68 protein-coding genes and 1 tRNA gene are annotated in these 54119 nt (G+C 57.8%); 51 read left to right on the forward strand and 18 right to left on the reverse strand.

What is annotated here, in order from left to right; genetic code table 11:
• A partial coding sequence (locus GOV53_RS21195; protein ID WP_217361253.1) for a hypothetical protein occupies window positions 1-239 on the reverse strand: 239 nt, incomplete at its 3' end.
• A 62-nt stretch (window positions 240-301) separates the two neighbouring features.
• Here GOV53_RS21195 and GOV53_RS13810 point away from each other — a divergent pair.
• On the forward strand, window positions 302-1045 hold the full coding sequence (locus GOV53_RS13810) for an FkbM family methyltransferase (RefSeq protein WP_170467566.1): 744 nt from the start codon (window positions 302-304) through the stop codon (window positions 1043-1045).
• A gap of 183 nt (window positions 1046-1228) precedes the next feature.
• On the opposite strand, the gene GOV53_RS13815 is transcribed toward GOV53_RS13810, so the two are convergent.
• Window positions 1229-2065 (reverse strand): TauD/TfdA dioxygenase family protein, encoded by an 837-nt coding sequence (locus tag GOV53_RS13815; protein ID WP_170467568.1) that lies wholly within the window; start codon window positions 2063-2065, stop codon window positions 1229-1231.
• A gap of 293 nt (window positions 2066-2358) precedes the next feature.
• Between GOV53_RS13815 and rpsJ the strand changes: the two genes are divergently transcribed.
• From rpsJ to GOV53_RS14045, 46 genes are all read left to right on the forward strand, one after another.
• A complete protein-coding gene (gene rpsJ / locus GOV53_RS13820) occupies window positions 2359-2673 on the forward strand; it encodes a 30S ribosomal protein S10 (protein WP_008756422.1) in 315 nt (104 codons plus the stop codon).
• Between the two features lie 18 nt (window positions 2674-2691).
• A complete protein-coding gene (rplC, locus tag GOV53_RS13825; RefSeq protein WP_170467570.1) occupies window positions 2692-3417 on the forward strand; it encodes a 50S ribosomal protein L3 in 726 nt (241 codons plus the stop codon).
• Window positions 3414-4031, forward strand: a complete 618-nt coding sequence (gene rplD / locus GOV53_RS13830) for a 50S ribosomal protein L4 (RefSeq protein ID WP_155148664.1) — start codon at window positions 3414-3416, stop codon at window positions 4029-4031. Before rplC ends, rplD begins: the two co-directional genes overlap by 4 nt.
• On the forward strand, window positions 4028-4324 hold the full coding sequence (locus GOV53_RS13835; RefSeq protein ID WP_008757532.1) for a 50S ribosomal protein L23: 297 nt from the start codon (window positions 4028-4030) through the stop codon (window positions 4322-4324). Before rplD ends, GOV53_RS13835 begins: the two co-directional genes overlap by 4 nt.
• A 151-nt stretch (window positions 4325-4475) precedes the next feature.
• Window positions 4476-6392, forward strand: coding sequence for a DUF3604 domain-containing protein (locus GOV53_RS13840; protein WP_217361254.1), 1917 nt, complete (start codon window positions 4476-4478; stop codon window positions 6390-6392).
• Between the two features lie 79 nt (window positions 6393-6471).
• Window positions 6472-7086 carry a hypothetical protein gene (locus tag GOV53_RS13845; protein ID WP_170467572.1) on the forward strand — a complete coding sequence of 205 codons (615 nt, stop codon included), beginning with the start codon at window positions 6472-6474 and terminating at the stop codon, window positions 7084-7086.
• A 176-nt stretch (window positions 7087-7262) separates the two neighbouring features.
• Window positions 7263-8147 (forward strand): DMT family transporter, encoded by an 885-nt coding sequence (locus GOV53_RS13850; protein WP_170467574.1) that lies wholly within the window; start codon window positions 7263-7265, stop codon window positions 8145-8147.
• 227 nt (window positions 8148-8374) lie between these two features.
• On the forward strand, window positions 8375-9217 hold the full coding sequence (rplB, locus tag GOV53_RS13855; protein WP_170356688.1) for a 50S ribosomal protein L2: 843 nt from the start codon (window positions 8375-8377) through the stop codon (window positions 9215-9217).
• Window positions 9218-9220: 3 nt separating this feature from the next.
• Window positions 9221-9499 carry a 30S ribosomal protein S19 gene (gene rpsS, locus GOV53_RS13860; RefSeq protein WP_005980699.1) on the forward strand — a complete coding sequence of 93 codons (279 nt, stop codon included), beginning with the start codon at window positions 9221-9223 and terminating at the stop codon, window positions 9497-9499.
• Between the two features lie 3 nt (window positions 9500-9502).
• On the forward strand, window positions 9503-9883 hold the full coding sequence (gene rplV / locus GOV53_RS13865) for a 50S ribosomal protein L22 (RefSeq protein ID WP_039538267.1): 381 nt from the start codon (window positions 9503-9505) through the stop codon (window positions 9881-9883).
• Entirely contained in the window at window positions 9883-10593 is a 711-nt protein-coding gene (gene rpsC / locus GOV53_RS13870; protein WP_008758042.1) for a 30S ribosomal protein S3, read from the forward strand. Before rplV ends, rpsC begins: the two co-directional genes overlap by 1 nt.
• Before the next feature lie 12 nt (window positions 10594-10605).
• Complete coding sequence (gene rplP / locus GOV53_RS13875) at window positions 10606-11019, forward strand: 50S ribosomal protein L16 (RefSeq protein ID WP_058283513.1); 414 nt, start codon at window positions 10606-10608, stop codon at window positions 11017-11019.
• Between the two features lie 86 nt (window positions 11020-11105).
• Window positions 11106-11642: a YHS domain-containing (seleno)protein gene (locus GOV53_RS21525; protein WP_170467576.1), complete on the forward strand. Its 537-nt coding sequence runs from the start codon at window positions 11106-11108 to the stop codon at window positions 11640-11642.
• 61 nt (window positions 11643-11703) lie between these two features.
• On the forward strand, window positions 11704-12324 hold the full coding sequence (locus tag GOV53_RS13885) for a 2OG-Fe(II) oxygenase family protein (protein WP_170467578.1): 621 nt from the start codon (window positions 11704-11706) through the stop codon (window positions 12322-12324).
• A gap of 419 nt (window positions 12325-12743) precedes the next feature.
• Window positions 12744-12950: a 50S ribosomal protein L29 gene (gene rpmC / locus GOV53_RS13890; protein WP_010437082.1), complete on the forward strand. Its 207-nt coding sequence runs from the start codon at window positions 12744-12746 to the stop codon at window positions 12948-12950.
• Between the two features lie 4 nt (window positions 12951-12954).
• A complete protein-coding gene (rpsQ, locus tag GOV53_RS13895; protein ID WP_170356682.1) occupies window positions 12955-13185 on the forward strand; it encodes a 30S ribosomal protein S17 in 231 nt (76 codons plus the stop codon).
• A 76-nt stretch (window positions 13186-13261) separates the two neighbouring features.
• Window positions 13262-13630 carry a 50S ribosomal protein L14 gene (gene rplN / locus GOV53_RS13900; protein ID WP_008757934.1) on the forward strand — a complete coding sequence of 123 codons (369 nt, stop codon included), beginning with the start codon at window positions 13262-13264 and terminating at the stop codon, window positions 13628-13630.
• Between the two features lie 2 nt (window positions 13631-13632).
• On the forward strand, window positions 13633-13944 hold the full coding sequence (gene rplX / locus GOV53_RS13905) for a 50S ribosomal protein L24 (protein ID WP_155148683.1): 312 nt from the start codon (window positions 13633-13635) through the stop codon (window positions 13942-13944).
• Window positions 13937-14497, forward strand: coding sequence for a 50S ribosomal protein L5 (gene rplE, locus GOV53_RS13910; protein WP_170467580.1), 561 nt, complete (start codon window positions 13937-13939; stop codon window positions 14495-14497). Before rplX ends, rplE begins: the two co-directional genes overlap by 8 nt.
• A gap of 19 nt (window positions 14498-14516) precedes the next feature.
• Window positions 14517-14822: a 30S ribosomal protein S14 gene (rpsN, locus tag GOV53_RS13915; protein WP_068340744.1), complete on the forward strand. Its 306-nt coding sequence runs from the start codon at window positions 14517-14519 to the stop codon at window positions 14820-14822.
• 13 nt (window positions 14823-14835) lie between these two features.
• Entirely contained in the window at window positions 14836-15228 is a 393-nt protein-coding gene (gene rpsH / locus GOV53_RS13920; RefSeq protein ID WP_068340741.1) for a 30S ribosomal protein S8, read from the forward strand.
• Window positions 15229-15239: 11 nt separating this feature from the next.
• A complete protein-coding gene (gene rplF / locus GOV53_RS13925) occupies window positions 15240-15773 on the forward strand; it encodes a 50S ribosomal protein L6 (RefSeq protein ID WP_170467582.1) in 534 nt (177 codons plus the stop codon).
• An 11-nt stretch (window positions 15774-15784) separates the two neighbouring features.
• Window positions 15785-16144, forward strand: a complete 360-nt coding sequence (gene rplR, locus GOV53_RS13930) for a 50S ribosomal protein L18 (protein ID WP_039523386.1) — start codon at window positions 15785-15787, stop codon at window positions 16142-16144.
• Between the two features lie 116 nt (window positions 16145-16260).
• Complete coding sequence (gene rpsE, locus GOV53_RS13935; RefSeq protein WP_170467584.1) at window positions 16261-16827, forward strand: 30S ribosomal protein S5; 567 nt, start codon at window positions 16261-16263, stop codon at window positions 16825-16827.
• A gap of 12 nt (window positions 16828-16839) precedes the next feature.
• Window positions 16840-17028, forward strand: coding sequence for a 50S ribosomal protein L30 (gene rpmD / locus GOV53_RS13940; protein ID WP_050605831.1), 189 nt, complete (start codon window positions 16840-16842; stop codon window positions 17026-17028).
• Window positions 17029-17095: 67 nt separating this feature from the next.
• Window positions 17096-17479 carry a hypothetical protein gene (locus tag GOV53_RS13945; RefSeq protein WP_170467585.1) on the forward strand — a complete coding sequence of 128 codons (384 nt, stop codon included), beginning with the start codon at window positions 17096-17098 and terminating at the stop codon, window positions 17477-17479.
• Between the two features lie 169 nt (window positions 17480-17648).
• On the forward strand, window positions 17649-17864 hold the full coding sequence (locus GOV53_RS13950) for a DUF1127 domain-containing protein (protein WP_170467587.1): 216 nt from the start codon (window positions 17649-17651) through the stop codon (window positions 17862-17864).
• 168 nt (window positions 17865-18032) lie between these two features.
• Window positions 18033-18869, forward strand: a complete 837-nt coding sequence (locus GOV53_RS13955; protein WP_170467589.1) for a hypothetical protein — start codon at window positions 18033-18035, stop codon at window positions 18867-18869.
• Window positions 18870-19028: 159 nt separating this feature from the next.
• Window positions 19029-19502, forward strand: coding sequence for a 50S ribosomal protein L15 (rplO, locus tag GOV53_RS13960; protein ID WP_170429292.1), 474 nt, complete (start codon window positions 19029-19031; stop codon window positions 19500-19502).
• Between the two features lie 109 nt (window positions 19503-19611).
• Window positions 19612-20976 (forward strand): preprotein translocase subunit SecY, encoded by a 1365-nt coding sequence (gene secY / locus GOV53_RS13965; RefSeq protein WP_170429295.1) that lies wholly within the window; start codon window positions 19612-19614, stop codon window positions 20974-20976.
• Entirely contained in the window at window positions 20973-21620 is a 648-nt protein-coding gene (locus GOV53_RS13970) for an adenylate kinase (RefSeq protein WP_170429298.1), read from the forward strand. The genes secY and GOV53_RS13970 overlap by 4 nt, the downstream gene beginning before the upstream one ends.
• Before the next feature lie 211 nt (window positions 21621-21831).
• Window positions 21832-22200: a 30S ribosomal protein S13 gene (rpsM, locus tag GOV53_RS13975; protein ID WP_170332212.1), complete on the forward strand. Its 369-nt coding sequence runs from the start codon at window positions 21832-21834 to the stop codon at window positions 22198-22200.
• A gap of 15 nt (window positions 22201-22215) precedes the next feature.
• Window positions 22216-22605, forward strand: a complete 390-nt coding sequence (gene rpsK / locus GOV53_RS13980) for a 30S ribosomal protein S11 (RefSeq protein ID WP_008757289.1) — start codon at window positions 22216-22218, stop codon at window positions 22603-22605.
• Window positions 22606-22719: 114 nt separating this feature from the next.
• Window positions 22720-23736 (forward strand): DNA-directed RNA polymerase subunit alpha, encoded by a 1017-nt coding sequence (locus tag GOV53_RS13985; RefSeq protein ID WP_113791474.1) that lies wholly within the window; start codon window positions 22720-22722, stop codon window positions 23734-23736.
• A gap of 119 nt (window positions 23737-23855) precedes the next feature.
• Window positions 23856-24278 (forward strand): 50S ribosomal protein L17, encoded by a 423-nt coding sequence (gene rplQ, locus GOV53_RS13990; protein ID WP_170467592.1) that lies wholly within the window; start codon window positions 23856-23858, stop codon window positions 24276-24278.
• A gap of 154 nt (window positions 24279-24432) precedes the next feature.
• The gene (locus GOV53_RS13995) at window positions 24433-25488 is read left to right on the forward strand and encodes a TauD/TfdA family dioxygenase (RefSeq protein ID WP_170467594.1); all 1056 of its coding nucleotides are present in this window, start codon (window positions 24433-24435) and stop codon (window positions 25486-25488) included.
• Between the two features lie 65 nt (window positions 25489-25553).
• A complete protein-coding gene (locus GOV53_RS14000) occupies window positions 25554-26939 on the forward strand; it encodes a trypsin-like peptidase domain-containing protein (protein ID WP_170467596.1) in 1386 nt (461 codons plus the stop codon).
• A gap of 4 nt (window positions 26940-26943) precedes the next feature.
• Window positions 26944-28254, forward strand: coding sequence for a replication-associated recombination protein A (locus GOV53_RS14005; protein WP_170467598.1), 1311 nt, complete (start codon window positions 26944-26946; stop codon window positions 28252-28254).
• Window positions 28255-28330: 76 nt separating this feature from the next.
• A complete protein-coding gene (locus tag GOV53_RS14010) occupies window positions 28331-29137 on the forward strand; it encodes a crotonase/enoyl-CoA hydratase family protein (protein WP_170467600.1) in 807 nt (268 codons plus the stop codon).
• Window positions 29138-29244: 107 nt separating this feature from the next.
• Complete coding sequence (locus tag GOV53_RS14015; RefSeq protein WP_170467602.1) at window positions 29245-30288, forward strand: RluA family pseudouridine synthase; 1044 nt, start codon at window positions 29245-29247, stop codon at window positions 30286-30288.
• A complete protein-coding gene (locus tag GOV53_RS14020) occupies window positions 30285-30956 on the forward strand; it encodes an HAD-IA family hydrolase (protein ID WP_170467604.1) in 672 nt (223 codons plus the stop codon). The genes GOV53_RS14015 and GOV53_RS14020 overlap by 4 nt, the downstream gene beginning before the upstream one ends.
• Window positions 30957-30960: 4 nt before the next feature.
• Window positions 30961-31668 carry an ATP12 family chaperone protein gene (locus GOV53_RS14025; protein WP_170467606.1) on the forward strand — a complete coding sequence of 236 codons (708 nt, stop codon included), beginning with the start codon at window positions 30961-30963 and terminating at the stop codon, window positions 31666-31668.
• Window positions 31669-31875: 207 nt separating this feature from the next.
• Entirely contained in the window at window positions 31876-32892 is a 1017-nt protein-coding gene (locus GOV53_RS14030; RefSeq protein ID WP_170429321.1) for an amino acid ABC transporter substrate-binding protein, read from the forward strand.
• A 126-nt stretch (window positions 32893-33018) separates the two neighbouring features.
• A complete protein-coding gene (locus GOV53_RS14035) occupies window positions 33019-34251 on the forward strand; it encodes an amino acid ABC transporter permease (protein WP_170467608.1) in 1233 nt (410 codons plus the stop codon).
• 3 nt (window positions 34252-34254) lie between these two features.
• Window positions 34255-35553: an amino acid ABC transporter permease gene (locus GOV53_RS14040; protein ID WP_170429327.1), complete on the forward strand. Its 1299-nt coding sequence runs from the start codon at window positions 34255-34257 to the stop codon at window positions 35551-35553.
• Window positions 35554-35565: 12 nt separating this feature from the next.
• On the forward strand, window positions 35566-36357 hold the full coding sequence (locus GOV53_RS14045) for an amino acid ABC transporter ATP-binding protein (RefSeq protein WP_170429330.1): 792 nt from the start codon (window positions 35566-35568) through the stop codon (window positions 36355-36357).
• A gap of 47 nt (window positions 36358-36404) precedes the next feature.
• Here GOV53_RS14045 and GOV53_RS14050 read toward each other — a convergent pair whose 3' ends face one another.
• The 14 genes from GOV53_RS14050 to rpmH all read right to left on the reverse strand — a co-directional run bounded on the left by GOV53_RS14050 (window position 36405) and on the right by rpmH (window position 48797).
• Window positions 36405-36902 carry a SixA phosphatase family protein gene (locus GOV53_RS14050; RefSeq protein ID WP_170467610.1) on the reverse strand — a complete coding sequence of 166 codons (498 nt, stop codon included), beginning with the start codon at window positions 36900-36902 and terminating at the stop codon, window positions 36405-36407.
• Window positions 36899-37585, reverse strand: a complete 687-nt coding sequence (locus GOV53_RS14055; RefSeq protein ID WP_170467612.1) for a ferredoxin — start codon at window positions 37583-37585, stop codon at window positions 36899-36901. The genes GOV53_RS14050 and GOV53_RS14055 overlap by 4 nt, the downstream gene beginning before the upstream one ends.
• Window positions 37586-37603: 18 nt before the next feature.
• A complete protein-coding gene (gene argB / locus GOV53_RS14060; protein ID WP_170467614.1) occupies window positions 37604-38467 on the reverse strand; it encodes an acetylglutamate kinase in 864 nt (287 codons plus the stop codon).
• A 101-nt stretch (window positions 38468-38568) separates the two neighbouring features.
• Entirely contained in the window at window positions 38569-39972 is a 1404-nt protein-coding gene (locus tag GOV53_RS14065) for a PepSY-associated TM helix domain-containing protein (protein WP_170467616.1), read from the reverse strand.
• 66 nt (window positions 39973-40038) lie between these two features.
• Entirely contained in the window at window positions 40039-40407 is a 369-nt protein-coding gene (locus GOV53_RS14070; RefSeq protein ID WP_254439291.1) for a DUF2946 domain-containing protein, read from the reverse strand.
• The gene (gene yihA, locus GOV53_RS14075) at window positions 40404-41057 is read right to left on the reverse strand and encodes a ribosome biogenesis GTP-binding protein YihA/YsxC (RefSeq protein ID WP_170467618.1); all 654 of its coding nucleotides are present in this window, start codon (window positions 41055-41057) and stop codon (window positions 40404-40406) included. Before yihA ends, GOV53_RS14070 begins: the two co-directional genes overlap by 4 nt.
• A complete protein-coding gene (locus tag GOV53_RS14080; protein ID WP_170467620.1) occupies window positions 41054-41791 on the reverse strand; it encodes an MOSC domain-containing protein in 738 nt (245 codons plus the stop codon). The genes yihA and GOV53_RS14080 overlap by 4 nt, the downstream gene beginning before the upstream one ends.
• The gene (yidC, locus tag GOV53_RS14085; RefSeq protein ID WP_170467622.1) at window positions 41788-43617 is read right to left on the reverse strand and encodes a membrane protein insertase YidC; all 1830 of its coding nucleotides are present in this window, start codon (window positions 43615-43617) and stop codon (window positions 41788-41790) included. The genes GOV53_RS14080 and yidC overlap by 4 nt, the downstream gene beginning before the upstream one ends.
• 123 nt (window positions 43618-43740) lie before the next feature.
• On the reverse strand, window positions 43741-45273 hold the full coding sequence (locus tag GOV53_RS14090) for a putative bifunctional diguanylate cyclase/phosphodiesterase (RefSeq protein WP_170467623.1): 1533 nt from the start codon (window positions 45271-45273) through the stop codon (window positions 43741-43743).
• 71 nt (window positions 45274-45344) lie between these two features.
• Window positions 45345-46238, reverse strand: a complete 894-nt coding sequence (gene ttcA / locus GOV53_RS14095) for a tRNA 2-thiocytidine(32) synthetase TtcA (protein WP_170467625.1) — start codon at window positions 46236-46238, stop codon at window positions 45345-45347.
• Between the two features lie 44 nt (window positions 46239-46282).
• Window positions 46283-47899: an acyl-CoA dehydrogenase family protein gene (locus GOV53_RS14100; protein ID WP_170467627.1), complete on the reverse strand. Its 1617-nt coding sequence runs from the start codon at window positions 47897-47899 to the stop codon at window positions 46283-46285.
• A 67-nt stretch (window positions 47900-47966) separates the two neighbouring features.
• Window positions 47967-48215 (reverse strand): membrane protein insertion efficiency factor YidD, encoded by a 249-nt coding sequence (gene yidD, locus GOV53_RS14105; protein ID WP_170467629.1) that lies wholly within the window; start codon window positions 48213-48215, stop codon window positions 47967-47969.
• On the reverse strand, window positions 48212-48637 hold the full coding sequence (gene rnpA / locus GOV53_RS14110; protein WP_170467631.1) for a ribonuclease P protein component: 426 nt from the start codon (window positions 48635-48637) through the stop codon (window positions 48212-48214). Before rnpA ends, yidD begins: the two co-directional genes overlap by 4 nt.
• A 25-nt stretch (window positions 48638-48662) precedes the next feature.
• Window positions 48663-48797 (reverse strand): 50S ribosomal protein L34, encoded by a 135-nt coding sequence (gene rpmH / locus GOV53_RS14115; RefSeq protein WP_005980833.1) that lies wholly within the window; start codon window positions 48795-48797, stop codon window positions 48663-48665.
• A 297-nt stretch (window positions 48798-49094) separates the two neighbouring features.
• Here rpmH and GOV53_RS14120 point away from each other — a divergent pair, with 297 nt between their 5' ends.
• The 4 genes from GOV53_RS14120 (at window position 49095) to GOV53_RS14135 (ending at window position 52791) form a co-directional block, all read left to right on the forward strand.
• Window positions 49095-49826 carry a TVP38/TMEM64 family protein gene (locus GOV53_RS14120; protein WP_170467633.1) on the forward strand — a complete coding sequence of 244 codons (732 nt, stop codon included), beginning with the start codon at window positions 49095-49097 and terminating at the stop codon, window positions 49824-49826.
• 4 nt (window positions 49827-49830) lie between these two features.
• A complete protein-coding gene (locus tag GOV53_RS14125) occupies window positions 49831-51249 on the forward strand; it encodes a dihydrolipoyl dehydrogenase family protein (protein WP_170467635.1) in 1419 nt (472 codons plus the stop codon).
• An 18-nt stretch (window positions 51250-51267) separates the two neighbouring features.
• A complete protein-coding gene (locus tag GOV53_RS14130) occupies window positions 51268-52650 on the forward strand; it encodes a sensor histidine kinase (protein ID WP_254439292.1) in 1383 nt (460 codons plus the stop codon).
• A 64-nt stretch (window positions 52651-52714) separates the two neighbouring features.
• Window positions 52715-52791, forward strand: a tRNA-Arg gene (locus GOV53_RS14135).
• A gap of 112 nt (window positions 52792-52903) precedes the next feature.
• Here GOV53_RS14135 and GOV53_RS14140 read toward each other — a convergent pair.
• Both GOV53_RS14140 and GOV53_RS14145 read right to left on the reverse strand, forming a co-directional pair.
• Window positions 52904-53281, reverse strand: coding sequence for a hypothetical protein (locus GOV53_RS14140; protein ID WP_170467637.1), 378 nt, complete (start codon window positions 53279-53281; stop codon window positions 52904-52906).
• A 155-nt stretch (window positions 53282-53436) separates the two neighbouring features.
• Window positions 53437-53832, reverse strand: coding sequence for a hypothetical protein (locus tag GOV53_RS14145; protein WP_170467639.1), 396 nt, complete (start codon window positions 53830-53832; stop codon window positions 53437-53439).
• Window positions 53833-54119 lie beyond the last annotated feature (287 nt).

Below are 54119 nucleotides of genomic sequence, written 5' to 3' on the forward strand. Positions count from 1 at the left end.
GCCGGCGTTGTGTCGAAAATCATCGAGTAATTCGCACCCGCGAATACCGACAGAAAGGGCGCCCAAATGGGCGCCCTTTTTTGTTTGCCCTCTCCCAGACCATAGTGAAACGCGAGCAGGTGCGTTCTGCGGTCGGCAACATACCGGTGCAAACTTCCCGAAAGGGCGCCCAAGGGGCCGTTTTGTAGCTTGGCTGGCGCCACGGCTGCGGTGAGTTTTACGAGTTGTAGAATGTCCAAAGAAGTGCTCAAAAAGGTCTGTGTCGATCCACTTTGACGCAAGCGTTCAGGGAGTTCTTTAAATGGACGAAATCGTACAAAGGCTGTCCAGACGTTTGAAACGCCGCGGCTATGAGGTTCTGCCGAACAAAGAGACGGGCGAATACATCCGCAGTCTCGGTTTTGACGTCCAAACCGTCATTGATGTTGGGGTCGCCGGTGGAACCGCGCATCTTTATGATGCATTCCCCGACGCCAAATTCGTTTTGATCGAGCCGATTGCTGAATACGAAACAAAGCTTCGAAGAAACTGGTCGGACAAAATCAATTTCGACTTTCATGCCTGCGGTGTTGGGGCGGAAAGCGGGCAGACAACGCTGCGTATTCCAACAGTTGGCACTCGGTCGATGGGGACACGCGCGACCATGCTGGAATTCGAAGAATCCGCCACGGTACAGATGTCAAAAATCGAAGAACGACAGGTGTCGGTGAGGACTCTTGACGAGGTTGCGTCTACTTATGAAGGGCCATTCGGCCTGAAAATTGACACAGAGGGTTTCGAGATCGAAGTCATCCGGGGCGCATCAGAGTTGTTGCAAAACTGCGCCTTCGTTTTGGCCGAGGTTTCAACGCGCCGCCGTTACCAGGGCGGCTACAAGTTCAGCGATTTCGTCTCGATTATGGCTGAACATGGGTTCGAGCTGCATGAGTTCATCAGGCCTCCGTCACCGCAAGCAACCGACTGCGACGCGATTTTTGCGCCATTTGACAGTGCTTTGTTCGACTATCGGGATCTGAAGCTATCGCGCATGGCAAAGAAAGGGTGAAAATCGTAGGTCGCCGCGTTGTGCCGAAAATCATCGATTAAGTCGGTTCTGCCGGCCGGTGGGTGAAAATGGCTCCGCCGGACAAGTTAGAGCCCACACCATAGAGGTAAGAAAGAACATCGCATATCAGGCGGTCTGTTTTGTCTTCGACACGATCGTTGATTTGCTGAGAGGAGCAGGCCTTCAGGCAGCCACGGCGGCCCCCAATGGAACGCCCTCTATCGTGACTCTGTGCATCAATCGACGAAAGCCATGGTAGTCGTTGATAGCTTTGTGCCAGGTTGCCCGGTTGTCCCATATGGTAATGTCTCCGGCGCTCCACCGTATACGGCATTGAAATTCAGGTTGTTTGCAATGCTCATATATCATGGCCAGAATCGCCAGAGACTCATCTGGGTTTAAGCCTTGGATATGGGTGGTAAAAACAGGATTAACATATAATCCCCGACGACCACTAATCGGATGAGTGATGACCACGGGATGCGTTGCATCCTGCGTCGCAGCGTTAGCATTTCCGAGCCGCCCGCTTGTTGCTGCTTCGGAATCGCGAATAGAGGATCCGAATACATGGCGAGACGAGTGGACGGCTGACAGGCCATCAACGAACTTGCGCATAGAAGGTGAAAGAGCTTCGTATGCCGCCGCCATGGAAACAAACAAGGTGTCTCCGCCGAACGGAGGGACTTCCAATGCGCGCAAGATCGAACCCATAGCCGGAACTTCGTCATATGAGTGATCCGTGTGCCACCCTTCGCCGACGGCTTCCGTTTGATCCTTTTCTTTGAGCACGGTGGCAATCTCGGGATAGCCCACAACGGGTTTAAAGAACCGGTTTACGTTAATCTGGCCAAAGCGCCGCGCAAAAGCCAAGTGATCGCCCGGCGTGCATTGCTGGTCTCGTATGACAACAACGGAGTGCGCTGCGAAGGCGTCGAAGATTTGCTGAAAATCGTCGGGGTCGGTTACACGCGCGCCTACAATCTCGGCGCCGATAGTTCCAGTCAACGGGATAACTTTCACCTATTCCTCCTCCCAGTATTGGCCACCAAGTTTCGGGTACTCCACTTGAGCTTACCTCATAAGGCTTGCTACACGACATGGTGCCGTATGGTTAGTGAATTGGCTAAGCTTAGCATGCCGTGTACCAGCTGCATTCAATTTTACTCTTGCCAAAATACTCGAGCGCCTTTAGTACGCGCGAGTTCTCAATAAGAACATCAAGGCGGGGTGATTCCCGCCTTTTGGGTTCGAAGAGGGTTGGCGATGCGCGTCTGTCCTCCTCTCAACCTCAACGCCTAAAAAAGGCTGTTAATATGCAAAGCCAAAACATCCGTATTCGGCTGAAGGCATTTGACTATCGCGTTCTGGATGCCAGCACGCAAGAGATCGTCAACACTGCCAAGCGGACCGGCGCGAACGTGCGCGGCCCGATCCCGCTGCCGAACAAAATTGAGAAGTTCACGGTTCTCCGTGGCCCTCACGTTGACAAGAAATCCCGCGACCAGTTCGAGATCCGTACGCACAAGCGTCTGCTCGACATCGTTGATCCGACCCCCCAGACCGTTGACGCGCTGATGAAGCTCGACCTCGCTGCTGGTGTGGACGTCGAGATCAAGCTGCAGTCGTAAGATCGGAGGGTATAGATTATGCGCTCTGGTATTATCGCAAAAAAAGTTGGCATGACCCGCCTGTTCATGGAAGACGGCAAGCAGATCCCTGTGACCGTTCTTCACCTGGACAACCTGCAGGTTGTTGCACAGCGTACCGCTGACAAAGACGGCTACACCGCCGTTCAGCTAGGCGCCGGTGCTGCCAAGGCAAAACGCACCTCGAAAGCCATGCGCGGCCACTACGCCGCTGCAAAGGTTGAGCCCAAGCGTAAGCTGGCCGAGTTCCGCGTCTCCGAAGATGGCCTGATTGATGTGGGCGCCGAGATTTCGGCAGAACACTTCCTGGAAGGTCAGAAAGTTGACGTTTCGGGCACCTCGATCGGTAAAGGCTTTGCCGGTGCGATGAAGCGCCACAACTTCGGTGGTCTGCGCGCTTCGCACGGTGTTTCGATCAGCCACCGTTCGCACGGTTCGACCGGTCAGTGTCAGGACCCGGGCAAGGTTTTCAAAGGCAAGAAGATGGCCGGTCACATGGGTGCTGCCCGTGTCACCACCCAGAACCTGGAAGTCGTCAAAACCGACGCCGACCGGAACCTGGTCTTCATCAAAGGCGCCGTTCCCGGACCGAAATCGGGCTGGGTCACCGTCAAGGACGCCGTCAAGAAGAAAGCACCGGAAGGCCTGCCTTTCCCGGCTGCTGTGAAATCGGCTGCAACCGAAGCACCTGCGGAAGAAGCTGCCGCGGAAGGTGGTGAAGCATGAAACTTGATGTAATCAAACTGGACGGCGGCAAAGCCGGCGACATCGAGCTGAACGCCGACCTGTTCGGTCTCGAGCCGCGTGCGGACATCCTGCACCGTGTGGTCCGTTGGCAGCGCAACAACGCGCAGGCTGGCACCCACAAGGTCAAGACCCGCTCGGAAACCAGCTACTCGACCAAGAAGATCTATCGCCAGAAGGGCACTGGTGGCGCACGCCATGGTGACCGTAATGCGCCGATCTTCCGTAAGGGTGGTATCTACAAGGGCCCGACCCCTCGTTCGCACGGCCACGACCTGCCGAAGAAGTTCCGCAAGCTTGGCCTGCGCCACGCTCTGTCGGCCAAAGCCAAAGCAGGTGAACTGGTTGTGATCGAGAACGCCGAAGCCGAAGGCAAGACCGCCGCTCTGGCCAAACAGGTTGCAAACCTGGGCTGGAAACGTGCTCTGGTCATCGACGGCGCGACCGTGAACGAAGGTTTCCTGAAGGCGTCGCGCAACATCGAAGGTCTGGATATCCTGCCGTCGATGGGTGCAAACGTTTATGACATCCTCAAGCGTGACACCCTGGTGCTCACCAAAGCGGCTGTCGAAGCACTGGAGGCTCGTCTGAAATGAGCGCGAAGGCAGAACACTACGACGTGATCCGCAAGCCGATCATCACTGAAAAGTCGACCATGGCGTCCGAAAACGGCGCGGTTGTCTTTGAAGTGGCGATCGACAGCAACAAGCCGCAGATCAAAGAGGCCGTCGAGGCACTGTTTGGTGTGAAGGTCAAAGCGGTGAACACCACCGTGACCAAAGGCAAGGTCAAGAGGTTCCGCGGCCAGCTGGGTCGTCGGAAAGACGTCAAAAAAGCATATGTGACCCTGGAAGAGGGTAACACCATCGACGTGAGCACCGGTCTCTGATCGGACCCGTCTGTGGCAAGACACAAAGGCCTCCGCGGAAGCGGGGGCTTTTTTCGTTTCGGCACTGGGTCAGATATGGCCCTAAAAATGACTCTCCCGGGAACATGTGATATTCTGAGATATGAATTTTTGTACCAAGGGGGAGTACAAGATGTTCGTTTCATCAAAAACTCAGAACTTGATTTGGTCATTTGCAGTATCGACAACCGCCATGATCTCGGGCGCGCACGCGTTTGAAGGAGTTGTCGCGCCAGAGGCCGTTGGCCTCGAAGAATCCTATTCGCCATTTGTCGGTCGCTCGTACCCGGATACTGTTTTGTTCGGTGATTTGCACTTTCATACGGAAATCTCATTCGATGCCGGTCTGATCGGCACGTCGCTTACGATCCATGATGCTTTTAGAATTGCCCGCGGCGAAAAAGTTATGTCGAACACAGGGCAGCCTGTACAATTGATCCGCCCGCTGGATTTCCTCGCGATTACTGAACATGCCGAGATGCTGGGGCTAGCCACGGCGATCCGCACTTCGAATCCTCGGCTGTTACAGGATGAGTGGGGCAAGCGCATCCATGATCAGTTCCGGGAAGGGCAGGACGCCCGAATGGCCGCCTTTGCGGAAATCATCGACCTTGGCACTGTTCAGGGGCGTGACCCAACTGCGGGTCTAGGTTTGGACGGCGATCTATGGCTCGAGATTGTTGAAACCGTGGATCAGTACAACGTCCCCGGTCAATTCACGGCGCTTACCGGCTTTGAATGGACCTTCACCCCCAGGGGCGACAATCTCCATCGTGTGATCCTGTTTGCGGATGGGGCTGACAAGACCAGCCGGACAAAACCCCTTTCCTTCTTCGAGGCTCCGGACCCCCAGATGCTGTGGGAATACCTTGAAGCTTATGAGGAGCGCACGGGCGGGCAGGCAATTGCCGTGCCGCATAATGCGAACATGTCCAACGGGCTGATGTTCAGCAAGAACAAGTTCGATGGCTCACCAATGGATGCAGATTATGCCGCGAAGAGAATTCGCTGGGAGCCGATGCACGAGATGACGCAGATCAAAGGGGATGAGGAAACCCACCCCATGTTGTCCCCCGACGACGAGTTCGCCGATTTCGAAAGTTGGGACGTGGCTAACCTGTCCGGCACAGTGGCCAAGACACCCGAGATGTTGCGCTATGAATATGCGAGGTCCGCGTTGAAGGTCGGGCTGGAGCTGGGCCGTGAGATCGGCGTCAATCCCTATAAGTTCGGCCTCTATGGCACCACCGATGCCCACACGGCCATTCCGACCACGCGTGAGGACAACTATTTCGGCAAGTATCAGCACACCGAACCCTCGGCCAATCGGCACAATATCGATGTGATCCCGGCTGAGGATCCCGCCTTGCGGATTGTCACAGCGCAGGAATCCGCAGCTGGTCTGACAGCCGTCTGGGCCCGCGAAAACACCCGCGCCGAGGTTTTTGGCGCGATCACCCGCAAAGAGGCCTATGCCACAACCGGCAGCCGCATTCGCGTGCGTGTATTCGGCGGGTGGGGGTTTGAAGAGGCTGATTTGCACGCAGCGGATTTCGTATCCAACGGGTATCAGAATGGCGTTCCGATGGGGGGTGATCTGATGAACATCCCCGAAGGTGGAACACCTCGGTTCCTGATCCGGGCTCTGCGCGATCCGGACGGAGCTAATCTTGACCGGGTGCAGATTATCAAGGGCTGGCTGGATGCCGAAGGTCAGACGCATGAGCGGATCTATGACCTCGCCGTATCTGGAGATAGGCAGATCGGCGAAGACGGTCGCGCGCGTGAACCCGTTGGGAATACGGTTGATATCGAGTCCGCCACCTACACCAATTCGATTGGTTCCCCGGCCTTGTCGGCCTATTGGCAGGATCCGGAATTCGACGAAGGGCAGGATGCGTTCTATTATATTCGGGTGATAGAGATACCAAAGCCCAGATGGACGACTTACGACGCGGCTTTCTACGGGGTCCCTCTGCCCGAGGCCGTACCGCCAACCGTTCAGGACCGGGCCTATACCTCTCCGATATGGTACACGAGCGGGAACTGAATTGACGGAACCACATACGGAACGGGCCTCTGAGCCTGTGCACTCCCCAGAGCCGCGGCGCCAATCTCTGGCTTGGCGCATGATGCAACTGTTTGCGGCCAAGCCGGCGCAACCGACTGCGGTTGGCCCAGAAGCTGAGGCTGCGCGCGCACAGGTTGTCGAGCGGATGCGGGCCTTCAGCGCTGAGCCCTATTTTCAAATCGCCGATGAAAAGTTGGGGATGCTTTCGGTTTTCGACGATCTGAAATACGACCGGGCGGATGTGGATATGGTCTCTCCTGCGATGCGTAAGCACGTGGTTGGCAAGCTTGGCCCGCTTGGATTTCGTCAGACCTCGGGCACGGTGCTAGAGCACGCCGAGGCCGATATGCGCGTGCACATCCCCAAGTTCCACGCCCTCGGCGCCTCGCCCTTCGACATTGCACGCTATACCGAGAAACGCCCGCAGGATTACTGCCTGCTGACGCCCACACAGGTGGCCTGTCAGTACGTGGACCATTATGAGTTGGACGACGCAGTGCAGCGGATCGAGGCGTTGATTGCGAAACACCCGATCAATCTGCTCAAACTGGCGGATTATCTGGAAGGCAAACCCAAACACCGCGCCTTTCGCGAGGTGCTGGGGCATATCAAACTTAAGCAACGGATCGCGGTGGAGTCCGAGCCGCTGTGTCGCAGGCGATCTTTGGGGTGACTGACCCACTGCGCCGTTAGCAAGGCGTATGAGTTTTGGCCGCCAGAACACGTTGCCGATGACGCACAACGTTCTCTCTTATAGCCATTGGCGTTGGGGTATGCTGATGGAGTAGCTTGAGAAATTTACAACTGATGAAGTAGCTTTGCTGTGGGGCAATTCTTCAAAGGTTATAGATGCGTTTCTTTAAGAGTCACCGCGGGGGTATAGCTCTGATTATGATTGGGGCAGTGGTGGTTTCGCCTACAGGCTCTGTGGTCGCGGCTTTCGATCAATCAAGTCCTTCTGAATTGCTCGTCTTCCGCTGTATTGGCATATTTTTATTTTTTTTGTTCCTATTGATCTTCGATAGCGCAAAGCCTTTGTCCAGTGTGATGTTCGGCATCGGAAAGCCTGGGCTTTGCGCAGGCCTTTCAATTTCGATGGCCCTGGTTTTATCGATGTACTCATTCCAGCACACAACCGTCGCGCGTACGTTGTTGTTTTTCTCGATTGCGCCAATGTTCTCGGCACTTCTTAGTTGGTTCGTTCTGGGTGAAAGACTGTCTTTGGCCACGTTGCTGGCGCTTGGGTTAGCAATGCTGGGCATATGTTTCGTCGCACTCGGTGGTAAGGCCGATCTGGCAGGTTCAAAGCCTGGACATTTTTACGGTGATGTTTCTGCTTTATGCGGATCAATTGCATATGCCGTTTTTACGGTATCGCTTCGCGCCGGAAAAGCCACTGATATGCGTCCGGCGATGTTGTTGGGTGGGGGCCTCGGTATCGTTTGGGGTTTGAGTTTTCTGGCGCTGACGGGGCAGGGTTTTTCGGGCGACTGGTCTGCAGTTTGGCTCATGATGTTTGTGGGTTTTTGTCTCACTGGAACAACTTTCCTGTTATTCACCCTCGGTTCAAAGTTTGTGCCTGCCGCTGAATTTGCGATGATTTCGCTTTCCGAAGTGTTTTGGGGATCGCTTTGGGCATGGCTGTTCCTGAGCCAAGGAATTTCCAGTCTGACGGCGATGGGGGCGGTCGTTTTCTTTGCGGCCGTTTTCATAGACGCCAAATATGCGCGGTAACTTGACGTGATAAACCTTGGCTAATGGGATTTGGGAAATCGTATCGCGCCCTATAGACACCCACCCCCAACCCTGTTACACGCTCCCAATCTTGCGGCCTCGGATTCGTTCCGGGGCCTCTGATATTTGTAACCGGGGACCTTCGGGGCCCTATACCCTTGGCACCTACGGGGGCCTATCACATAGCGGGGAAACTCCCTGCACTTGCTAAACGGAAGACAGAAAGCATGGCACTTAAGTCGTACAAGCCGACGACGCCGGGCCAGCGCGGGCTGGTGCTGATCGACCGTTCGGAGCTTTGGAAAGGACGTCCGGTCAAGTCTCTCACAGAGGGTTTGACCAAATCGGGCGGCCGGAACAACACCGGACGGATCACTTCACGCCGCCGCGGTGGTGGCGCAAAGCGTCTCTACCGGATCGTTGACTTCAAACGGAACAAATTTGATGTCGCGGCAACCGTCGAGCGGATCGAATATGACCCGAACCGGACCGCATTCATCGCACTGGTAAAATACGAAGACGGCGAGCAGGCGTATATCCTGGCTCCGCAGCGTCTAGCTGTTGGTGACAAAGTCATCGCGTCGGCAAAAGCTGACATCAAGCCGGGCAACGCAATGCCGTTCTCGGGCATGCCTATTGGTACCATCGTCCACAACATCGAGATGAAGCCGGGTAAAGGCGGTCAGATCGCACGTGCGGCTGGTACTTACGCTCAGTTCGTTGGTCGCGATGGCGGCTACGCTCAGATCCGTCTGAGCTCGGGCGAGCTTCGCATGGTCCGTCAGGAATGCATGGCCACCGTTGGTGCCGTGTCCAACCCCGACAACTCGAACCAGAACCTCGGTAAAGCCGGTCGTATGCGCCACAAAGGCGTTCGTCCGTCGGTTCGTGGTGTTGCAATGAACCCGATCGATCACCCGCACGGTGGTGGTGAAGGTCGTACCTCGGGTGGCCGTACACCGGTTACGCCGTGGGGTAAGGACACCAAGGGTAAGCGTACCCGCAACAAGAACAAAGCGTCCCAGAAGCTGATCATCCGCTCGCGGCACGCCAAGAAGAAGGGACGTTAATCTATGTCTCGCTCTGTTTGGAAGGGTCCTTTCGTCGATGCTTACGTGCTGAAAAAAGCCGAAGCAGCGCGCGAGTCGGGCCGCAACGAAGTCATCAAAATCTGGTCGCGTCGTTCCACCATTCTGCCCCAGTTCGTGGGTCTGACCTTTGGTGTGTACAACGGCCAGAAGCACATTCCCGTCAACGTCTCGGAAGACATGATCGGTCAGAAGTTCGGTGAATACTCGCCGACCCGTACCTATTATGGCCACGCCGCAGACAAAAAAGCGAAGCGGAAGTAAGTCATGGGCAAGGAAAAGAACCCCCGCCGCGTGGCTGAAAACGAAGCAATGGCGAAAACCCGCATGCTTCGCACCAGCCCGCAGAAACTGAACCTGGTTGCGCAAATGATCCGCGGCAAGAAAGTTGAGAAGGCTCTGACCGACCTGACTTTCTCGAACAAGCGTGTCGCGCAGGATGTCAAGAAGTGCCTGCAGTCCGCAATCGCGAATGCCGAAAACAACCACAACCTGGACGTTGACGAGCTGATCGTCGCCGAAGCATGGGTTGGCAAGAACCTGGTCATGAAGCGCGGTCGTCCGCGTGCCCGTGGCCGTTTCGGCAAGATCATGAAGCCGTTCTCGGAGATCACCATCAAGGTGCGTCAAGTTGAGGAGCAAGCCTAATGGGTCATAAAGTAAATCCGATCGGCATGCGCCTGCAGGTCAACCGCACCTGGGACAGCCGCTGGTACGCCGACACCAAGGACTACGGTGATCTTCTGCTGGAAGACCTCAAGATCCGTGAGTTCATCAACAAAGAGTGCAAGCAGGCCGGTGTTGCCCGTGTGATCATCGAACGTCCGCACAAAAAGTGCCGCGTTACGATCCACACTGCACGTCCCGGTGTCATCATCGGCAAGAAAGGTGCAGACATCGAAGTTCTGCGCAAAAAGCTTGCTCGTATGACCGACAGCGAACTGCACCTGAACATCGTCGAAGTGCGCAAGCCCGAGCTTGACGCGCAGCTGGTTGCCGAGTCCATCGCTCAGCAGCTGGAACGTCGTGTTTCGTTCCGTCGCGCCATGAAGCGGTCGGTTCAGAACGCCATGCGCATGGGCGCCCTGGGTATCCGGGTGAACGTCGCTGGTCGTCTGGGCGGCGCCGAAATCGCACGGACCGAGTGGTACCGCGAAGGCCGCGTGCCTCTGCACACCCTGCGTGCCGACATCGATTACGCACATGCCGAAGCGATGACTCCTTACGGGATCATCGGGATCAAGGTCTGGATCTTCAAAGGTGAGATCATGGAGCACGATCCGCAGGCACGTGACCGTAAAGCACAGGAACTCCAGGACGGCCCTGCACCTCGTGGTGCTGGTGGCGGTCGTCGCTAAGGAGGGAAAGATATGCTTCAACCAAAGCGTACTAAATTCCGCAAGATGCACAAAGGCCGGATCAAGGGTCTCGCCAAAGGCGGCTCTGATCTGAACTTTGGCACCTACGGCCTGAAAGCTCTTGAGCCTGAGCGTGTAACTGCACGCCAGATCGAAGCTGCACGTCGTGCCATGACGCGTCACATGAAGCGTCAGGGTCGTGTCTGGATCCGCATCTTCCCCGACACTCCGGTCACTGCAAAGCCGATCGAAGTTCGTATGGGTAAAGGTAAAGGTTCGGTCGACCGTTGGGCCTGCAAAGTCAAGCCTGGCCGCGTGATGTTCGAGATCGACGGCGTCAATGACGACATCGCCCGCGAGGCCCTGCGCCTGGCCGCGATGAAGCTGCCGATCAAGACTCGCGTCGTGGTTCGCGAAGACTGGTAAGCGATCCGGGGAAACCCGATTGTTTGGTACTGACCCCGCTGGGAAACTGGCGGGGTTTTTCTTTTCCGGGCGCAGGGCACAGAGACGTGACTGGCAATCTGAACGGCGACATGGATATCATCGGGCCTAGCATCATCGTTTCGGGATGGCCGGTCATGTCACGCTTTCTTCGCCTGTTTGCACTTTCCTCTCTGTTGATCAGCACGGCAATGATGGCCGCGCCGACCGCGCTCGCTGCGTCGCCCGAAGTGAACCTGGGTCACTTCAACGGTCTCGCGATGAACGGCTATGACGTCATGACGTATTGGCGCGGTGGCAATCCTCAAAAAGGCGACCCAGAGATTGCGACCGATTATGACGGGACCACTTGGGTCTTTCTGAGTGATGAAAACCGGCAAGCCTTCCTGTCCGATCCTGCGAAGTTCGCGCCACAATTTGGCGGATATTGCGCCTACGCGGCCAGCCAGAACGCGCTTGCGGATGTCGACCCGATCGCCTGGCGCATCTGGGATGACAAGCTGTACCTGAACTACAGCATTGAGGTGCGCCGGACCTGGGCAAACAAGATCGACGAGAATATCGAAAAAGCGAACGGCTACTGGCCGGATCTGTTGCAGCAATAGGTCGCGACCCGGGGCGGTCATAGCCCTCGCCTGCGCGAACTGACTGGGCTATGACGGGGCCATGGCACAGATTGAATCGCTCTTCGTTACCCGTCTCTATCGCGCAGCTTTGTCCGAGTTTGATCCTAAGATCGACCCGGATGAGTTGGAAAGCTCTTGCCTTGTCATCGCCGAGGATGATGAGGCCGGGCAGGAATGGTGTGAAGAGAACGGCTATCCCGGTTACACCAGCTATGCCTCACTGACCGATCTGCCATGGCGGTTCCCGATCTTCGCCGATCTGGTCAAAGCGCTGGATCAGCACGTGGCCGCCTTTGCCAAGGACCTGGAGTTCGATTTGGGCGAGGGCGAGCTGAAACTGGAGGACCTGTGGATCAACATCCTGCCCGAGGGCGGCATGCACTCCAGCCACTTGCATCCGCACAGCGTAATCTCGGGCACGACCTATGTGGCAATGCCCGAAGGCGCGAGCGCGCTGAAACTGGAAGACCCCCGCTCAGGCCGCATGATGGCCGCCCCGACACGGTTGAAAGGTGGTCGACGCGACTTGCAGCCGTTCATCTATATGAAGCCGCAAGTTGGCGATGTCCTGCTTTGGGAAAGCTGGCTGCGCCACGAGGTGCCAATGAACATGGCCGAGGAAGAGCGGATCAGTGTCAGCTTTAACTACAAATGGGAGTAACAGCTGCCTTGCGGAGGCTGTGAATGCTGGCGCCCTAGTATTTTGGGGCGGCTTCCTCATACTGTTTCTTGCGACGCTCTTTCGTTCTGGCGGGAACGTTAAGGATGGTCTTCGGGCAATTCTGTGGCGTTCTAATTTGCACTTGCTGCCGAGATATGAGGGTGCAATCTGGGCCGCGATATTTGTTGCTACATTTTATGTCTCTTGGACTGCGTTAAAGGCTTGCTCGGGTTAGTGGAGAGCCGTGTTCAGACCGGCTTCCAAACTTTCCCTTGCCACCCACCCTTCAAACCCTTATACGGCGGCATCCTGCGATCTCCCGGCGTTGTCGGGCGATTCGTATGTCTATAATTCATCCACCAGGTCCAAGGTGACCCTATCAGGGGGCCTTCTGGTGTTTTGAGCAAAGGAAAAAGGCGATGAACGCCCAAGAACTGCGTGACAAGACCCCGGACCAGCTCCGCGAGGAACTGGCCAACCTGAAGAAAGAAAGCTTTAACCTGCGCTTTCAACAGGCAACCGGTCAGCTGGAAAACACTGCCGGCATCAAAGCGGCCCGCCGCAATGCTGCCCGTGTCAAAACCATTCTGAACGAAAAGGCCGCTGCTGCGGCATCCGAGGAGTAATCAGATGCCCAAGCGTATCCTGCAAGGCACCGTGACCAGCGACGCCAACGAACAGACCGTAACCGTTCAGGTAGAGCGCCGCTTTACACATCCGGTTCTGAAGAAAACCATCCGTAAGTCTAAGAAATACCGGGCTCACGATGAAAAGAACGCCTTCAAGGTCGGCGACACCGTACGCATCATCGAATGCGCGCCGAAATCGAAGACGAAACGTTGGGAAGTTCTGGAAGCGTAAGTTTCCGGGATTTTCCCATTTGTCGAAACCCTGGGGGATCTAACGAGACCAGCCCCCACAGGTCGGGAGAAACCACATGATCCAGATGCAGACCAATCTGGATGTCGCTGACAACTCCGGCGCACGCCGAGTTCAGTGCATCAAGGTCCTGGGTGGTTCCAAGCGTAAATACGCCTCCGTTGGCGACATCATTGTCGTCTCGGTGAAGGAAGCCATCCCGCGCGGCCGCGTAAAGAAAGGTGACGTCCGTAAGGCCGTCGTCGTACGCACCGCCAAGGAAGTCCGTCGCGAAGACGGCACCGCGATCCGTTTTGATCGCAACGCCGCCGTCATCCTGAACAACAACAACGAGCCCGTAGGTACCCGTATCTTTGGCCCCGTTGTTCGCGAACTGCGCGGCAAGAACTTCATGAAAATCATCTCGCTGGCTCCGGAGGTGCTGTAATCATGGCTGCTAAACTCCGCAAAGGCGACAAGGTCGTTGTGCTGGCCGGCAAGGACAAGGGCAAAGAGGGAACCATTTCCTCGGTTGACCCCAAAGCCGGTAAAGCTGTTGTCGATGGCATCAACATCGCCATCCGCCACACCCGCCAGACCCAGAACTCGCAAGGTGGTCGCCTGCCTCAGGCAAACCCGATCGAGCTGTCGAACCTGGCACTGCTGGACAAAAACGGTAAAGCAACCCGCGTTGGCTTCCGCATGGAAGGTGACAAGAAGGTCCGCTTCGCCAAGACCACAGGGGACGTGATCGATGCTTGATAACGCAACCTACACCCCGCGTCTGAAAGCTCAGTACGTTGAAACCATCCGCGCCGCTCTGAAAGAAGAGTTCGGCTACAAGAACGACATGCAGCTGCCCAAGCTGGAAAAAATCGTTCTGAACATCGGTTGTGGTGCTGAGGCCGTCAAAGACTCGAAGAAAGCAAAAGCTGCTGTCGAAGATCTGACTGCGATTGCTGGTCAACAGGCCGTTGCAACCAAGGCGAAGAAGTCGATCGCGGGTTTCCGCGTCCGTGAAGACATGCCGCTGGGCGCGAAAGTGACCCTGCGCGGTGACCGGATGTACGAATTCCTGGATCGTCTGATCACCATCGCGATGCCGCGTGTTCGTGACTTCCGCGGTGTTAAGCCGTCTTTCGATGGTCAGGGCAACTTTGCCATGGGCATGAAAGAGCACATCGTGTTCCCGGAAATCGATTTCGACAAAGTCGACGAAGTCTGGGGCCTGGATATCGTAATTGCCACCACAGCGAAAACCGACGCTGAAGCGAAGAGCCTGTTGAAAGCATTCAACATGCCGTTCAACGCGTAAGCGCCGGGAGGATTGAGACATGGCTAAAAAAGCAATGATCGAACGCGAGAAGAAGCGCGAACGCCTGGTGGCCAAATATGCCGCAAAGCGTGCCGAGCTGAAAGAAATCGCGAATGACGAGAGCCGCCCGATGGAAGAGCGTTTCAAAGCGCGTCTGAAACTGGCGAAACTGCCGCGCAACAGCTCGGCTACACGTCTGCACAACCGTTGTCAGCTGACCGGTCGTCCCCACGCTTACTACCGTAAGCTGAAGGTCAGCCGTATCGCGCTGCGCGAGCTGGGTTCTGCTGGTCAGATCCCCGGCATGGTGAAATCGAGCTGGTAAGGGAGACATAGATATGAATGATCCTATCGGCGATATGCTCACCCGTATCCGCAACGCGCAAATGCGCGGCAAGTCCACCGTTTCCACACCTGCTTCCAAGCTGCGCGGTTGGGTTCTGGACGTGCTGGCGGACGAAGGTTACATCCGTGGCTATGAAAAGACGACCGGCGAAAACGGTCATCCGGCCATCGAAATCAGCCTGAAATACTACGAAGGCACCCCTGTCATTCGCGAACTGAAGCGGGTCTCGAAGCCCGGTCGCCGCGTGTACATGGGCGTCAATGACATCCCGCAGGTCCGTCAGGGTCTGGGTGTGTCGATTGTCAGCACTCCGAAAGGTGTGATGTCGGACGCAAACGCTCGCTCCAACAATGTTGGCGGCGAAGTGCTCTGCACCGTCTTCTAAGGAGGTCTGCAATGTCTCGTATTGGTAAAAAACCGGTCGAGCTGCCCAGCGGCGTTACCGCCTCTGTGTCCGGCCAGACCATCGAAGTCAAAGGTCCGAAAGGCACCCGCAGCTTCACCGCCACCGACGACGTGACGCTGTCGGTTGAAGACAACGTGGTCAAGATCGACCCCCGTGGCATGTCCAAGCGTGCCCGCCAGCAGTGGGGCATGAGCCGCACCATGGTTGCCAACCTGGTAACCGGTGTGACCACAGGCTTCAAAAAAGAGCTGGAGATCCAGGGTGTCGGTTACCGGGCTCAGATGCAGGGCAACACCCTGAAGCTGAACCTGGGTTACAGCCACGATGTTGATTTCACTGCTCCGGAAGGTGTCACCATCACCGCGCCGAAGCAGACCGAGATCGTTGTGGAAGGTATCGACCAGCAGCTGGTGGGCGAAACCGCGGCCAAAATCCGCGAGTGGCGCCGTCCCGAGCCGTACAAAGGCAAGGGCATCCGCTATAAGGGCGAGTTCATCTTCCGCAAGGAAGGCAAGAAGAAGTAAGGACGCAAACAATGGCAAACAGCAAAAGAACCCTGTTTCTGAAGCGCCGCCTGCGCGTTCGGAACAAACTTCGCAAAGTCAACGCCGGCCGTGTACGCTTGTCGGTTCACCGTTCGAACAAGAACATCAGCGTTCAGCTGATCGACGACGTTCGTGGCGTGACCCTGGCTTCGGCCTCGACCCTGGAAAAAGATCTGGGTGTTGTTGGCAAGAACAACGTCGAAGCGGCCACCAAAGTGGGCGCGGCCATCGCCGAGCGTGCCAAGAAGGCAGGCGTCGAAGAGGCCTATTTCGATCGTGGTGGCTTCCTGTTCCACGGCAAGGTGAAGGCAGTTGCCGACGCCGCGCGTGAAGGTGGTCTGAAGATCTAAGACTTGCGGGCGGGTTTCGATCCGCCCCGATGATCCGGGAGCCCTGACGTCAGTCGGGGCTCACTTGGATTGAACTAAACGGCGCCGTAAGCGCCACATGAGAAAAGGGATGCCAAATGGCAGAACGTGAAAACCGTCGGGGCCGTGGCCGCGACCGTGAAGAAGCACCGGAATTTGCAGATCGTCTGGTCGCAATCAACCGCGTGTCGAAAACCGTAAAAGGTGGTAAGCGCTTTGGCTTCGCCGCTCTGGTGGTTGTCGGCGATCAGAAAGGCCGCGTCGGCTTTGGCAAAGGTAAAGCGAAAGAAGTACCTGAGGCCATCCGTAAGGCGACTGAACAAGCCAAGCGTCAGATGATCCGCGTGCAACTGCGCGAAGGTCGTACCCTGCACCACGACATCGAGGGCCGTCACGGCGCCGGTAAAGTGGTTATGCGCACCGCACCTGAAGGTACTGGTATCATCGCCGGTGGTCCGATGCGTGCTGTGTTCGAAATGCTGGGCGTCAAGGACGTTGTTTCCAAGTCGCTGGGCTCGCAGAACCCGTACAACATGATCCGCGCCACCATCAACGGCCTGCAGAAAGAGCAGAGCCCGCGTTCGGTTGCCGCACGTCGTGGCAAAAAGGTTGCCGACATCCTGCCCAAGCGGGACGAAGCACCGGCTACTGAAGCCGAAGCGTAAGGAGAGCGACCCATGGCAAAAACCATCGTCGTCAAGCAGATCGGTTCCCCGATCCGCCGCCCCGCCGAACAGCGCGCAACCCTGATCGGCCTGGGCCTGAACAAGATGCACAAAACCCGTGAACTGGAAGACACTCCTTCGGTCCGCGGCATGATCCGCAAGATTCCGCATCTGGTAGAGATCGTCGAAGAGCGCGGCTAATCGCGACCCCTTCGAAGACTTAGAAAAGGCCTCCGTTTCGGGGGCCTTTTTTTGATGGATGTTTATCATGAAGATTTTGATTTCAGCGCTTTGCGGCGTGTTTGTCGGTTTCACAGCTCAGGCCGCGTGCCCTGCTAAGGCTCCTAAATTGTCCAAGAGCTTCTTTTCGGACGGGGACCAGAAGGTGAATGCGGCATGGCTACAGAAAAATCTTGCTGGTCGCAAAGCAGTGTACCCCGGAAACGAGGTTGAAACCTACGCAGCGGATGGATCGTATTCCTACAAGGCCAATGGACAAACCTGGAGCGCTGGGTCCTACAAGTTTTATGACAATGGAATGCGGTGCATCGGCTATACGAAGCCTCGGTTCGATCTTTATGTTGTGAACGATGGAAAACTGGTTCTGGTGAACGAGGGTAAAGGCCGTTACGTCGGCCAAATCAGAAACTAGGCCATCAGACCTTTTGTGTTTCGCACAAGCCCTTGCATTTTTCGCATAGCGGCTAGACCAAAACTTCCGTTGTTAGCGATAGCGGTCCTGCCTATCTCACGCCTGTCCAACCAAGGAACAAACAAGTGACATCGGGGAATACGCCCCGACATTCGAAAGGAACTGAGACATGGCACATACTGCAACACAGACATTTGGCGGCTTCAACCTGAGCGCCCGTATCGCAATACTGGTAGCAAGCTTCAAAGAAGCTCAAGCCCTGCGCGCACAGTACAATCAGACTTACTCGGAACTGCAGGGTCTGACAGATCGCGAACTGGATGACATCGGTGTACGTCGGTGCGACATCAAAGATATCGCACGGGAACACGTGTACTGCTCGTAATCGAAGCGAGAGTTCATTGATCCGGAGACGCCGCAAGGCGTCTCTTTTGTTTTCAAGTGTCCGCGTGCCATAGGGCGCGGGAAAAATCGCGCGTTTCGGTTGCGGGCTCTTCCAAAATCCGTCAAATCCTTCGATGGCGACCTATAGGGTTTTTGTCCGAAGTGAAGGATGACTATTTTGGCCGAATATCAGATCGGAATGCTTTGGGTCGAAGGGCCGCTCAGTTTTCTTGAGCAACTTTGCATTAAGTCATACCTTGATGTCGGCCAAAGCGTACGTCTTTACACCTATGACAAAGTGACAAACATTCCTGAAGGCGTTGAACATCGGGATGCGCGCGAGGTTTTACCTGACGTCGAGTTCATTACTCACGGCAAGACTGGCAGTCCCGCACCGCATTCGGATAAGTTTCGATACCGGATGCTGGCGCAAGAGAACGATCTGATCTGGGCGGATACAGATGCCTATTGCATCAAGCCATTCACAACGGAGAACGGGCACTATTACGGCTATCTCGAAGGCGAGGTGGCAATTGGTGTGCTTGGCCTGCCGCAAGATAGTGAAACTCTGGGGAAACTGATTGAAGTCACCAGCGACCCGTACCTTATCCCACCTTGGCTGCCTCCGCGCCATCGCAAGCCGCTAGAGCAGGCGCTGCTAGACGGTAGCCCTGTAAACGTGTGGGGCGTCTGGGGCCCAAAAGCTTTTGCTTGGGCGCTGCACCAGACCGGCGAGATTAGGTATTCACTGCCCGAGAATGTGTTTCGTGCCTTCAACTACTCGCGCAGACGCGCGTTGGCGCGACCTGGTGTTGATGCTAGCCGATTTCTGAAAGACGACACAGTTTCGATCCATTTCTACGGGCGGCGAATGCGCTCTATCCTAATGAACAAGTATGGCGGTCAGCCCGACCCGGACAGTCTGATAGGACGCTTGATTGCCAAACATAGAATAGATCCTCTCGCTGCATCGATGCTACCCCTCGAGACCTCGGAGGGAGCATAGGCACAAGGCACATGACGCCTAGCCCCGACCGGGCTTGCCAAGCGATCTTAACAGTTCTATACGCCTCCGGTGGCTTTGCGGCCACGAGAATCAAAACCAAGAAATGCCGTGTTTGGCCCATCACGCTTCGGGGGTCACATCCGGCTTAGGAGAAGCGAAATGAAACTGAACGAACTGCGCGACAATCCTGGCGCCAACCCGAAACGCACTCGCGTTGGCCGTGGCCCAGGTTCCGGCAAAGGTAAAATGGGTGGCCGTGGTATCAAAGGCCAGAAATCCCGTTCGGGTGTGGCCATCAATGGCTACGAAGGCGGCCAAATGCCGCTGTACCAGCGCCTGCCCAAGCGCGGCTTTAACAAGCCGAACCGCAAGGAATTCGCCGTTATCAATCTGGGCCTGATCCAGAAATTCGTCGACGCCGGCAAACTGGACGCCAAAGCTGCGATCACCGAGGATGTGCTGGTTGCATCCGGTCTTGTTCGCCGCAAGCTGGACGGTGTTCGCGTTCTGGCCAAAGGCGAAATCAGCGCAAAAGTGAACCTGGAAGTCACCGGTGCCTCGAAATCTGCTGTAGAAGCAGTCGAGAAAGCGGGCGGCTCACTTAAGGTCACAAAAGCTGCTGCGGCAGAGTAAGCGCTTGTGAGCGGGCCAAGACCCGCTTACATAGACCTCAGAGTTTTCCAAGACGCCGCCCGAGCCGGAAAACGGTTCCGGGCGGTGTTTTCATAAGAAAGACCGATTTATGGTATCAGCAGCAGAACAAATGGCAGCCAACACAAGCTGGTCTGCCCTTGGGAAGGCCACCGATCTGCGCAACCGCATCCTGTTCACGCTTGCATTGCTGATCGTCTATCGTCTGGGCACCTTCATTCCGGTTCCGGGCATCGACGGCCAAGCACTGCGCGAGTTCATGGAGCAAGCGGGGCAGGGCATCGGCGGTATGGTTTCGATGTTCACCGGCGGGGCGCTGGGGCGGATGGGTATCTTTGCCCTCGGCATCATGCCTTACATTTCGGCCTCGATCATCGTGCAGCTGCTGACATCCATGGTTCCCGCGCTCGAACAGCTCAAGAAAGAGGGCGAGCAGGGACGCAAGAAGATCAACCAATATACCCGTTTCGGCACCGTGGCTCTGGCCACCGTTCAGGCCTATGGTCTGGCCGTCTCGCTGGAATCGGGCGATCTGGCGACTGATCCGGGCATGTTCTTCCGCATGTCCACCATGATCACCCTGGTCGGCGGCACCATGTTCCTGATGTGGCTGGGTGAGCAGATCACCGCGCGCGGCATCGGTAACGGTATCTCGCTGATCATCTTCGTGGGCATCATCGCCGAAGTTCCCGCTGCGTTGGCGCAGTTCTTTGCATCGGGCCGCTCGGGCGCAATCAGCCCCGCCGTGATCATCGGTGTGATTATCATGGTCATCGCGGTTATCACCTTCGTGGTGTTTATGGAACGTGCTCTGCGCAAGATCCACATCCAGTACCCGCGCCGTCAGGCCGGTATGAAGGTATACGAAGGCGGCTCAAGCCACCTGCCGGTCAAAGTAAACCCGGCGGGGGTTATCCCGGCGATCTTTGCAAGCTCGCTGCTGTTGCTGCCGGTGACGATCTCGACCTTCTCGTCGGGCGCGACCAATGGGCCGATCATGTCGTGGCTGCTGGCGAACTTTGGCCCCGGACAGCCTCTGTACCTGCTGTTCTTTGCCTCGATGATCGTGTTCTTTGCCTATTTCTACACGTTCAACGTATCGTTCAAACCAGACGACGTTGCGGACAATCTGAAAAAGCAGAACGGCTTTGTGCCCGGAATTCGCCCTGGCAAAAAGACCGCCGAGTATCTGGAATACGTGGTCAACCGCGTACTGGTTCTGGGTTCGGTCTATCTGACAGCGGTCTGCTTGCTGCCGGAAATTCTGCGGAACCAGTTCGCCATTCCGTTCTATTTCGGCGGTACATCGGTTCTGATTATCGTCTCTGTGACCATGGATACGATCCAGCAAGTCCAGAGCCATTTGCTGGCGCATCAATATGAAGGGCTTATCGAAAAGTCCCAGTTGCGCGGAAAAAGCAAGAAACGCGGCAGGAAGGGACCCGCTCGTCGATGAACATCATTTTGTTAGGCCCGCCGGGTGCGGGTAAGGGAACGCAAGCGCGTCACTTGGTTGAAACGCGCGGCATGGTTCAGCTGAGCACCGGCGATATGCTGCGCGAAGCCAAGGACAGCGGCACCGAGATGGGCAACCGCGTTGCCGAAGTGATGGCAAAGGGCGAATTGGTCACCGACGAGATCGTCATCGGTCTGATCCGCGAGAAGCTGGAAGCAGGCGCCGCAGGCGGTTTTATCTTTGACGGTTTCCCGCGCACTCTGGCGCAGGCGGACGCTTTGGGTGAGCTGTTGGTCAGCACTGGTGAAAGCCTTGATGCCGTGATCGAGATGGAAGTCGACGACGCTGCGCTTGTACAGCGCATTACCGCCCGGTCAACTTGTGGCGGATGTGGTGAGGTCTATAACGACATCACCAAACCGATCCCTGCCGATGGCAAATGTACCAACTGCGGCAAGGAAAACGACTTCAAACGCCGGGCGGATGACAATGAGGAAAGCCTCAAGACCCGCCTGATGGAGTACTACAAGAAAACCTCTCCGCTGATCGGTTATTACTACGCCAAGGGTCAGCTCACCAAGATCAATGGTTTGGGTGAAATCGAAGAGGTTCAGGGCGCGATTGCCGACGTACTGAACGGCTGACGTTTTGCCTGAAATGATATGGGCTTGACGTCCGGCTAAAAAGCCCATATCGACCCCCATCCCCTTAGGGAATCAAGACCGCAGGCGGGATTCGTCCCAACTGCCCCGACCACCTCGAATAATGCTGAACCCTCTGGCGGCACTGCCATGGTTAGGCGTTGTGAAAAAAGGTTCTGGAGCTACGGAACCGCAACGAAAAGGAAAGTGACACGTGGCACGTATTGCCGGCGTAAACATCCCGACTGCAAAGCGGGTACCTATCGCCCTCACATATATCACCGGTATCGGTAACACCTCGGCCAAAGCGATCTGCGAAGCCGTGGGCATTGAAGCGACTCGTCGCGTCAACGAACTGTCCGACGCCGAAGTTCTGAAGATCCGTGAATACATCGACGAAAACTTCACCGTTGAAGGTGACCTGCGTCGTGAAGTTCAGATGAACGTCAAGCGCTTGATGGACCTGGGCTGCTATCGCGGTCTGCGTCACCGCCGCAACCTGCCGGTTCGCGGTCAGCGTACCCACACCAATGCTCGTACCCGCAAAGGCCCCGCAAAGGCCATCGCTGGTAAGAAGAAATAAGGGAGGGTCTGACTGATGGCACGTGATAAGACTCGCGTTAAGCGCAAAGAGCGTAAGAACATCGCATCGGGCGTCGCCCATGTGAACTCGACCTTCAACAACACCAAGATCCTGATCTCGGACGTACAGGGCAACGCCATCTCGTGGTCGTCTGCCGGTACCATGGGCTTCAAGGGATCGCGGAAATCGACTCCCTACGCCGCTCAGATGGCTGCAGAAGATGCCGGCAAAAAGGCGCAGGAACATGGCGTCAAGACGCTGGAAGTCGAAGTTCAGGGCCCCGGTTCGGGTCGTGAATCGGCTCTGCGCGCGCTGGCCGCAGTGGGCTTCAACATCACGTCGATCCGCGACGTGACTCCGATCGCTCACAACGGCTGCCGCCCGCCGAAGCGTCGTCGCGTCTAAGCGATTTTGAATTGAGCTGGGGCTGTGTTTTTGCACGGCCCCAGCACGTCATTTTGAACCTCGGGCGTCTGCACCTTGTTGGTCATGGGGCGCGGACAGGAATGGAGGGATTACATGATCCATAAGAATTGGGCAGAATTGATCAAGCCGACCCAGCTGGAAGGCAAGCCGGGCAACGATCCCGCGCGTCAGGCAACTCTGGTTGCTGAACCGCTGGAGCGTGGCTTTGGTCTGACCCTGGGCAACGCGCTGCGTCGCGTTCTGATGAGCTCGCTGCAAGGCGCGGCCATCACCAGCGTTCAGATCGACAACGTATTGCACGAATTCTCGAGCGTCGCAGGCGTTCGTGAAGACGTCACCGATATCATCCTGAACCTTAAGCAGGTTGCCCTGCGCATGGAAGTCGAAGGCCCCAAGCGCCTGTCGATCAATGCCAAAGGCCCCGCAGTCGTCACCGCAGGCGACATCAGCGAAAGTGCTGGCATCGAGGTTCTGAACCGCGACCACGTCATCTGCCACCTGGACGATGGCGCCGACCTGTTCATGGAACTGACCGTCAACACCGGTAAGGGCTATGTGTCGGCTGAGAAGAACAAGCCTGAAGACGCACCTATCGGCTTGATCCCGATCGACGCGATCTATTCACCGGTCAAAAAGGTTGCCTATGATGTTCAGCCGACCCGTGAAGGTCAGGTTCTGGACTATGACAAGCTGACCCTGAAGATCGAAACCGATGGTTCGATCACGCCGGAAGATGCGCTGGCCTTTGCCGCTCGTATCTTGCAGGATCAGCTGTCGATCTTCGTTAACTTCGACGAGCCCGAAGCAGCTGGCCGCCAGGACGAAGACGATGGTCTGGAGTTCAACCCGCTGCTGCTGAAGAAAGTGGACGAGCTGGAACTGTCGGTCCGTTCGGCAAACTGCCTGAAGAACGACAACATCGTTTACATCGGCGACCTGATCCAGAAGACCGAAGCCGAGATGCTGCGCACCCCGAACTTCGGCCGCAAGTCGCTGAACGAGATCAAAGAAGTGCTGTCCGGCATGGGTCTGCACCTCGGCATGGATGTCGAGGACTGGCCGCCCGACAACATCGAAGATCTGGCGAAGAAATTCGAAGACGCGTTCTAAGCGCGTCTTCCCCAATGCCCGGGCGTCCGGGGACCAAAATGGGCACTTCCGCCCCAAGGAGAGCCGGTGACACGCATCGCCGGCCAGACAAAGCAAAACGCGAAAGAAGGAACTAGAAAATGCGTCACGCACGTGGTTACCGCCGCCTGAACCGTACTCATGAGCACCGCAAGGCGCTGTTTGCGAACATGGCTGGCTCGCTCATCGAGCATGAGCAAATCAAAACAACTCTGCCCAAGGCAAAAGAACTGCGCCCGATCGTTGAAAAACTGATCACTCTGGGCAAGCGCGGCGACCTGCACGCCCGTCGTCAGGCCGCAGCACAGCTGAAAGAAGACAAAGACGTCGCAAAGCTGTTCGAAGTTCTGGGCCCCCGCTACGCCGAGCGTCAGGGCGGTTATGTCCGCATCCTGAAAACTGGCTTCCGCTATGGCGATATGGCTCCGATGGCGATCATCGAATTCGTTGATCGTGACGTCGACGCCAAAGGCGCGGCTGACAAAGCCCGCGTTGCCGCCGAAGAGGCAGCAGACGAAGAATAAGAAAGCCCGGCTTTCTGATCTAAACCCCTGCGTCTCGGGCGCGGGGGTTTTTTTGTGCCCGCGCATGTCGCAATCAGCGTATTTGCGGGGATTTCTGTAGAAGAAACCCCAACGCAAACACATCACGTTGTATGGTGTATGTGGAGGGCGAAAAATGACAGTCCTTGCAGAAATTCCCAACGAACTGACGGGCCCATCTGTCTGGACCGGGCAAGAGATGCGCGAACGGCGGGATGACTGGATCGTCGACCTGACCCCCGAAGACATCGCAGACCTTGAGCAGGCAGCCCGTCACTACCTGAGCCTTAGGCAGGATATTGGTGAGATCACCAAGGTCGATTTTCCACTGAAACGGTTCGACCAGCATTTGGCTGAGCTGCGCAACAAGCTGATCAACGGAATCGGGTTCGAGGTAATCCGCGGCTTGCCAGTTCAAGGGTACACACAAGAAATGGCGGCCACGATCTTCTGCGGGGTCGGTGCGCATCTGGGCACAGCCCGGTCGCAGAACGCCCAAGGTCACATTCTTGGCCACGTCCGGGATATCGGCGCTGACGCCAACGACCCGAACACACGTATTTACCAGACCCATGAGCGTCAGACATTCCACACCGACAGTGCCGACATCGTTGGCCTTCTGTGCCTGCGTGAGGCCAAAGAAGGGGGCGACTCACTGCTGGTCAGCGCCGAGACGATCTATAATCGTATGCGGGCCGAGTGCCCGGAGTTGTTGGAACTGCTGTTCGATCCCATCGCAACCGACAGGCGTGGGGAAATCCCTGAAGGGATGGAACCCTTCATGACGATCCCGCCCTTCAGCTGGCATGATGGCAAACTGACGGTGTTTTATCAGCGGCAGTATATCGACAGTGCGCAGCGGTTCTCTGACGCCATGCGGTTGACGCCCGCGCATGTCGAAACCCTGGACCGTTTCGATGCTTTGGCCAATGATCCGGATCTGTGCCTGACGATGCGGTTGCAGCCCGGCGATATGCAGTTCGTCTATAACCACGCGCAATTGCACGACCGCACCGGGTTCGTGGACTGGCCGGATCCTGCTCAGCGGCGTCATCTGCTGCGGCTGTGGCTGTCGCCCGAAGGGGACCGTGAGTTGCCCGAAGTTTTCAAGCAGCGCTATGGCACGATCGAGGTCGGTCAACGTGGCGGCATCATCACGCAAGGAACCCGCCTGCACGCCCCGTTAGATTGACCGCACGCTTGCATTACGGCCCACGTAGACGCATATCCGGTGTGCGATTATTTGACGGATGGATCATGCGGAAAGTTCTTTGCTCTTTGCTGCTGGCAACGCTGGCCGTATCGGCGCAAGCCGAAACCAAAGTGCCGACATCACAGGCCGAGATTAGCCTGGGATTTGCCCCGGTGGTGAAACAGGCGGCCCCTGCGGTGGTCAATATCTATGCCAAGATTGTACGGCAGGGCCGTTCCAATCCGTTTTTCTCGGATCCGTTTTTCGAGGATTTCTTTGGCCGCGGCTTTTCGGAACCGCGCCAACGGGTGCAGAACTCGCTGGGATCGGGCGTCATTCTGACGGCGGATGGCTACGTGGTTTCCAACTATCACGTGGTCGGTACGGCGACGGAAATCCGGGTTGTGACCACGGATCGCCGCGAGTTTTCTGCTCAAGTCGTTTTGGGCGACAAAGAAAGCGATGTCGCGATTTTGCGTTTGGAAGAGGCGCAGGACCTTCCCCATTTGAGCTTTAGAGACTCGGACCAGGTTCAGGTGGGGGAGCTGGCCCTGGCCATCGGTAACCCGTTTGGGGTGGGCCAGACTGTGTCGTCCGGCATTATCTCCGGTCTGGCACGGACTGGCACGGCGACAGGGAATGCACGGGGTTATTTCATTCAAACCGATGCCGCGATCAATCCGGGCAACTCAGGTGGTGCGCTGATCGACGTGAATGGTGATCTGATCGGGATCAACACCTCGATCCTGACGCGCTCGGGTGGGTCCAATGGCATCGGGTTTGCAATTCCGGCGAACTTGGTGGCTGAGTTCCTGCGTCAGGCCAAGGCCGGGAACGACAGTTTTGTAAGTCCCTGGGCCGGTGTGGCCGGTCAGCACATGAGCGCCGACATCGCGGAATCCCTCGGTCTGGCCATCCCCATGGGGGTTGTGATTTCCGACATACATGACCTGAGCCCATTGGCTGAGGCCGGTTTGCGCGTGGGCGACGTGGTGACCCATGTGGATGGGGACGAGGTGAACTCGCCCGCCGAGATGAAGTTCCGCATGTCGGTGGCCGGGGTCGGTGGCACATCGCTCCTGACTCGGCTGCGGGGCGAAGATCGAGCCGAGGTTGAGGTGGCCTTGATCAAAGCCCCGGAAACGCCTTCGGCGGATGAGACCGTGCTGGACGACGGCACCGTGATGCCTGGGCTTAAGGTCTCTCGGATCAATCCGGCGATCATCACGCAGATGGGTTTGTTGCTTTCGCAAACCGGCGTGGTTGTGGTGGATGCAAGCCGTTACGGAGGACGTTCCGGGCTGCGGGCCGGTGACGTGGTGCAGAGTATCAATGGCAACGCAATGAGCCATCCCAGCGACGTCGTGGACGCGCTGACAGATCCCGGTCGGCGGGTGAACCTAGATGTGTTACGGGGCGGGCAGCTCGTGTCCCTGCGGTTCCGGCTGTAGCGTCGTGAGCGACCTGTTCGATACCCAGGCGGCCGAGCCCGCGTCAAACCCGCATCGCCCGCTGGCCGACAGGTTGCGGCCGCAGACGCTGGCTGAGGTGATCGGACAAGAACAGGTTCTGGGCCCGGACGCGCCGTTAGGGGTCATGCTGGCTTCGGGCAGCTTGTCGAGCCTGGTGTTTTGGGGGCCTCCGGGTGTCGGCAAGACGACGATCGCGCGGCTGCTGGCGCAAGAAACCGATCTGCACTTCGTCCAGATCAGCGCGATTTTCACCGGCGTTCCTGATCTGAAAAAGGTTTTTGAGGCTGCAAAAATCCGTCGGCAGAACGGGCAGGGCACGCTGTTGTTCGTGGATGAGATTCACCGTTTCAACAAAGCCCAGCAGGACGGGTTCCTGCCGCATATGGAGGACGGGACGATCCTGCTGGTCGGGGCCACGACCGAGAACCCGTCGTTTGAGCTGAACGCTGCTGTGCTCAGCCGAGCGCAGGTTCTGGTACTGGAACGGCTCAGCCTGGCCGATCTCGAACGCCTGACCCAACGCGCCGAGAAAGAACTGGACCGCGCGCTACCGTTGACGGGGCCTGCGCGCGAGGCGTTGCAGAAAATGGCCGATGGGGATGGCCGGGCACTTTTGAACCTGATCGAACAGGTCGCGGCGTGGAAGATTGATGCGCCGCTGGACCCCGATGCGCTTTCGACCCGGCTAATGCGCCGGGCTGCGAAATACGACAAATCGGGGGACGAGCATTACAACCTGATCTCGGCCCTGCATAAATCGGTACGAGGATCGGACCCGGACGCGGCGCTTTATTGGTTCGCGCGGATGCTGACGGGTGGCGAAGACCCGCGCTATCTGGCGCGGCGCATCACGCGGATGGCGGTCGAAGACATTGGTCTGGCCGATCCGCAGGCGCAGGCGATTTGCCTGCAGTCATGGCAGACCTACGAACGGCTTGGCAGCCCAGAAGGCGAGCTGGCGTTGGCGCAGGCGCTGGTTTACCTGGCCTTGGCACCGAAATCGAACGGGGCATATGTGGGCTATAAGGCGGCAATGCGTTTGGCCAAACAGTCAGGCAGCGAGCCGCCGCCCAAGCATATCCTGAACGCACCGACCTCATTGATGAAGGATCAGGGTTATGGTGCGGGCTATGCTTATGACCACGACGCAGAGGACGGGTTTTCCGGTCAGAACTACTTCCCCGATGGCATGGAGCGCCCCGAGCTGTATCAGCCGGTCGAGCGCGGCTTTGAGCGCGAGTTGAAAAAGCGGTTGGACTACTTCGCCAAGCTGCGCGCACAGCGGAACGGCTAACACGCCGCAACGTCACAGGCGACAGAACGCAAAAAGCGGGTTTCCCTTGGGTCATGAGAGCCGAGGGAGGAAGCTCATGACCGTATCAATCGACAAGACGGATGACGTCTGGACCATCATTCACGACAGGCCAGAGGCGCGGAACGCCGTTGACAGTGACCACGCCAAGGCCCTGACGGATGCATTCTTGGAATTTGAACACGGCCCGGCCAAGGCTGCCGTGTTCTGGGGAAAAGGCGGCAATTTTTGCGCCGGGTGGGACCTGAAAATGGCCTCGACCTTGTCTGATCCGGAACTGGGCGAACCCTATTACGAAAAGCACGCATTTCCCATTGGCTCGGCACCTTCCACGCTTGGCCCGATGGGACCCTCGCGGTTGGAACTGTCTAAACCGGTTATCGGGGCGATTGAGGGTGCAGCAGTGGCAGGCGGGATGGAGCTCGCTTTGTGGTGCGATATCCGGGTGATGGCCGAGACGGCCTATCAGGGCGTCTATTGCCGCCGTTGGGGTGTCACCCTGATGGATGGTGGCACCGTGCGCCTTCCACGTCTGGTCGGGCAAGGCAAAGCGCTGGAGATCGCGTTGACCGGTCGCAAAGTCGAAGCCGAGGAATGCTATAGTATCGGGCTGGCCGAAAAGGTCGTCCCCCACGGCGAAGCGCGAGCTGCGGCCGAGGCTATGGCGCACGAGATCGCCCGTTTCCCCCAAACCGCTGTGCGCGCCGACCGTCGTTCGATCATCGAAACGCGCGGAATGCCGGTGCGCGAAGCGTTGAAGGTTGAATGGGCCAACGGGCTTGAAGCCATCCGTCGCGAAGGTACGGCGGGTGCAGGCCGGTTTCGGGATGGCGCTGGGCGGCACGGAGACTTCTCGAACATCTGATTGTCTTGACTCTTTGCCCTTGGCACGCCACAGACGCGCATGTTTTCTAAGGCACTTACAGACGGGTTTATCGCGCGGACGATCCGCGCGACGCAAAGGGTATCGGCATGAGCGGCGTACAGATGATCACCGTAGCAGAAGGTGACGGCGACCAACGATTGGACCGTTGGTTGCGCCGCCTGTTCCCGCATGTCAGCCAGGGCCGGATCGAAAAGATGTGCCGCAAGGGTGAACTGCGTGTCGAAGGCGGGCGGGTCAAAGCTTCGACCCGTCTTGAGGTCGGGCAGGTCGTGCGCGTGCCGCCCTTGCCTGACGTCGATCACAAACCGGCCGAGGTCAAGCGGCGTGTATCGGATGCAGACGCCAAGATGATCCAGTCTTGCGTGATCTATCGCGACGATCATGTGCTGGCGCTGAACAAACCTCACGGTCTGCCCGTGCAAGGTGGCAGCGGCCAGACTCGCCACGTAGACAGCCTGTCCGAGGCGCTTCGGTTTGGCTATGATGAGAACCCCCGCCTTGTTCACCGCTTGGACAAGGATACATCGGGCGTTCTGCTGCTGGCACGTACGCGCGAGGCCGCAAAAGGCCTGACAGCCGCGTTTCGTCACCGCGACACGCGCAAAATCTACTGGGCCTTGGTGGCGGGTGTGCCGACCCCGTATCTGGGTGAGATCAAGACCGGGTTGGTCAAGGCTGCGGGCCATGGCAAACACGGCGAAGGCGAGAAGATGGTCGCCGTTCACCTGAACGAAATCAACGACAACCCCGGCGCGAAACGGGCCCATACGCTCTACGCGACGCTCTACCGGGTGGCCGGACGCGCTGCGTGGGTGGCGATGGAGCCGATCACGGGTCGGACGCACCAACTGCGCGCACATATGGCAGCGATTGGGCATCCGATCATCGGGGATGGTAAATACGGTGGTTCTGGGCAGGAAAACCTTGGCGATGGTTGGGGTGCACAGTTGGGCGGGATCATCAGCAAGAAACTGCACCTGCACGCGCGGCGGGCCACGTTCCAGCATCCAGTGACGCGCAAGACGATCACCGTCACAGCACCGTTGCCCGACCATATGAAACACAGCTGGGATACGTTTGGCTGGACCGAAGACCTGGCTGCCGAAGACCCGTTCGAGGAGCTGCAATGAGCGCACCCTTGCGTTTGGTGCTGTTCGATGTGGACGGCACCCTGGTTGACAGCCAGGGCAGTATCGTTGCTGCGATGACCGCCAGTTTTCAGGCACTGTCCTTGCCGGTGCCTGACCGGCAGGCGATCCTGTCCATTGTGGGCTTGTCGCTGCCAACCGCCATGGCGCAGCTGGCGTCCGACCAATCCAACAGCGTGCAGCACAGTTTGGTTGAAGGATACAAACAGGCCTATCATGCCAACCGGTTGAAGATGGGCGCAGCAAGCTCGCCGCTTTATCCCGGCGCACGCGACGTGATCGAAGAGTTACACGCCGTGCCCGAAGTTCTGCTGGGCGTGGCGACCGGGAAATCGCAACGCGGGCTGGACGCGCTGATCGAGGCCCATGCGCTGGAACGTTACTTCGTGACGCGGCAAGTCGCAGACCACCACCCCTCAAAACCACACCCGTCGATGATTGACACGGCCCGATCCGAGACTGGAGTTGAAGCTTCGGACACGGTCATGATCGGGGATACCCGGTTTGACATGGATATGGCGCAGGCGGCTGGGGTGGCGGGCATCGGCGTGTCCTGGGGCTATCACGACCGATCCGCATTGAACGGTGCGGCCTGCATTATTGAAACCTTTGACCAACTGCCGCGCGCATTGGATCACATCTGGACCTGAAAACATGAGCGACTGGAAGCCTAAGCGATTTTGGACTGCAAGCGCGGTCGTCCAAGCGGATGACGGATACACGGTCGAATTGGATGGTCGTCGGGTTAAAACGCCAGCCAAGGCTGGGTTGATCCTGCCTACAATGGCCATGGCGCAAGAGGTTGCGGCAGAGTGGGACGCGCAGGAAAAAGAGGTCGACCCGACCCGGATGCCATTCACCCGCTCGGCAAATGCCGCCATCGATAAGGTCCACCACCAGCACGCCGAAGTTGCAGACATGCTGGCCGATTACGGTGACTCGGACTTGTTGTGTTATCGGGCGACTCACCCGCAGGAATTGCAGCAACGCCAGGCTGAAAGCTGGGATCCGGCGCTGGATTGGGCTGCGGACACGCTGGCCGCACGGCTGGTACCTGTGGAGGGCGTACTGCATCAACCTCAATCAGCGGCATCACTTGCCACGCTGCGGGGCCGCGTACACGATTTCAATGACTTCCAGCTGGCGGCCTTTCATGATCTGGTCAGTCTGTCCGGCTCGTTGATCTTAGGGTTTGCCGCGGCGATGGACTGGCGCAGCGCTGACCAGATTTGGGAGATCTCACGGCTTGATGAGCTGTGGCAAATCGAACAATGGGGCCATGATGACGAGGCTCACGCCGCCTCGGAAACAAAAAGAGCGGCCTTTTTGCACGCTAAACGGTTCTTTGAAATCTCTACCTGAGCCTATTCTGTGTTAATTTTTGACACAGACACGGTGATCTCTGAATTGACTCATCGTTTTCCCTGATCCGACCCTTGACGTTTGTTTATGAATGCGACCAAACTCGTGCGCACTAAAGGGGAGACGCCTTTGGGTAAACCTTTCTGGTGCCAGAGGCGCCGGACAGAGCCGCCCCGAAACGGGGCGGAAAATCAGGAAGAGGTAAAAATGAAAAAATCCGTAATTTTGGGCGCGGCAACGATTGCCGGTCTGGCTGCAGGCGCTGCTGCTGCGGGGACGATTGACGACGTCAAAGCGCGCGGCAAACTGAACTGCGGTGTGACCACTGGTCTGGTCGGCTTCGCGGCACCCGATGCAAATGGCGAATGGCAAGGCTTTGACGTTTCGCTGTGCCGCGCTGTTGCTGCAGCCGTTCTGGGCGATGCGAACGCAGTTGAGTTCGTTCCTACCACCGGTAAAACCCGCTTCACCGCGCTGGCATCCGGCGAGATCGACATGCTGGCCCGTAACACCACCTGGACCTTCAGCCGCGACGTCGACCTGAAGTTCGAATTCGTCGGTGTTAACTACTATGACGGTCAAGGCTTCATGGTTCCGAAGGCACTGGGCGTGAGCTCGGCCAAAGAGCTGGACGGCGCAACCGTTTGTATCCAGACCGGCACCACCACCGAGCTGAACCTGGCCGATTTCTTCCGTGCCAACAACATCAGCTACGAGCCGGTTCCGATCGAAACCAACGCCGAAGCGCAGCAGCAGTACCTGGCTGGCGCATGTGACGTTTACACCACCGACGCTTCGGGCCTGGCCGCAACCCGCGCCACGTTCGAAAACCCCGGTGATCACGTCCTGCTGCCCGAAATCATCTCGAAAGAGCCGCTGGGCCCGCTGGTCCGTCATGGCGACCACGAGTGGGGTGACGTTGTTCGCTGGACTCTGAACGCACTGGTTTCGGCTGAAGAGCTGGGCGTGACCTCGGCAAACATCGACGAGCTGAGCGCTGGTACCGACAACCCGGAAATCAACCGCCTGCTGGGTACTGAAGGCACCCTGGGCGAGATGCTGGGACTGGACGCCGACTGGGCTGCAAAAGCGATCAAGTCTGGCGGTAACTACGGTGAAGTCTTCGCCAAGAACATCGGTGAAGAAACACCGATCGGTCTGGCACGCGGCCTGAACGCCCAGTGGACCGAAGGTGGTCTGCTGTACTCGCCGCCGTTCCGCTAAAACATAGACGGATGAGGGCGCAAGGTAACTTGCGCCCTCTTCTATAATAAACTGCTGCGGGCAGATGCAGAGCGGGGACAACCTCGCCGAAAATAAGTAGCCCGCAAGCTACGGGGATCCCAAAATATGTCGACTATGACTGACCCACCGAAAGCTGATTTTCGGTTGTCGATGCTCATAAACGATACCCGCTATCGCTCACTTACGTTTCAGGTGATCGCGGCCATCGTTATTGCGCTTTGTATTTGGTATCTGGGCAACAACCTGATCCAGAACCTTCGAGCCGCCGGCCTGAACATTTCCTACTCATTCCTTGGCGATTCAGCTGGGTATGACATCAACCAGCGTCTGATCGAATACGACAGCCAGTCTTCACACGGGCGTGCGGCTGTTGTCGGTATTCTCAACACGCTTCTTGTTGCCTTTCTGGCTTGTATCACCGCCACCGTGTTCGGGGTGATCGCAGGTGTTCTGAGGCTTTCGAACAACTGGCTCGTGTCGAAACTGATGGCGGTGTATGTCGAGATCTTCCGGAATATTCCGGTCCTGATCTGGATCATCATCATCTTCACCATCATGACCGCTGTGCTGCCAGGGCCGCGTGCGTTCCGGGGGGACAACCCGACATCGAGCATGCTGTTTGACGCCTTTGCATTCACAAACCGCGGTGTCTATATTCCGCGCCCCGAGTTTGCGCATGGCCTGTTCAGTGCGACCTTGCTTAACTGGCTTGTCGTGATCGCTGGCTTTGTCGCCTCTTGGTTCGTCGCTCGTGAAATCGAAAAGCGGGCAGCGCACAAGCAGGAAGAAACCGGCATTCGCCCCAAAACGATGCTGCCTAAACTGGCTGTTTGGCTTGGTCCGTTTGTTGTGTTGATGCTGCTGATGGGCCTGACATGGGATATCCCGGAACTGAAGGGCTTTAACTTTAGCGGAGGCATCAAAGTCGGCGGTCCGTTGATCGCGCTTTGGTTTGCCTTGTCCATCTACACAGGCGCGTTCATCGCGGAAAACGTCCGTGCGGGTATCCAAGCGATCTCGAAAGGCCAGACTGAGGCTGCTGCGGCGCTGGGTCTGCGTCCGGGGCGGATCATGAACCTGGTGGTCTTGCCGCAAGCGCTGCGGGTCATCATCCCGCCGCTGATTTCGCAATATCTGAACATCACCAAGAACTCGTCACTGGCGATTGCTGTGGGTTATGCGGACATCACCGCGACTTTGGGTGGTATCACGTTGAACCAGACCGGTCGCGCGATCGAGTGTGTTCTGTTGCTGATGCTGTTCTACCTGACCGCATCGCTGCTGATCTCGATGGCGATGAACATCTATAACGCATCCGTCAAGTTGAAGGAGCGCTGAGCCATGGCCGATCAAACAACCAATCCGATCGCATTCGTGGCCGAGGGGACAATCCCACCAGCGCCACCTCCGGCAAACCAAACCGGCGCAGTGAAGTGGCTGCGTGAGAACCTGTTCTCGGGCGTCACGAACACCATCCTGACAGTTCTGTCGCTGGTCCTGATCTATCTGCTTCTGCGTAATACGTTGCCGTGGATTGTGAACGGGGTTTGGCACGCCGACTCTCTCGCACAATGCCGCGAGATTCTGGACGGAAAAACTGGCGCGTGTTTTGCGGTTCTGACCGAGCGTTGGCACCAGCTGATCTACGGCTTCAAATACCCTGATGACGCCTACTGGCGCCCAAATCTGGCCTTTGTCCTGATGCTGGTGGCGATAGCACCGGTGCTGTTCTTTGATTTGCCGCGCAAACTGCTGATCTTCACCGCGCTTTACCCGTTCATCGCGTTCTGGCTGATCTGGGGGGGCACCATTCTTGCGCCTCTGGTGGCGCTGGTTGGCTTTGTCGCTGCGGGTGCCGTATTCCAGAAGCTTGGCAGAAACAGCTTTGCGGCCGGGTTCTTTGGCGCAATCGTTGTCGCGCTGATCGTCTGGAACATTGGTGCAGCGCTGATCCCCGAAGGGGCGTCAGACAATGCGTTGCTGAAGGCCGTTCCCAGCCGGGATCTTGGTGGCTTCATGCTCAACCTCATGCTGGGTGTTACCTGTGTGTCGTTGTCCGTGCCTCTGGGTATCGCCTTGGCTTTGGGTCGTCAGTCCAACATGCCGCTGATCAAGTGGGTCTGCGTCATCTTCATCGAATTCATCCGCGGCGTGCCTCTGATCACGCTGCTGTTCGTGGCTTCGGTGATGCTGGCGTATTTCTTCCCTCCTGACAGCACGGTCGACCTGTTCCTGCGCGTCGTGATCATGATCACCATGTTCTCGGCCGCCTATATCGCCGAGGTGATCCGCGGTGGTCTGGCAGCGCTTCCGCGCGGGCAGTACGAGGCAGCAGACAGCTTGGGTCTGGATTACCCGCAGGCGATGCGCCTGATCATCCTGCCGCAGGCTCTGAAGATCTCGATCCCCGGGATCGTGAACGTGGCCGTGGGCCTGTTCAAGGACACCACACTGGTTTCGGTCATCTCGATGTTCGATCTGGTGGGCATGATCCGGGGTCCAATTCTGGCGTCAACCGAATGGAACGGCGTCTATTGGGAGCTTCTGGGCTTTGCCGCGCTTCTGTTCTTTGTCGTCTGCTACGGCATTTCTCAATATTCACAGTGGCTCGAGCGTCGCCTTGCCACCGATCACCGTTAAGGAGTTCAACGCATGTCTGAACTTGCAATTGACCGCGAAATCGACCGCTCCAAGATGCAGGTGAGCGACGAGGTCGCCATCGAAATCAATGGAATGAACAAGTGGTACGGGTCCTTCCACGTGCTGCGCGACATCAATCTGACCGTCAATCAGGGCGAGCGGATTGTTATCGCGGGCCCGTCGGGCTCGGGCAAATCCACTCTGATCCGCTGCCTGAATGCGCTGGAAGAACACCAGCAGGGCAAGATCGTTGTGGATGGGATCGAATTGTCGAATGACCTGAAAAACATCGACAAGATCCGCTCTGAAGTTGGCATGGTGTTCCAGCACTTCAACCTGTTCCCGCACCTGACCATTCTGGAAAACTGCACGCTGGCCCCGATCTGGGTGCGCAAGACGCCCAAGAAAGAGGCCGAAGAGCGTGCAATGCACTTCCTGGAGAAGGTCAAAATCCCCGAGCAGGCCGACAAGTATCCCGGTCAGCTTTCGGGTGGTCAGCAGCAGCGTGTGGCGATTGCCCGCTCGCTCTGCATGATGCCGCGGATCATGTTGTTCGATGAACCAACATCGGCGCTGGACCCCGAGATGATCAAAGAGGTGCTCGACACCATGATCGAACTGGCCGAGGAAGGTATGACCATGCTGTGCGTGACGCACGAGATGGGCTTTGCCCGTCAGGTCGCCAACCGTGTGATCTTTATGGATGCCGGTCAGATCGTGGAACAGAACGAACCGGAAGAGTTCTTCAACAATCCCAAAAGTGACCGGACCAAGCTGTTCCTCAGCCAAATCCTGGGTCACTGAAGCGGGTCACAACCTTAAGAAAAGGCGGGGCTTTGTCCCCGCCTTTTTTATTCCAGTAGTTCGCGCGGAATGACAAACCCTTCGACCTCGCCACTCTGCCAGCGAATTTCTGACCAATCGCTCAAATCAAATCGGATCACCGTCGTCGCGCAGGTGGGGTAGTCGTAGAACCTTGCGTGGTCCGGCGGATGTTTGACAATCCGCTCAGCAAATTTCGAGATTCCGGGATTGTGGCCCAGCATCAGAACAGTTTGCCCGGTTGCACCGGAAAGCTCGATCAGCATGTCTGCGGGCTCCGCAAGATAAAGCGCGCGGTGAAAGCACAGTTTTTCAGCCTGCAGACCCATCCTGCCCCAGGTTTCCCGCGTTCTGGTCGCGGTCGAACTGAGCACTTCGTCCGGTAGCCATCCGTTTTCACGCAGCCACGCCCCAATTGCCGGGGCAGACTTGCGACCGCGCTTGTTCAACGGGCGATCATGATCCGCCAGGGCCGGGCTGTCCCAACTGGATTTGGCATGGCGGGTCAGGATCAGTCTGCGGCTCATGACGGGTGAAACGCTCTCATGTGGTGGGCGGATTGCTCAGGGTCCCGTCCGGCACCCGCGCTAAGCGGGCAGGATAGTCGCGCAAGGCATCCGCCCGTCATGCAGGCTTGGCCTTGAACGGTGGACAGGTGGTCGTGGCAGGCTGCGACGTCATAGAAACTTTGACTGTTCAGCGCGCTCACCGGGCAGGTTTGGGTGCAAGGCGCTGCGCAGGTGGAGCAAGGTGATACACCCTTCGTCGCGGGGATCTTAAACTCCAGCTCGAAGTGCAGAGCGCCCCGGAATGAGATCATCATGCCGACCTCATCATGCACCAAGGCACCAACGGGGCTGCTAAAGGTGCGCCCTGATTTCAACGCCCAGTCAATAAACGGTGCATAGGGTGGACCACCAAATGGAAAATGCGCTTGGGCCGAAAAGTCCTGCGCCAATTGTCCGACTACGCGAAGGGACCAGCGATCAACCGGGTCGTCGCCTTGCCATTCGTCTGAAGCCTTGAGAGTAGGCCAAAAATCGGCCCCTGCGCCCAGCAGGATAAGCGTGCCGCCGTCCAGTTGCTTGGCATCGACAACGCGTGGATGAAGTGCCCCCATGACGATCAAACCGGCCGCGTTTGCAGCCTGTTCAACCTGTTCATAAATATACGTTGCAGCGTCAGAGGAGAGTTTGGTGCGGTCTGGCATGTCTCCTCCTCTTGAGGCTTAGTCCGGGCGGATCAGTGATCCGGCCCCGTGTTCTGTGTATAGCTCAAGGAGGACCGCATTGGGGGCTCGTCCGTCCAGAATGACGACCGCCCGAACGCCACTGTGCAGCGCATCCAGCGCGGTTTCGGTCTTGGGGATCATACCGCCTGCAATCGTGCCATCCAGCGTCATCTCGCGGATCTGACCGGCTTTCAGCTCAGTTACAACGTCCCCTGCGGCGTTCTTGACGCCAGAGACGTCTGTCAGCAGTAGCAGGCGATCGGCTTTCAGTGCGGATGCAATGGCACCAGCGGCTGTATCACCGTTGACGTTGAACGTCTCGCCGTTGCGTCCCGCGCCCAGCGGGGCGATCACCGGAATTACATCATGAGCAAACAGGTTGTGCAGGATTTTCGGGTTCATCTCAGCCGGGCTGCCAACAAAACCCAGAGATTCATCGGTTTGATCGCAGAGCATCAACTGCGCGTCCTTGCCGGACAGTCCCACCGCCATTCCGCCCTGATCGTTGATCGCCTGAACGATGCGTTTGTTGACAAGACCAGACAGCACCATCTCGACCACCTCGACGGTGGCTTTATCTGTGACACGTTTGCCGTTCACGAATTCAGATTGTATGTCCAGCTTGTCCAGCATCGCGTTGATCATCGGGCCGCCGCCATGCACGATCACCGGGTTCACACCGACCTGACGCATCAGAACGACATCGCGGGCAAAGCTTTCCATTGCTTCGTCACTGCCCATGGCGTGGCCGCCAAGTTTGATGACGACAATCGCACCGTCATAGCGTTGCAGATAGGGCAATGCGCTGTTCAGCGTTGCGGCGGTGGCGATCCAGTCCCGGTTCATGTCTCGTGTCTTCATGGCTGTCCCTCTGGGGTTCCGTGTTAGGAGGTTTGTGACGCGCTGCCAAGACCGGATCGTGGCATGGGCCGTCCCAGTTGATGCGGGACGGCCCATCCAGATTAGCTCATGGCGCGTTTCACGGCAGGGATATTGCTGATCAATAGCAAATCCAGCGCCAACACGGCGAGCAGGGTCAGCCCGACCAAGGGGAAGGCCATTGCAGTGAACAGGCCAACCAGAGCGGCTCCTTTCCACAACGGCATCTCTGACGGCATCGGTGGTGCTGCCAGTCGTCCGGCGCGCTGAGGCCGGCGCTTAACCCACATCACCACACCCGAGATGCAGACAAAGATCACCGACAGGCAGAACACCAGGTTCAGGATAAAGTTCCACGTCCCCATCAGGCCCATGTGGAATGGAATCCCGACGGCCATGGACTTGCCCATCAACGAATAGTCTTCGTACCGAACATCGGCGAGGATTTTGCCCGTGAACTGATCTACGTGCACCGTCCTGTCATTCACCGGATCGGTCGAGTCGCTGCTCATACTGTCCCGATTCAGAGTCCAGACGCCGTTTTCCCCGCCCGGATACGCGACCCGGAAACGTCCCGTCATGTCCAGCGCGGTGCCAAGCGCCACGAGGGCATCGATATCTACGGGTGTGCCTTGGGGTACACCGTCGATCCCGGCATCAGAACCCGAGGCCGGCATCGGCGTTTGTTCCAGCGCCCATGGGACTTCGTTCTGGTGGCCGTGGTTCATGCTGGCGTGGGTCTCGTCCGACAAGGGAACGTTATCCCATTTCTCGGCTGGGAAACTGCTCCAGGGTTGCACGATCATGCCGCCCCAGACGCCCGCCCAAGACAGACCCGAAATCAGGAAGACCACCAGCAACCCGGATATCCAAAACCCAACCACCGCGTGCAGGGACTTCCAAAAGGCGCGACCACGTGCGCGCAGATTCGGGACAAATGCAGCGATGGCATTGCCGCGCGGCCACCACAGGTAGAGGCCGGTGAAGACCAGCAAAAGGCTCAACCCGGCGGCGATCTCAAGAACGCGGTCGCCAGTTGTGCCGATCAGAAGGGTCGAGTGAATGTTGTCCGCCAGATCATACCAACCTGCGCGCCGGTCCCAGACTTGCAGGACGTCCCCGGCATAAGGGTCGACGGCCACAAGGCGCTGGCCTTCTTCGGATTTGATCCGAAACACAGTGGCCAGATCAGCCGCTTTGGGGCCGATCCACTCGACCACTGTACCGGGTACCGCGTTCAAGGCTATCTCGGCTTGTTGTGAGGCGGGTAGGGCAGCGCCCTGAACCTCGACTGCGATCTTTTCGCCGTCGCGACCGTCGAATTGCGTGATGAACATCATCATCAGCCCAGTAACTGCCAGAATGATCAGGAAAGGGATGACGAAGATCCCTGCGTAGAAATGCCACCGCCAAGCGGCGAAATAGAACTTTTGCGCAGCAGTCTTCTGCGCCGGGGTGTTCCCTAGGGTTTGGCTGTCCAATGCCATTCTAGTCTCCGGATTCGAAAATTGCCCCGCGCAGCGCCTGCGCAGGTTCACAAGGAAGGAAGTGAATCAGGAGAAGAGGGGCGGAGCCCTGGCATCGTAGCGGGTGTAAAACCCGGCGCTGCGGTGGGTAAAGTCGCGATGGTTCCAGCGGGGCTGGATCGACGCCGCGAACGGCACAACCGCACCGACCGAGGGCAGAACAATATCAGAGCTTAGACCCGCGAAAGGGCACAGGATGCGCTGATCCGTGTCGTCATGTACGGGTTCGTCCGTGTTCAGATCGACCCATTGTTCGACCGTACCTTCGCCGGTGCAGATCACCAGCAGAACTTTCCCGTCGCTGCCCATCGCGGGCATCCAGCCTTGCGGGATTGCGCTGGTCAGCACCAGTGCAATCACCGTCAGCACTGGAAAAATGCGGGTTAGGAAACTCATTCCAGATGCGCGATGATCGAACGAAGCGTCGGAATGCCGTCACCTTTCTCGGACGAGGTCAGGACGATCTCGGGGAAGGCGGCAGGGTGTTTAGACAGCGCACCACGCACTTGATCCAGTACTTTCTGACGTTCATTGGCCTTCACCTTGTCGGCTTTGGTCATCACGCACTGAAACGTCACGGCGCTGGTGTCCAACAGCTTCATGATCTCGGCATCGACGGGTTTCACACCATGGCGCGAGTCAATCAGAACAAAGGCCCGGCGCAGGGTCTGACGGCCGCTGAGGTATTGTTTCAGCAAACGCTGCCACTTTTCCACGACCTTCACCGGGGCGTTGGCGTATCCATATCCGGGCAGGTCCACCAGATACAGTTCGGGCCCTTGTGTGAAAAAGTTGATCTCTTGGGTACGTCCGGGCGTGTTCGAAGCGCGTGCCAGACCTTTGGTGCCGGTCAGCGCGTTGATCAGGCTGGATTTGCCCACGTTTGAACGTCCGGCAAAGCATACCTCAAGCCGGTCAGGTGCTGGCAGGCCGTTCATGGCGACCACACCTTTGACAAATTCAGACGGTCCCGCGAACAGTTTGCGACCGCGTTCCAGCGCGAATTCGTCCGGTTCTTCGGCCAATGGGAAAGGCAGAGTGTTCATAGCAGATGCACCTTGTCGCCGACCGAGATTTCGCCACCTCGAATGACCTCGGCATAGACACCGAAGTCCTGATGCCCCCATGTTTCCAGCGCGCCCAGAGTGTCGGCATCGCGTTGGCCCGTGTCAGGGTTGGCGGTTGTTGCGAGACAGCGGGTGATCCGTTCGCGCACTCGGAATACGACCGCGCCAATCTGAACTTCGCGACCGATCCAGTCGAACTCTTCCCACAGCGGCAAGCCATCAAACCAGATATTGCCGCGCCAGCGATGGATCGACAGATCGGTATCCAGCTTTTGGCCAACGGCGCGGTTCGATGCCATGTTGCAAAGGCTGATCGACGGAAAATCACTGTCGGTCATTCCACGACCCGGAGCCCGTATGATCCGCGCCGAGGCGGCACGGTCAGCGGGCATCAACGGTTTGACCCAATCCAGAAAAGCCTGAACCTCGTGATCCGGATCAAAGGTCAATTCGGGACGATCCGGGTGAGACAGGGTCAGGCTCTTTCCGTTGGTGTGTGCCTCAATCGCCATCAACTGCGGTGCCTTTGCGCCACGACTGAAATTGGCGCACGGCACCCAATCCGACCCGTCCGCTTTGGACGCCTCATGCGCAACCGCCCAAACACGATCCCCGGGCATGGTCTGCCCGGGGGTCATGGTTACGGATTGCACAGCTTCACGACCGTGGCTTTTGATCGGATGCCGCCAGAGGCTGGTCACTTCACCGGTCATTTGTCATCCGTTTTTGGCGTTCGCTTAAAGCCGGATTTGATGTTGCCAAACACATCAGGTTTGTAACCCTGGCTGCGCATGATCAGATACTGTTGCGTGAAGGTGATCGTGTTGTTCGCGATCCAGTAGACCACCAGCCCGCTGGCAAAGCTGCCTAGCATGAACATGAACACCCACGGCATCCAGGCAAAGATCATTGCCTGTGTCGGATCGGTTGGTGCCGGGTTCAGCTTTTGCTGCAGCCACATCGAGATACCCAGCAGCAGTGGCAGGATGCCGATGAAGATCAGCGCCATGAAGGTGTCCGGCTGCGGACCGCCCCAGGGCAGCAGGCCGAACAGGTTCATGATCGAAGTCGGATCCGGCGCGCTGAGATCCTGGAACGGGCCAAACCACGGGGCCTGACGCAGTTCGATGGTGACAAAGATCACTTTATACAGCGAGAAGAAGATCGGGATCTGTAGAAGGATCGGCAAACAGCCTGCGGCCGGGTTAACCTTTTCCTTTTTGTACAGCTCCATCATGCCCTGCTGCATCTTCTGACGATCGTCGCCCGCGGCCTCTTTCAGGGCTTCCATCTGCGGCTGCAGTTCTTTCATCTTCGCCATCGAGACGTAGGATTTGAACGCCAGCGGGAACAGGATCGCCTTGATGATCAGCGTCAGGCCGATGATCGACCAGCCCATGTTCCCAATCAGGACGTTGATGTTGTGCAGCAGCCAGAAGATCGGCTTGGTCAGGAAATAGAACCAACCCCAGTCAATGCTGTCGATGAATTTCTGTACGCCCTCGTTCTGGTACTCGCGGATGGTTTCCCATTCCTTGGCACCAGCAAACAGTCGTGTAGTGACCTCTTCGGTCGCGCCAGGGGCAACGGCCACGGTGGGCAGGACGGTCTCTGTCTGATAGATTTTGCGGCGCGCGTCGTATTTTGCAGCGGCTTTGAAGGCGGCCCCTTCTTCCGGGATCAGGGTGGTCATCCAGTAGTGGTCTGTAAAGCCAACCCAGCCACCTTCTTTGACTTGAAAGACTTCGGCTTGCGCGCGTTCATTCGGATCAATGTCAAAGTCGCGCACGTCGCCATAGTCGATTTCGTCCAGGACGCCGTCGGCCATGACCATAACGCCTTCATGTAGGATGAAGAAGTTCTTCAGGCCGGGCAGGTCGCCGTCTTCGCCAATGCCATGGCGGGCCAGGATACCATAGGGTGCCATGCCAACTTCGGCCTGGGTGTTGTTCTGGACGGACTGGGTGACGGTGAACATGTAGTCGTGATCAACCGCAATGCTACGGCGGAAAGTCAGGCCGTTGCCGTTGTCCCATTTCAGGGTCACGGGCGTATCCACGCCGAGGGTCTCACCGCTTTCGACAGTCCAGAGGGTGTTCGGGCCGGGCACATCAGCCCCGGCGACGCCCGCGCCCGGCGCCCATCCGTACAAGGCGTAGTAGGCGGACTCGGAACCAACCGGCGAAAGCAGCTCGACGATAGGCGCGCCTTCGTCGATCGAAACTTTGTAGTCCTTCAGGAACAGCTCATCGATGCGACCGCCAGACAAGGACAGGCTGCCCTTCAGGCGCGGCGTTTCGATATCGATCCGCGGGGCCTGCGCGTCAGGCTCAACTTCTGTCGCGTCTGCAGTAGCTTCGCCAACTGCGTTGGTCCCCGCCGCGCTGGGCGTTTGAATCTCGGTGCCGTCCGTTGCACTGATCTCGGTCGCTTCCGGCGGAGTGGTCTGCTCGGGAGGAGGAAAGAGCACGAACCAAACCAGGATCACCAGAAAGCTGAGCGCGGTTGCGAGGATGAGATTCTTATTCTGATCGTCCATCTGGGACAGCCACCTTGAGCAGTGAAAGACACCCGCTGGGTTCAACAGAGTGCAGGGCCAAAGGTCAAGCGGAATCGCCCTTAATTTTATCTCGGATCAGCGTTCTATTGCGTTAATTCGCGTCTATGGCCCTGCTTTGCGCCCGATTTTCGGCATTCCGTTCAGCTTGTTCTGATGTGTTGCCATCCAATCCAGCGTTTTTTCGAACGGCATGGGTTTTCCAATCCCAAAGCCCTGGACGCGATCACAACCCAGTTGCGCTATCAGAGCATGTTCGCCGGGGGTCTCCACCCCTTCGGCCAATGTCTCGACACTCAGCCGCTCTGCCATGGTCAAGATCGCGCTCACCAGTTGTTGCTGGCCGGCGTCACGGTCTGCCTTGGCCACAAATGAACGGTCGATCTTGATGCGCGACACATCAAAGCGCTTGATTGAGGCAATGGATGCGCGGCCGGTTCCAGAATCGTCCAGGTCGATGCAGCAGCCCAGTTTGGACATGCTTGTCACATTGCGGGTAATCACGTCATCGGGGCGCCGGGAAAACACGGTTTCAAGGATTTCGACAGCCAGCCGGTCGGGGGTCAGGTCATTTTGGTCCAGCTCCCATTTCAGCCGGTCAATTAGCGCTGGATCGCGCAGTTCGTCCGACGTGAAGTTTACGCCAATCCGAGGCACCATAACTCCCGCTCGGTCCCAATCGCGCATCTCGGCAAAGGCGTGGTGGCGCATCACCTGGCCCAGGCGTTCCATCAGATCGGCCTGTTCGGCAAAGGGCAGGAAAACCTGGGGCCCTACCACGCCCTTTTGGGGGTGTTCCCACCGGGCCAGAGCCTCAAACCCCGTGATTTGCCCCGTGTCGGTTGAGATCTGCGGCTGAAACCATGGGCGGATTTCGCCGCTGTCCAAAGCCGCAAGAAACTCACTGCGCAGATTGGCGCGAACACGGGCCCGGCGTTGTGTTTCCGCCGTGTAGGCGCGGATAGTAGCCGGACCGTTCCGCTGCGCTTCGCACAAGGCTGCACTTGCGGCTTCAATCCAGTCGGCAAAAGTGTGATCTGAAAGAGTGGATTGCAGGCAGAAACCGATCGAACAGGATACATAGACACTGGTTCCGTTCAGGACGATCGGTTCGTCAACGGCGGTTTGAATACGCCCCGACATCTGGATGCAGGCCTCAAGATCCAGAGTGTTTGACGAAGACAGGCCAATGACGATCTTGCCCTGATCGAGACCTGCGGCAATATCCTGCGAGCGGATGACTGACAGAATCCGGCTGCGGAACTGGTCAGCCATCAGCTGGCCGGCGGCATTCCCGTGCAGATCCAAAAACTCGGGGAACCCGTCCAGTTCGACGATCATGCACGCGGCCTCATGATCTGAACGCGGGTTTTTCAGCAACGCGCCCATCTCATGTGCGAAGGTTTCTATGGGGGCGAGCCCTCCATCCCCTTTGGCACGTTTGCCCGTGCGACTTGCGGTCGACGCGGCCATTGCAAACACAACCGGCAGCGCAAGCGCGACGACGATCAAGGCGCGCTCGCCGCCCGTCCAATAAGCGGCCAGACTGATCGCCGGTGCAAAGGCCAAAGCGGGCGGCCCGCTTAGCGCCGTGGCCAGAGAATCAATAGCTTTGTTGACTGAGATATGTTTCCACATCGGGTGTTCGGGCCTCTACCTTGCGTACAAAACGCTCTGGCCGACCCTAGGAAACCATTCTGAGTCACTCGTTAACGCAACTGAGGAATTTCGTCCGAATTGAGGTCTTTTTCACCCGAACTGAGCATAAGATTCTGAAAATCAAACAGTTTCGGGTCCAAAAGATGCGAGGGGCGTGCGTTTGTCAGCGCTCGGAACATCACTTGGCGACGACCGGGGCTGTTCTTTTCCCACTGGTCGAGAATCTGTTTCACCTGTTGGCGCTGCAACCCGTCTTGGCTGCCACAAAGATCGCAAGGGATGATTGGATAGTTCATCGCGTTGGCGAATTTCTCGCAATCGGCCTCAGCCACATGGGCAAGAGGGCGAAAGACGAACAGGTCACCTTCTTCGTTGACCAGCTTGGGCGGCATGGTGGCCAGACGGCCGCCATTGAAGAGGTTCATGAAGAAGGTCTCAAGAATATCGTCGCGATGATGACCCAGCACGACGGCGCTGCACCCTTCCTCGCGCGCGATGCGATACAGGTTGCCGCGACGCAGGCGGGAACAGAGCGCGCAATAGGTGCGGCCTTGCGGAACCTTATCCATCACAACGGAATACGTGTCCTGATACTCGATCCGATGCGGCACACCCATGCGTTCCAGAAACTCGGGTAGGACGGTCGCCGGAAATCCGGGTTGTCCCTGATCCAGGTTGCAGGCCAGCAGGTCGACGGGCAGAAGGCCGCGCCATTTCAGCTCGTACAGTACGGCCAACAGGGTATAGCTGTCCTTGCCGCCCGACAGGCAGACCAGCCAGCGAGGCGGTTTGCCGTCCTTGTCATGCGCGGACGGGTCCACCATCCCGTATTGCTCGATGGCTTCACGGGTTTGGCGCACGATGCGCTTGCGCAGCTTCTTGAACTCGGTCGTCGAAGGCGCGCCAGCAAAGAGCGGGTGGATATCGTCAGCTTCGTCAAACATGCGCTGCCCCTACAGCAGTTGACGCAACCGGGCAAGTATTCAGGTCAACCGAGGCGCGCGACCAAGGCATCCGTGTCCAAACCGGACACCGACCCCGGGATGCGCCCGCTATTGCCCGTAAGCCGGGCCGCAATATAGCCGTCCGCCACCGCGCCGGGGGCATGGCGCAGCAACTGGCAGGCCGTCAGCAGCAGCGCCGTGTTCTCGACGAACCAGCGCGCTTCGGCTTCTGCGGGCAGTCCGGGCCAACGTTCGCGATGGGCCTTGAGTGCTTCGTCAAAGCGCCGGTCGGCCCCGGTAGCCTTGTCCAGTTCAACCTGCAACGCCTCGGCCGCCAGTGGGTCACGGGCGATGGTGCGCAGAATATCCAGACAGATCACGTTGCCTGACCCTTCCCAAATGCTATTGAGCGGCGCTTCGCGGTAGAGGAGGGGCATCTGCGTGTCTTCGACGTAGCCCATGCCACCCAGCACCTCCATCGCTTCGACGACCACTGTGGGGCAGCGTTTGTTGTTCAGGAATTTGGCCAGAGCGACGCTGATGCGGGCAAAGGCTTTGTCCTCGTCCGTCTGACCGTCAAAGGCCTGAGCAACCCGCATTCCAAGGGTCAGTGCGCCTTCCCAGTCCAACACAAGGTCGGCCAAAACCGACCGCATCAGGGGTTGATCGATCAAACGGCGCTGAAAGGCGCTGCGGTGCAAGACCCAGTGGTGGGCTTCGACAAGGGCTGCGCGCATCAGGCCTGCGGGTGCGACAGCTGTGTCGAGGCGCGTATGATGCACCATCTCGATGATCGTGCGAACACCAGCGCCTTCGTCCCCGAGTTGATAGGCAAGAGCGTCATGATACTCGATTTCAGACGAGGCGTTGGCCTTGTTCCCCAGCTTGTCTTTAAGGCGCATCAGGTGGATCGCATTGCGTTCGCCTTCCAGCCAGCGGGGTACTAGGAAACAGGTCAGACCGCCGGGCGCTTGCGCCAAGGTCAGGAAGCCGTCGCACATCGGAGCTGAACAGAACCATTTGTGACCGCGCAACCGCCAATGATCGCCATCCCGCGTGGCGATGGTGGTGTTGGCGCGCACGTCTGAACCACCCTGTTTCTCGGTCATCGCCATGCCCAGCGTGGCGCTTGTTTTTTGTTCGATGGGTTTCGTCGACGGATCATAGCCGCGAGCCATCAGCCTGGGCCGCCAGATTGCAGCGATGTCGCCGTTGGCCTCAAGCGCAGGGATCGCGGCATATGTCATGGTCAGGGGACAGCAATGACCGGGTTCGATCTGACCTGCCATATACATCATTGCGGCATGGGTGGCGTGGCCGCCAGGTTGCCCATCCCAGGCCAACGACGCGTAACCCGCGGATTGGCTGATCTCCATGATCTTGTGATACGACGGGTGAAAGCGCACCTCATCCAAACGCCGGCCACCCTGATCAAACAGTCGCAGTTCCGGCGGGTGGCGATTTGCCTCGCGCCCCAATTCTCGGGTTTCGGAGCGGCCCAAGACGTCGCCATAGGATGCCAGCGGGTCGGTGCGCGCGCCAGAAAAGCGTGCTGTGTTCTGTAGCGCGAGATCGGACGACCAGACATTCGCATCGCCGCGTGAGGGCGGTTGGTTCACCACGTCGTGGGTAGGCAGCGTGTGGCGGGCTTGGGATGTCATCTGGACCTCGTGCTCAGCTGCTCCAAGTGTTCAGCCGAGCGTTGAAACGGTCAAGTCTGACGGCGGGTCACGAACAGCAGCCGCTGTCGTCCTTTCGATCGGGCACCGGATCGTATCCATCGCCGCCCCAGGGGTGGCAGCGTCCAATCCGGCGGGCTGCCAGCCAGCTACCTTTTAAAACGCCGTGCTTCTCGAGCGCCTCCAGAGCATATGCCGAGCAAGTAGGCTGATACCGGCAGTTGAAGCCGACCCACGGGCTGAACACCAACCGATAAACCCGGATGGGCAGGGCAACGATATGGGACAGAAAGGTCATTTCCGGTCGCTGTGGATCTTGCGCAGCGCATAGCGCAGATCACCCAGCAATGCTGCGTACGGGCGGTTCGCAGTCGTATCCGCCCGGCCGATCAGAACATAGTCCCAATCCGCGTGGCCATGGGCCAACAGAACGGCGCGCGCGGCCTCGCGCAGCCGACGCTTGGCGCGGTTGCGGGCAACTGCATTTCCGACTTTCTTGGAACAGGTGAACCCGACGCGGATGCCTTCGGCCTCGCCTTCGGCCCGTTTGCGGCCCTGCACCATCATCGACGACGTGCCCTGCCTGCGCGCACGTGCGGCTTTCAGGAAATCGGACCGTTTCTTCAAAACGGTCAAGGGTTCAGGCGCGCAAACGGACGCCGCCGGGGGCTTGACCCTCGGCTGGTTGCTACCATCCTCAGGGGCCTCCGGCGGCGTCATGTTCATAACCTGATCGGTGAGCGGTTTATGCGCTCAGCGACTTGCGGCCGCGTGCGCGACGTGCGTTCAGGATCTTGCGGCCGGCCTTGGTGGCCATGCGCGCGCGGAAACCGTGGCGGCGTTTGCGAACCAGGTTCGAAGGCTGATAGGTGCGTTTCATCGCTCCGTCTCCAATCTATAGCGGTCGGGTGCGGCGCGGATTCGCCTGGCCCTAGTGTTCGAAGCCTGTCCTCTACTGGGTAGCGGGGGGTAAGTCAAACCCCTAGGTGGGGGTTTTCGCGCCTTTTGCAACAATTCTGTAACCACAGCGGGCAAAAGGTTTCAAAACACCGGTTTTCATAGCCCTATCCCTCACATTCCCTGCCGTAAAGATCAACGCCCCGTGAGGCCCCTGTTGCGCGGCGCACAAGCAGCGCATGTTGGGGACAAGATGAAACGCACGAAATCGGACAGCGTCATGAGCGATACAACTCAGGCCCCGCGCAGCGGGCTTGCGCGACACATACCTTTGTTGGTGATTCTCGCCGTGGCGGCGGTGGGGTTCTTTACGCTGGGCGACTACCTGACATTCGAGACCCTGCGCGACAACCGCGAGGCCCTGCTGGAATGGCGTGACACGCATTATTGGTCGATGGCCGGGGTGTTCATCGCGGTCTATATCGTGATCGTCGCCTTCTCGCTGCCCGGCGCGGCAGTCGCATCGATGACCGGGGGGTTCCTGTTCGGCCTGTTCGCAGGCACCGTTTTCAATGTCTTTGCCGCCACAATCGGTGCCTCGGCGATCTTCCTTGCTGCACGCTGGGGGTTGGGCGAATCTCTGACCGCGCGACTGGAGTCGTCTGAAGGGACGATCAAAAAGCTCAAGGACGGTCTGCGCGAAAATGAGATCTCGGTCCTGTTCCTGCTGCGTCTTGTGCCGGTGGTGCCATTCTTCGTCGCCAATTTGGTACCAGCATTGGTCGGCGTGAAATTCCGCAATTTCCTTATCACCACGGCGCTGGGCATTATTCCGGGCGGCATCGTTTACACTTGGATCGGCGTTGGTCTGGGCGGTGTGTTTGATCGGGGCGAAACGCCGGATGTCTCGTTGCTGTGGGAACCGTTTGTCATTGGCCCGATCATCGGCTTGTGTGTTCTAGCTGCGCTGCCAATCGTCATCAAATCGCTGCGTGGCCGAAAGGACGGCTGAAATCATGCAAGAGCTGAAAACCGATATCCTGGTGATCGGGGCCGGGTCAGGCGGCCTGTCGGTCGCGGCAGGTGCAAGCCAGATGGGCGCAGACGTCATTCTGCTGGAAGGCCACAAGATGGGCGGAGACTGCCTTAACTTTGGCTGCGTCCCCTCCAAGGCGCTGATCGCCAGCGGTAAGGCAGCCTATGGGCAAGCGCATGCATCAGCGCTGGGCGTTGCCGACGTCGTACCCCAGGTGGACTACGCAGCGGCCAAGGACCATGTGCATGACGTGATTGCGCAGATTGAACCGATGGACAGTCAGGAACGGTTCGAAGGCTTGGGCGTCACGGTGATCCGCGAATTCGGTAGTTTTGTCTCTCCGACCCAGGTGCAGGCGGGCGACCACCTGATCACTGCGCGCCGGGTTGTGATTGCAACCGGCTCGTCTCCTTTGGTGCCGCCGATCCCCGGTCTGGATCAGGTGCCGTTCTATACCAACGAAACCATCTTCGACCTGCGCGACAAGCCTGAACATCTGTTGATCATTGGCGGCGGCCCTATCGGCATGGAAATGGCGCAGGCCCATATCCGGCTAGGCTGCAAAGTCACGGTGATCGAAGGGATGACAGCGCTGGGCAAAGACGACCCAGAGGCGGCAGAGATCGTGCTGGATACGCTCCGCGCAGAAGGTGTGGAGATCCACGAAAACGCAATGGTGGCGCAGATTCGGGACAACAATGGCACTGTTGAGGTCGTGACCGAGAAGGGCGAGATTTACACAGGCTCGCATCTGTTGCTGGCAGCCGGACGCAAGGCCAATACCGACCGGTTGAATCTGCAGGCTGCCGGGATTGAACCGACCCGCACCGGGATCAAGGTTGACGAGGCGCTGCGCACCACGAACCGCAAAGTCTATGCAATCGGCGACGTGGCCGGTGGCCTGCAATTCACGCATGTGGCTGGCTATCACGCCGGGATCATCATCCGTTCGGCTCTGTTCGGGCTGCCGTCCAAGGCCAAAACCGCGCATATCCCCTGGGCAACCTATACGGACCCGGAACTGGCTCAGGTTGGCCTGACCGAAGCGCAGGCCCGCGCCCAACATGGCGACAGGGTCGAAATCGCGCGGTTTGACTACCACCACAACGACCGTGCCATTTCCGAGCGTAAGACGAAGGGCTTCATTAAAGTCATGGTCGTAAAAGGTCGACCTGTTGGGGCCACAATCGTGGGTCATCAGGCGGGGGAACTGATCAACTTGTGGTCGCTGGCATTGGCCAATAACCTGAAGATGGGGCAGATTGCTGCGATGGTTTCGCCCTATCCGACGGTCGGAGAGCTTAACAAAAGGGTGGCGGGTGCCTATTTCTCGCCAAGGCTGTTTGAGAATCAGACGGTTAAACGAGTGGTCAGGTTCGTCCAGCGCTGGATCCCCTGACCGGGAAAGGAGCGCCAATTGAACTCGCTGTCGGGCCGTTTTCTGATCCTGACAACGGTCTTCGTGATGTTGGCCGAGATATTGATCTTTGTGCCCTCAATCGCGCGATTCCGTGAGGATTTCCTGCTGAACCGGCTTGAGCGTGCGCAGATCGCCTCGCTGGCTTTGCTGGCTGATGACATGCTGGCCGACGAACTCGAGGCTGAGCTACTGGCCAATGCAGGCGTCTATAATGTTGTGCTGCGCCGGGACGAGGTGCGGCAGCTGATGCTGTCCTCGCCCATTCCGGAGCAGATCACCAAGACATATGATCTGCGCGATGCCGGTCCTTTGGTCCTGATCCGCGATGCGCTGGCACGTCTGTTCACCCCGGAAAACGAAGTGATCCGCGTGATCGGCGAGCCGGTCAAAGGGGCAGGGCTGTTGATCGAGGTTACAATCGACAGCATGCCTTTGCGCATGGCGATGACAGACTACGGTCTTCGCATCCTGGGCTTGTCCTTCGTGATTTCCATCATCACCGCGTTCTTTCTGTTCCTGGCTGTCCGGGTCGTTCTGGTCAAGCCGATCAAAAGCGTGGTCGGATACATGCAGCGCTATGCCGGGGCACCCGAAGACGCGCGGGGGATCATCTCACCAAATTCCAAAGTAACCGAACTCCGCGAGGCGGAAGAGGCGTTGCAGCAATTGCAAACGGAACTGACCCAGGCCCTGAAACAGCGCGAACGTCTGGCGCAGCTGGGCGGTGCGGTGGCAAAGGTCAGCCATGATCTGCGAAACATTCTGACTTCGGCGCAATTGTTCACGGATCGGATCGAAACCAGCGATGATCCATTGGTGCGGCGGATGGCACCCAAACTTGTGAACTCGATAACCCGCGCCGTGTCCTTGTGCGAAAGCACGCTGGCATTCGGGCGCGCGGAAGAGCCCGCGCCGACCCTGACCATGGTGCCCCTGCGCGACATCGCCGAAGACGTTGTGGCCAGTGAACAGCTAGCGGTCGCGGATGCCTGCGTTGAGATCGTGAATGAGGTGCCAAATGACCTCGTAGCCCGTGCAGACCCTGAGCAGATATTCCGTGTGATGATGAACCTTGTCCGCAACGCACGGCAGGCACTCATCGCGTCGGGCAAACCCGGTAAAGTCACTATCGCGGGCTGTGAGCATGATACCAGCTGGTGCATCGAGATCCGCGACAATGGTCCAGGTTTGCCGCCCAAAGCGCGTGAAAACCTGTTTACCCCGTTTCAGGGCGGTGTACGCAAAGGCGGTTCCGGGTTGGGGCTTGCGATCTCACAAGAACTGGTGCGCGGGCACGGCGGAGACCTCGTGCTTGCGGAATCCGGACCCGAGGGCACAACCTTCGAAATCAGGCTTCCCCGGGGCGATGGGACTTTTTGAAATTTTTTTGAAGAATCGACTTGCACGTCCCGAACACCGGGTCTACATACCGCCTCACCAACGCGGACCGATAGCTCAGCTGGATAGAGTACTTGACTACGAATCAAGGGGTCGGGGGTTCGAATCCTCCTCGGTCCGCCACTGGTTTACACTTGAAAATAAAGACTTAGACGGAGTGGCCCAGTTGTTGATTTCGCGGGCTTTTTACTCAAGGCAACTTTGAGGCAACCGTTCTGGGTAAAAAAGGATGTTTTCACCCCAATTCATACGGTCCACCCTCCTGTAAATCGCCGAATACTGCCCATGCCTCGTGGCATGCGTTTGCGAGTGCTATGTCATCTTCGGGAATGCTGTCCTTGAAATTGGGGTAGGCCATTCGGTCGCCCAAGTTCATCAGCACCGTCATCAGGTGGTTGCGTGGAATGAACGCCCGGAAGCGATAGTCGCCGCCGGGTGTTTCGATCACTTCGCCGTCCATACCATAGTCGCGCAGAAGTTCGGCGTCCTGAGCGCGGCGGAACCGCAGACTGACGCGAGAACCGATGTTCGGCCCGCTGGTTTTGCCGTCCTCATCCTTTGCAACGGCAGAGAAGAAGCCCGAACCCTCGGGCGTCGAGAATGCTACCCACATATGCAGGTCCTCCTAATTTTTTTGGAAAAGGGCGCCTTCTCTATCAAATACGATATAGGGTCGTCAACTCGAGGGGGATTACGTGCGCGGGCGCACGGCCTGTAGGCACAAACCCAAACCTCCACACCTGGCAGTAGCTACGTGATGGTTGGAGACTATTCGTCGTCATCCAGTTTTGCCTCAATCACCTTCTGTTGAGCCAATCTCTCTGGAAGGCGGTCGCTGATGTCTTTGAGCCGCTGTGTTGGATTGACGCTCATGTCTACAGTTCCGCTGTGGGTGTGCGTGATGCTAACGCCATCAGCGCGTCCGAATGCTCGGTCCTGAGCTAGGGCCAGCAAGGCAATTTGTTCTTTGCCCGAAAGTTTTCCTGATACAAATTCACCATTCTCATCTCGGCGATTGAAGAGTTCGTCCATCGACAACAGATCGTTCATGCGTTTCACAGCGATCTCGCCGTTCGACTGGATCAACTTTCTTGTCTCGGGGTCCAGCTTGGGTCGCCCACCCGGATTTCCGGAATTACCGGTCTTGAAGAGTGGTGTTGGCATAGTGAACTCCTCTGTTCTCAGAAAGCGAATGCACCAAGCAATAACTATCTATTTTATATACTATAATTCGGTTTGAGTTGCGAATACTTGTGCATTTTGCTGCGGGGCTGCGCGGTAGTCATGTCCGAACTACTGTCACAGCGGATTTTTGGTCAGCGTCTGCTATCGTGCCGAGCGATCATTAACTGCAGAAAGTTCGACTGTTTGCTGCCGAAAGACTGCTTCGCGGCGCTTAGCCGTCATCCGACAAAAACGGTCGGATGACCACGTTGAGACCCAAAGTTACC

This window comes from Ruegeria arenilitoris (genome assembly GCF_013035315.1).
GTDB classification, from domain to species: Bacteria; Pseudomonadota; Alphaproteobacteria; order Rhodobacterales; family Rhodobacteraceae; genus Ruegeria; species Ruegeria arenilitoris_D.

What these genes read in the sequence shown, in the direction of transcription:
- rplF (WP_170467582.1), top strand. Translation starts at nt 15,240, where the DNA reads ATGTCTCGTATTGGTAAAAAACCGGTCGAGCTGCCCAGCGGCGTTACC.
- GOV53_RS14100 (WP_170467627.1), bottom strand. Translation starts at nt 47,899, where the DNA reads ATGACATCCCAAGCCCGCCACACGCTGCCTACCCACGACGTGGTGAAC.
- rpsE (WP_170467584.1), top strand. Translation starts at nt 16,261, where the DNA reads ATGGCAGAACGTGAAAACCGTCGGGGCCGTGGCCGCGACCGTGAAGAA.
- rpsK (WP_008757289.1), top strand. Translation starts at nt 22,216, where the DNA reads ATGGCACGTGATAAGACTCGCGTTAAGCGCAAAGAGCGTAAGAACATC.
- yidD (WP_170467629.1), bottom strand. Translation starts at nt 48,215, where the DNA reads ATGACCTTTCTGTCCCATATCGTTGCCCTGCCCATCCGGGTTTATCGG.
- yihA (WP_170467618.1), bottom strand. Translation starts at nt 41,057, where the DNA reads ATGAACACTCTGCCTTTCCCATTGGCCGAAGAACCGGACGAATTCGCG.
- secY (WP_170429295.1), top strand. Translation starts at nt 19,612, where the DNA reads ATGGTATCAGCAGCAGAACAAATGGCAGCCAACACAAGCTGGTCTGCC.
- rplD (WP_155148664.1), top strand. Translation starts at nt 3,414, where the DNA reads ATGAAACTTGATGTAATCAAACTGGACGGCGGCAAAGCCGGCGACATC.
- GOV53_RS14045 (WP_170429330.1), top strand. Translation starts at nt 35,566, where the DNA reads ATGTCTGAACTTGCAATTGACCGCGAAATCGACCGCTCCAAGATGCAG.
- GOV53_RS14065 (WP_170467616.1), bottom strand. Translation starts at nt 39,972, where the DNA reads ATGGCATTGGACAGCCAAACCCTAGGGAACACCCCGGCGCAGAAGACT.
- rpsN (WP_068340744.1), top strand. Translation starts at nt 14,517, where the DNA reads ATGGCTAAAAAAGCAATGATCGAACGCGAGAAGAAGCGCGAACGCCTG.
- GOV53_RS14145 (WP_170467639.1), bottom strand. Translation starts at nt 53,832, where the DNA reads ATGCCAACACCACTCTTCAAGACCGGTAATTCCGGAAATCCGGGTGGG.
- GOV53_RS14055 (WP_170467612.1), bottom strand. Translation starts at nt 37,585, where the DNA reads ATGCCAGACCGCACCAAACTCTCCTCTGACGCTGCAACGTATATTTAT.
- GOV53_RS13950 (WP_170467587.1), top strand. Translation starts at nt 17,649, where the DNA reads ATGGCACATACTGCAACACAGACATTTGGCGGCTTCAACCTGAGCGCC.
- rplV (WP_039538267.1), top strand. Translation starts at nt 9,503, where the DNA reads ATGGGCAAGGAAAAGAACCCCCGCCGCGTGGCTGAAAACGAAGCAATG.
- GOV53_RS13840 (WP_217361254.1), top strand. Translation starts at nt 4,476, where the DNA reads ATGTTCGTTTCATCAAAAACTCAGAACTTGATTTGGTCATTTGCAGTA.
- GOV53_RS13995 (WP_170467594.1), top strand. Translation starts at nt 24,433, where the DNA reads ATGACAGTCCTTGCAGAAATTCCCAACGAACTGACGGGCCCATCTGTC.
- rplP (WP_058283513.1), top strand. Translation starts at nt 10,606, where the DNA reads ATGCTTCAACCAAAGCGTACTAAATTCCGCAAGATGCACAAAGGCCGG.
- argB (WP_170467614.1), bottom strand. Translation starts at nt 38,467, where the DNA reads ATGAAGACACGAGACATGAACCGGGACTGGATCGCCACCGCCGCAACG.
- GOV53_RS14020 (WP_170467604.1), top strand. Translation starts at nt 30,285, where the DNA reads ATGAGCGCACCCTTGCGTTTGGTGCTGTTCGATGTGGACGGCACCCTG.
- rplC (WP_170467570.1), top strand. Translation starts at nt 2,692, where the DNA reads ATGCGCTCTGGTATTATCGCAAAAAAAGTTGGCATGACCCGCCTGTTC.
- rpsQ (WP_170356682.1), top strand. Translation starts at nt 12,955, where the DNA reads ATGCCCAAGCGTATCCTGCAAGGCACCGTGACCAGCGACGCCAACGAA.
- rpsJ (WP_008756422.1), top strand. Translation starts at nt 2,359, where the DNA reads ATGCAAAGCCAAAACATCCGTATTCGGCTGAAGGCATTTGACTATCGC.
- rnpA (WP_170467631.1), bottom strand. Translation starts at nt 48,637, where the DNA reads ATGACGCCGCCGGAGGCCCCTGAGGATGGTAGCAACCAGCCGAGGGTC.
- rpmH (WP_005980833.1), bottom strand. Translation starts at nt 48,797, where the DNA reads ATGAAACGCACCTATCAGCCTTCGAACCTGGTTCGCAAACGCCGCCAC.
- GOV53_RS14070 (WP_254439291.1), bottom strand. Translation starts at nt 40,407, where the DNA reads ATGAGTTTCCTAACCCGCATTTTTCCAGTGCTGACGGTGATTGCACTG.
- GOV53_RS14090 (WP_170467623.1), bottom strand. Translation starts at nt 45,273, where the DNA reads ATGTGGAAACATATCTCAGTCAACAAAGCTATTGATTCTCTGGCCACG.
- rpsH (WP_068340741.1), top strand. Translation starts at nt 14,836, where the DNA reads ATGAATGATCCTATCGGCGATATGCTCACCCGTATCCGCAACGCGCAA.
- rpsC (WP_008758042.1), top strand. Translation starts at nt 9,883, where the DNA reads ATGGGTCATAAAGTAAATCCGATCGGCATGCGCCTGCAGGTCAACCGC.
- rplQ (WP_170467592.1), top strand. Translation starts at nt 23,856, where the DNA reads ATGCGTCACGCACGTGGTTACCGCCGCCTGAACCGTACTCATGAGCAC.
- GOV53_RS13835 (WP_008757532.1), top strand. Translation starts at nt 4,028, where the DNA reads ATGAGCGCGAAGGCAGAACACTACGACGTGATCCGCAAGCCGATCATC.
- GOV53_RS14015 (WP_170467602.1), top strand. Translation starts at nt 29,245, where the DNA reads ATGAGCGGCGTACAGATGATCACCGTAGCAGAAGGTGACGGCGACCAA.
- GOV53_RS14120 (WP_170467633.1), top strand. Translation starts at nt 49,095, where the DNA reads ATGAGCGATACAACTCAGGCCCCGCGCAGCGGGCTTGCGCGACACATA.
- rplN (WP_008757934.1), top strand. Translation starts at nt 13,262, where the DNA reads ATGATCCAGATGCAGACCAATCTGGATGTCGCTGACAACTCCGGCGCA.
- GOV53_RS13955 (WP_170467589.1), top strand. Translation starts at nt 18,033, where the DNA reads ATGACTATTTTGGCCGAATATCAGATCGGAATGCTTTGGGTCGAAGGG.
- GOV53_RS14010 (WP_170467600.1), top strand. Translation starts at nt 28,331, where the DNA reads ATGACCGTATCAATCGACAAGACGGATGACGTCTGGACCATCATTCAC.
- GOV53_RS13945 (WP_170467585.1), top strand. Translation starts at nt 17,096, where the DNA reads ATGAAGATTTTGATTTCAGCGCTTTGCGGCGTGTTTGTCGGTTTCACA.
- GOV53_RS13845 (WP_170467572.1), top strand. Translation starts at nt 6,472, where the DNA reads ATGATGCAACTGTTTGCGGCCAAGCCGGCGCAACCGACTGCGGTTGGC.
- yidC (WP_170467622.1), bottom strand. Translation starts at nt 43,617, where the DNA reads ATGGACGATCAGAATAAGAATCTCATCCTCGCAACCGCGCTCAGCTTT.
- ttcA (WP_170467625.1), bottom strand. Translation starts at nt 46,238, where the DNA reads ATGTTTGACGAAGCTGACGATATCCACCCGCTCTTTGCTGGCGCGCCT.
- GOV53_RS13885 (WP_170467578.1), top strand. Translation starts at nt 11,704, where the DNA reads ATGGCACAGATTGAATCGCTCTTCGTTACCCGTCTCTATCGCGCAGCT.
- GOV53_RS13970 (WP_170429298.1), top strand. Translation starts at nt 20,973, where the DNA reads ATGAACATCATTTTGTTAGGCCCGCCGGGTGCGGGTAAGGGAACGCAA.
- rpsS (WP_005980699.1), top strand. Translation starts at nt 9,221, where the DNA reads ATGTCTCGCTCTGTTTGGAAGGGTCCTTTCGTCGATGCTTACGTGCTG.
- GOV53_RS14125 (WP_170467635.1), top strand. Translation starts at nt 49,831, where the DNA reads ATGCAAGAGCTGAAAACCGATATCCTGGTGATCGGGGCCGGGTCAGGC.
- GOV53_RS14040 (WP_170429327.1), top strand. Translation starts at nt 34,255, where the DNA reads ATGGCCGATCAAACAACCAATCCGATCGCATTCGTGGCCGAGGGGACA.
- rplO (WP_170429292.1), top strand. Translation starts at nt 19,029, where the DNA reads ATGAAACTGAACGAACTGCGCGACAATCCTGGCGCCAACCCGAAACGC.
- GOV53_RS14030 (WP_170429321.1), top strand. Translation starts at nt 31,876, where the DNA reads ATGAAAAAATCCGTAATTTTGGGCGCGGCAACGATTGCCGGTCTGGCT.
- rplE (WP_170467580.1), top strand. Translation starts at nt 13,937, where the DNA reads ATGCTTGATAACGCAACCTACACCCCGCGTCTGAAAGCTCAGTACGTT.
- GOV53_RS13850 (WP_170467574.1), top strand. Translation starts at nt 7,263, where the DNA reads ATGCGTTTCTTTAAGAGTCACCGCGGGGGTATAGCTCTGATTATGATT.
- GOV53_RS14140 (WP_170467637.1), bottom strand. Translation starts at nt 53,281, where the DNA reads ATGTGGGTAGCATTCTCGACGCCCGAGGGTTCGGGCTTCTTCTCTGCC.
- GOV53_RS14080 (WP_170467620.1), bottom strand. Translation starts at nt 41,791, where the DNA reads ATGACCGGTGAAGTGACCAGCCTCTGGCGGCATCCGATCAAAAGCCAC.
- rpmD (WP_050605831.1), top strand. Translation starts at nt 16,840, where the DNA reads ATGGCAAAAACCATCGTCGTCAAGCAGATCGGTTCCCCGATCCGCCGC.
- rplR (WP_039523386.1), top strand. Translation starts at nt 15,785, where the DNA reads ATGGCAAACAGCAAAAGAACCCTGTTTCTGAAGCGCCGCCTGCGCGTT.
- GOV53_RS14025 (WP_170467606.1), top strand. Translation starts at nt 30,961, where the DNA reads ATGAGCGACTGGAAGCCTAAGCGATTTTGGACTGCAAGCGCGGTCGTC.
- GOV53_RS14035 (WP_170467608.1), top strand. Translation starts at nt 33,019, where the DNA reads ATGTCGACTATGACTGACCCACCGAAAGCTGATTTTCGGTTGTCGATG.
- rplX (WP_155148683.1), top strand. Translation starts at nt 13,633, where the DNA reads ATGGCTGCTAAACTCCGCAAAGGCGACAAGGTCGTTGTGCTGGCCGGC.
- GOV53_RS14000 (WP_170467596.1), top strand. Translation starts at nt 25,554, where the DNA reads ATGCGGAAAGTTCTTTGCTCTTTGCTGCTGGCAACGCTGGCCGTATCG.
- GOV53_RS13985 (WP_113791474.1), top strand. Translation starts at nt 22,720, where the DNA reads ATGATCCATAAGAATTGGGCAGAATTGATCAAGCCGACCCAGCTGGAA.
- rplB (WP_170356688.1), top strand. Translation starts at nt 8,375, where the DNA reads ATGGCACTTAAGTCGTACAAGCCGACGACGCCGGGCCAGCGCGGGCTG.
- GOV53_RS13810 (WP_170467566.1), top strand. Translation starts at nt 302, where the DNA reads ATGGACGAAATCGTACAAAGGCTGTCCAGACGTTTGAAACGCCGCGGC.
- rpmC (WP_010437082.1), top strand. Translation starts at nt 12,744, where the DNA reads ATGAACGCCCAAGAACTGCGTGACAAGACCCCGGACCAGCTCCGCGAG.
- GOV53_RS14050 (WP_170467610.1), bottom strand. Translation starts at nt 36,902, where the DNA reads ATGAGCCGCAGACTGATCCTGACCCGCCATGCCAAATCCAGTTGGGAC.